The sequence below is a fragment of the Acidovorax sp. GW835-FHT14B10 genome (assembly GCF_058793725.1).
Map to the genome: position 1 here is coordinate 1 of NZ_JBXAGC010000034.1, position 42,703 is coordinate 42,703.

The window sequence follows — 42,703 nt, forward strand, 5'->3', positions numbered from 1 at the left end:
TGCGAGCGGTTACTGAACACCAGTCTGCAGTTCATCCACTTGGCCTTCTTGGCTTTGCTATGCAGAAGATCGTAAACAGGCTCTGAGAGCAGCGCAACGGATGCAGCTTCGCCTACGTCTGCCGCAGGTGCGGGCCATTGGTGTGCAGCACCAGCGCCTCGAACTCGGCCGCCGGCAGTGGTGGACACAGCAAAAAGCCCTGCCAAGTGTGGCAATGGTTGCGGGCCAGGAACTCGCGCTGCGCTTCGGTTTCCACGCCATAGGCCAGCGTGTCAGCGTGGCGCACCTGATGGCAGCTTTTCCTGCGGCGCCGGGTTGGGCGCAGCGGTGGTGTCGGCGATGCGCACCTGGTTGCCGCCGCTTTTCTTGGACTGGTACATCGCGGCGTCGGCATGGCTGAGCAGCAGGCTTTCGTTGCTACCGTGGTTCGGGTAGATGGAAATGCCGATGCTGGGCCACATGGGCACCTGGTTGCCATCCAGATCAAAGGGTTTGTTGAATGCCGCCAGGATCTTTTCTGCCACCGCGGTTGCATATTCGACCGCATGGCTGCTTTCGACCAGCAAGACAAACTCGTCGCCGCCCAGGCGTGCCACCGTGTCCGAGGCACGCACGCATTCCAGCAGGCGCTGTGCCACGCGCTGCAGCAGCAAGTCTCCTATCGCGTGGCCCAGTGTGTCGTTCACCTGTTTGAAGCGGTCCAGGTCCACAAACAGCAGCGACAGCAAGGTTTGGTCGCGCTGCGCCCGGGTCAGTGCGGTTTTCAGGCGGTCAAGAAACAGCTGGCGGTTGGGCAGGTGCGTGAGCTGGTCGTATTGCGCCATCTGCAGCAGGCGCTTGCGCATCTGGGTGCGTTCTATGGCAGACGCCACCTGGGTCGAGATGAATTGCAGCAGCTCCTCGTCCCGCTCGGAGTAACGCGCTTCCTCGGAGTAGCCTTGCAGCACCAATGCGCCCATCACGCCCGCCGGTGTGTGCAGCGGAACACCCAGCCAGTAAAGCGGCCGGGGGGCGGTTGACATGTGCGGCGTTGCGGGGGGCAGGCTGTCGGGCGTGAGCAGCAGGGTCTGGCCCTTGCGGATGACGTGGGAGCACAGCGTTTCGGCATCCAGTGGGCGCGGTGCGGGTGCCGGATGGCGCTCGTTCACGTGGTAGGGAAAGCTGACCGTGTCGTCCAGGCGGTCATGCAGCGCCACCGAAAAATTGGAGGCGGGCAAGAGCGTGCCGATGGTCTGGTGGATGTGCGCAAACAGCGAGACCAGGTCTTCTGCTGCATGCGCAGCCTCCGAGATGGAATAGATGGCCGACTGTAGCGACTCGGTGCGCTTGCGCTCGGTGATGTCGTGGGCCACCGCCAGGCGCACCTGCTGGTCTTCCACCCAGCGCGCCGTCCAGCGGACGTGGGCGATCTGCCCATCCTTGCGCACATAGCGGTTCTCGAAATGCAGCTGGAGCTGGCCTTCGGTCACTTGCTGGGCTTGGCCCAGGGTGGCGGCGAGATCTTCCGGGTGCACCATGTCCAGCATGCGCTTGCCGATGACCTCTTCGGGGGCATAGCCAAAGATTCGCTCGAATGCCGGACTGACATACACGATGGAACTGTCGGTCTTGACGATGCATACGGCGTCAAGCAGCAGGTCCACGATGTTCGGGGGGGCAAGGGCCTTCATCGCAAAAACAGAAAATTCCGGCAAGCCGGATGAAAAGCGGGCATGGGGCTCTGGGTGCTGCGAATGACGACTCCATTGTGCCTGCGCATGAGGCTGGTGGGAGCTGCAGGACGGGGAGGCACAGACAATGCCTTGTACGTTGCTTTGTGCCACTGCAGCAGGTTCTGGCCAGAAATTACCGCTATTCTTGGGGACCGTTTCCTTGCGTTTTTTTCGTTGTCGCCCCATCACCCGTCTGTCGTCCTGCAACGCGTCCCCCTTTAAGAGTCTCCACCGGTAACTCGATCCACCAGCGGCATTGGCTGCTCGGCATCTCCGTCGCTGTGGTGGGGCTTTTGACGACCTTGTTGCTGGCGCAGCAGCAGGCGCGCGGTCGGTGGCAACGATTTCCGAGGCCCGCTTCCTGCAGGAAACGCGGGCGTTTTCGGGCGCGCTGGCCCCGCGCATGGCCACGCACACCGAAATTGTCAATAGTCTGCGCAGCCTGTTTATGGTCAACCCCGTGCTCAGCCGCGCCGAGTTCGAGCGTGCCGCTCCGCGAACTGAATGTAAACCAGCGCTACCCCAGTGTGCGCAACCTTTCGTTCACCCGCTATGTGACTGCCGAACAGCGCACCGCGTTCGAGGCGCGTGTGCGGGCCGACACGTCGATCAACCCACAGGGGCTGCCCGACTTTGCCATCCACCCTGCGGGTGCGCGCCCCGAATATTTTGTGGCTGAGTACCTGTGGCCCGAGGAGGGCTGCACAGGCGTGCTGGGCCTGGACATCAGTGTCCAACCCGCCAATCTGTCGGCCATGCATTACAGCCGCGACACTGGTAAAACGGTGGTATCCGCGCCTTTTGACTTGATGCAAGAAAAAGACCATCGCACGGCCTTTGTGTTGCGGGCGCCGGTTTTTGGCCCCGCTCCGCCGGGCGGTACACCGCTTTTTCTGGGCGCGGTGGCTTCCACCAGCGCAAGGCCGACGAAGAAGAAATCCGCTACCTCGCTTTTTACGATCCGCTCACGCGCCTGCCCAATCGCCGGTTACTCAGGGCGTCCAGCTGCAACCGTTCCCCCCCCCAATACGTAATGCAGTAATGCGCAACAATGCCGTTACGCCGCAATACCCCACGGCTTGTGAGCCCAGCGCACCGCACCCATGCTGCACAGCCGGTAATCCAGTATTTTCAGCCTTCCCCTATCCTTCATGAGCCCCGCACCATGCTTTACGCCAGCCTGAAACTGATCCACCTCCTGTCCATCATCGTCTGGATCGGCGGCATGGTCTTTGCCCACTTTTTCCTGCGCCCCGCAGCCCAGGCGCTGGAGCCCGCCGCGCGCGTGCGGCTCATGCACCAGGTGCTGCAGCGCTTTTTTGCCGCCGTGCTGGTGGCCGTGGTGCTGGTGCTGGCCAGCGGGTTGTGGATGATCGGCCAGTCGGCGCGCGAGGCCGCGCAATCGGGTGGCCGCTTTGCCATGCCCATGGCCTGGACCGTGATGGCCACGCTCGGGCTGTTGATGGTGGCCATCTTCGGCCATATCCGGCTCATCCTGTTCAAGCGCCTGCAGCGCGCCGTGGCCGCGTCCGACTGGCCCGTCGGCGGCAAGGCGCTGGCCGGCATCCGCACCTGGGTGGGCGTCAACCTGGTGCTGGGTGTTCTGACCTTGGTGGTGGCGCTGCTGGGGTAGGCCAGGGGTTTCACGCCGCCATCGCCCATGCGGTGTCGCCGGTTCAGTGGCTTGGCTGCGCGGACCACGACGTTATCCACTCTCCGCAACAAAATCCCAGGCTGCGCAATAACCCTGTCGGGACGTCTACCTTCAATGATTGCCAAGACAATGATTGTCTAGTCAATTAAATTCGCGGCATGTCTGATTTGCCCGAAAAACATGGCAGCCGGGGCTTCTACCACCCCGATCACATGCAGCCCGCCGACAGCGTGGGCTACCTGATGCGCAAGGTGACATCGTCCATCCGCTCGCAAGCCGATGGCCAGCTCGCCTGCCACGACCTGACCTATGCACAGTGGTTGCCGCTGTACAAGATGAGGCTCTGCGAAAACGCCACGCTGGCCAGCATGGCGCGTGATTTGGAGACCGACCCGGCCTCCATGACGCGCACGCTGGACCGCCTGGAAGCCAAGGGGCTGGTGCGGCGTGAGCGCTCTACCGCCGACCGCCGCGTGGTGCACCTCACGCTCACCGACGAAGGCCAGGTGGTGGCCGCCAAGGTGCCGCGCGTGCTGGCCGACGTGCTCAACGGCCACCTGGTCGGCTTCACCCATGACGAATGGCAGTTGCTGCTGAACATGCTGCGCCGCATGCTGGCCAATGGCGATGCCCTGCGGCAACAGACCCCACCGCCCGACACGGCGGCCGGGTAAGCCAGGTCCTCCACTTTCTTCGAACGCCCCCTCCATGCACCGTTCTGTCTTTTCGCGATGGGCTGGCGCGCCAGGCCACCCTGCCCCCCTGGCCGTTGCGCTGGCCTGTGCACTTTTCATCACAGGGTGTGCCAGCCCGGGTGCATTGCATACACCACTGACCCCGACCACGCCCGCCGCGCTGGGCCTGGCCGACGCGCCAGCGGCAACACAGACCGCAGTCCCTGCGCGATGGTGGACGGCACTGGGGGACGGGCAGCTCGACACCTTGGTCGACCAGGCCCTGCAAGGCAACCCCAGCCTGGCCGTGAGCCGCGCCCGGCTGGAGCAGGCCGTGGCCCTGAGCCAGGCGCGCGAAGCCACCCATGGCCCGCAAGCCACCCTGGGTGTGGACGCCGCGCGCCAGCGCTATTCCGCCAACGGCCTGGTGCCCGCACCCATTGCCGGCAACACCTACAACAGCGGCACGGTGCAGGCATCGCTGAGCTGGTCGCCCGACTTTTTTGGCCAGCATGCGGCCGAACTGCAGGCCGCGCTGGGCCAGGCCCGCGCTGCGCAGGCCGATGCCGCCGCTGCCGCCAACGCGCTGGCCGCCCAGGTAGGCCGCAGCTATGTGGCGCTGGCCCGGCTGGTGGCGCAGCGCGACGTGGCTGCCCGGGCACTGGAGCAGCGTGAAGAGCAACGCCAGCTGACGCAAGAGCGCACCGCCGCCGGCCTGGACAGCCAGGTCGAACTCACCCAGGCCCAGGCCGCCGTGCCCGACGCACGCACCCAGATCGAGGCGCTTCAGGAACAGATCACCCTGGCCCGCCGCCAGCTGGCGGTGCTCACCGGCCAGGCGCCCGGTGCGCTGCCCGCCCTCACGCCCCGGCTCACTGCGCTGCAACCCGCCACCGTGCCCGAGGTGCTGGGCGCCGACCTGCTGGGCCGCCGCCCCGACGTGGTGGCAGCCCGCTGGCGCGTGGAAGCCGCCATCCAGGGCGTGCACAGCGCCAAGAGCGAGTTCTATCCAAACATCAACATTGGCGCCTTCATCGGCCTGAATGCGCTGGGGCTCGACCCGCTTTTCAACGCCGGCTCGCGCCAGATGGGCGTGACACCCGCCCTGCGCCTGCCGATTTTTGATGGCGGCCGCCTGCGCGCCCAGCTCGGCGGCCGCCAGGCCGAGCTGGATGCAGCCATTGCCCTGTACAACAGCGCCGTGCTCGATGCGGTCAAGGAAGCGGGCGATGCCATGGCCTCCGTCCAATCGCTGACCCGCCAGCAAACGCTGCAGGACGATGCCATGGCCAGCGCGGAGAAGGCCTACCGTTTTGCCCAGGAGCGCTACCGGGCAGGCCTGGGCAACTACCTGGTGGTGCTCAGCACCGAAAGCCAGGTGCTGGCCCAACGCCGCATGGCCGTGGACCTGCGTGCCCGCCAGCTTGATACGCGCCTGGTGCTGATGAAGGCCCTGGGCGGCGGCTGGACGGATGACACGGCCTTATGAGACACCCCCTGAGCCGCTTCGCGTCTTCCCCCTCTCTCTCTTCGCGGGAGGGGACGCACCCGGTGGCCTGGCAAAGCCAGTTCCACGGGTGCACTGGCCTCGGGCGGGCCAGTCGCGTACCTAGCAGGCAATGAACAGCCCCTTCTTCAAAAACCACAAACAACACAGTCCTGAAAGATCACCGCCATGAGCGAACCCCTTACCTCCCACGACGCCAGCACCGCCCGCCGCCGCGGCCTGACCGTGATTGCCGCCGCCGTGGCCATTGCGGCGCTGGGCTGGGGCGGCTGGCACTGGTTCAATGCGCGCCACGCCGAGACCACCGACAACGCCTATGTGGCCGGCAACGTGGTGCAGATCACGCCCCAGGTGGGTGGCACCGTGGTGTCGATTGGTGCGGACGACACCGACTACGTGCGCGCGGGCCAGCTGCTGGTCCAGCTCGACCCGGCCGACGCCCGCGTGGCGCTGGACCAGGCCGAGGCCCAGCTGGCGCAAACCGTGCGCGAGGTGCGCACGCTGTATGCCAACAATTCCACCCTCCAGGCCCAGGTGAGCCTGCGCCAGGCCGACCTGGCGCGCGCCCGGGCCGATGCCGCCCGCCTGCAGGACGACGTGAACCGCCGCGCCCCGTTGATGGCCAGCGGCGCCGTGGGCAAGGAGGAATTCCAGCACGCCAGTGCCCAGCTCACCGCCGCCAAAAGCACCGTGGCCGCGGCCCAGTCGGCCGTGCTGGCCGCGCAAGAGCAACTGGCCGCCAGCCAGACGCAGACCGAAGGCACCACGATCGAGCAGCACCCCAACGTCCTGCGCGCCGCGGCCCGCGTGCGCGAGGCCTACCTGGCCGTGCAGCGCGCCCAGCTGGTGGCCCCGCTCGACGGCCATGTGGCCAAGCGCGGCGTGCAGGTGGGCCAGCGCGTGCAGGCCGGATCACCGCTGATGACATTGGTGGCGCTGAACGACCTGTGGGTGGATGCCAATTTCAAGGAAAGCCAGCTGCAGAACCTGCGCATGGGCCAGCCGGCCGAACTGGTGGCCGATGTGTACGGCACCAGGGTCACCTACCACGGCAGCATTGCCGGCCTGGGCGCCGGCACGGGCGCGGCCTTTGCGCTGCTGCCCGCACAGAACGCCACCGGCAACTGGATCAAGGTGGTGCAGCGGGTGCCCGTGCGCATTGCGCTGGACCCCAGGGAAGTGGCCGAACACGCCCTGCGCGTGGGCCTGTCGATGGAAGTGAAAGTGAACACGGCCGACCAGAGCGGCAAGACCCTGGCCGACACCCAGCGCACCGCGCCCGTGGCCGCCACCACGGTGTTTGACGAACAGCTCAAGGCCGCGGATGCCGATGTGGCACGCATCATCGCCGCCAACCTGGGCCGCAAGGCGCAGGCAGGCACGGTACCCACCGCACGCAAGTCCACCGCGCCCACCACTGCCGCGCTGGCCGCCCCGCTGGCCGCAGCGCCCCTGTGCGCTGCCGTGGTGCAGTAAGCCAAGGCCCGCATGACTGCCGCCAACCCCACCGCCGGCCCGGCCCAGCCACCTGCGCCTGCTACCCCGGCTGCGCCCGCAGCGCACCCGCCGCTGCACGGCACCGCCCTGCTGCTGGGCACGCTGTCGCTGTCGCTGGCCACGTTCATGAACGTGCTGGACTCGTCGATTGCCAACGTCTCCATTCCCGCCATCGCCGGTGACCTGGGCGTGAGCCCCGGCCAAGGCACCTGGGTCATCACCAGCTTTGGCGTGGCCAACGCCATCTCGGTGCCGCTCACCGGCTGGCTCACCCAGCGCTTTGGCGCGGTGCGGCTGTTCACCATGAGCGTGCTGCTGTTTGTGCTGACCTCGTGGCTGTGCGGCTTTGCCTCGTCGCTGGAGATGCTGGTGGTGTTCCGCGTGTTGCAGGGCCTGGTGGCCGGTCCCATGATTCCGCTGTCCCAGACCCTGCTGCTGGCCAGCTACCCGCACGCGCTGGCGGGCACCGCCCTGGCCCTGTGGGGCGTGACCACGCTGGTCGCCCCCGTGGTGGGGCCGCTGCTGGGCGGCTGGATCACCGACAACATCGCGTGGCCGTGGATCTTCTACATCAACGTGCCCGTGGGCCTGCTGGCCGCCGCCCTGACCTGGGGCATTTACCAGAAGCGCGAAACACCCACGCGCAAGCTGCCCATCGACACCGTGGGCCTGTCGCTGCTGGTGCTGTGGGTGGGGGCGCTGCAGCTCATGCTCGACAAGGGCAAGGAGCTGGACTGGTTTGCCTCCAGTGAAATCATCCTGATGGCCGTGGTCGCCGTGGTGGCATTTGCCGTGTTTCTGGTGTGGGAGCTGACCGACAAGCACCCGGTGGTGGACCTCAAGCTCTTCAAGGGCCGCAACTTCACCTTCGGCGTGCTGGCCCTGTCGGTGGCCTACGCGCTGTTCTTCGGCAACGTGGTGCTGCTGCCGCTGTGGTTGCAGCAGTGGATGGGCTACACCGCCACCTCGGCCGGCATGGCGCTGGCGCCGGTGGGCGTTTTCGCCATCCTGCTCACGCCGCTGGTGGGCAAGAAGGTGGGCCAGTGGGACCCGCGCCGCATGGCCACGGGCGCGTTCATGGTGTTCAGCACGGTGCTGTGGATGCGCTCGCAGTTCACGGTGCAAACGGATTTCATCCACATCCTGATCCCCACGCTGCTGCAGGGCGCGGCCATGGCGTTCTTCTTCATACCGCTCACCACGCTCACGCTGGCAGGCATTGCGCCCGAGCGCATTCCGGCGGCTGCGGGCCTGTCCAACTTCGTGCGCATCACCGCCGGGGCCATGGGCACCTCGATTGCCACCACGCTGTGGGAGAGCCGCGCCGCCATGCACCACGCGCACCTGACCGAGGGGCTGGTGCAGGGCCAGGGCGTGTTTGCCGCCACGCTGGACCAGCTCATGGCATCGGGCCTCACGCAGCTGCAGGCGCTGGCGCAGATCAACCGGCTCATCGACCAGCAGGCCTTCACGCGCGCCGCCGACGACATCTTTCTGGGATCGGCCGGCCTGTTCCTGCTGCTGATCGGATTGATCTGGCTGACCAGGCGCCCCGTGCGCGTGGCGGGGGGTACCGCGGTGGATGCGGGTGGCGCGCACTAAACGCCTGCTGCCACAGTCAATTTCAGCAAAAAAGACCTCTGGCACTTATCCAGAAAGCGCCAGAAGCTCTATTTTTAATAGCAATTACCACCCGCTTTTCACAAGCCACCCCAGTGTGCCTGCCGCTCACCACCAGCGGCGCGCTGGCACGCACCTATCGGCAATGGCTGACGCGCCCGCGCGCCATTCGCCTGCGCCGGCGGCTGCGTCCGGCCGCAAGAATGCAGTCATCCCCTTTTCAGGAGCTGCCATGTCCATTTCAATGATTCTTCTGATCGTTCTGATCCTCATCCTAGTGGGCGCCCTGCCCACCTGGGGCCACAGCCGCTCGTGGGGGTATGGGCCCAGCGGCGGCATCGGGCTGGTGGTGCTGGTACTGGTGATCCTGTTGCTCATGGGCAAGATCTGACAAAAGCCTTGCAACACCGGTCAGCGACATGGCGAGCGACCGGGGCCGGCATCGCACCGGCTTCGTGCAGCCGGGGCGCAACCCAAAGCCGTGCGCCCGACTCCCTTACCGCCACACGGTGCGAATCCATTCCACCGGGCTGATGGAATGGCTGGCGCCAGGTGGCATGGCATCCAGCGGATGCGCCCTGGCAATCTCGTCCATGCGGTCGAGCTTGTTCACCGCGTCCAGCGCTATCGTCTCGCTCGGGTCGAACACGATCTGCAAGCGGTGGTAGCGGTCGTCCAGCAGTTGCTGGGCCTGGTAGTCCGAGATGCCTGCCACACCATCGGTCAGCACACTGATGAGCGGCTGCGCCCACTGGGCATAGCCCCAGTCCAGCGTCTGGCCCTGGATGTAGGTAAGGCTCACGCCGGTGCCCACCGAGAGCAGCACCACATCGCCCAGCGCCGCTCGCTCGGTGGCCTGGTTGCGCCGCGAGATGGCCTGCGCCAGCGCCACGATGCTGGGGTTGTTGGCATACACGCCGCCATCGATGTAGCCATCGGCCGAAGGAAAGTACGTGGGCGCCGAGCTGGTGTACAGCGCGATGCTGGCCACCAGTTGCTGGCCGTCGGAGTCGGCCCCTTTGAAGTTGTGAAAGATCTTGGGCTTCCAGGTGCGTTTGGCCGCCACCTCTTCGTTGTCGAGATCGAACGTGGGAATGGCCACCTTGCGGGTGAGGTCCTTGAGCTGCAGCGTGCCGAACACTTTCTTCAGCTCGGCCTTGAGCCCCTTGGCCGAATAGTCGGCCCCAATGGTTTTGCCCAGGTCGCGCAGGTTGTCCCAGATGCTGTCGTCGAAGATGACGCCGCCCCGCTGCTGGTAGAGCGCGCACAGCTCTTCGGGCGTTTTGCCGCTGGCCAGGCCCAGCGCCAGGATGCCGCCCGTGGAGGTGCCGGCAAACAGGTCCACCGCGTCGAGCCAGCCGGCAATCTCGGGGTGGGCGTTGAGCCGCGCCAGCAGCCGCGCCGTGATCAGGCCGCGCAGGCCGCCGCCGTCCAGGCTCAATATCCGGTACTTGGCCACGGGTCACCTCCACATCATCGTATCGCCGCAGGGGGAAACACCCCGGAGGCGACGATCCCCCATGCTATGCAGAGCGGCCAGGGAAGGCAAAAACAAGATGACCCACGCCACCATCCCGCCGCCCACGGGCGCCACGCACCCTGGGTGCTTCAAATTCAAGCGAAAACAGCTCTGAGCGCAGGCCAAGAAAGCGCCAGAAGCCATGAATCAAATAGCACCCGTCCCCGGCAAAAGCAAGCCCTGCTGCGCCGCCACCGCCTCGCGCAGAAAGGCCCAGGTCGCCTGTATGCGCGCCACATGCTTGTTGTCGGCGGGCATGGACATCCAGAACGTGCGCTGGAACCGCGCCACACCGGGCAGCACCGGCACCAGCGCCGGTTCTTGCGCCGCCACAAAAGCGGGCAGCACCGCCAGCCCCGCCCCGGCGCGCGCGGCCTCGTACTGCGCCAGGATGCTGGTGCTGCGCAGCGCAAAGTGCGCGGGGCGGTGCAGCTCGTCCAGGATCTGCAGTTCCTTGCTGAACAGCAGGTCGTCCACATAGCTGATGAAGGTGTGGCCGCGCAGGTCGTCGGAGGTGTGGATGGGCGCGTGCCGCTCCAGGTAGCTGGTTGCGCCATAGAGCTGCAGCACATAGTCGGTGAGCTTGACCACCAGCACCGCGCCGCGCGCGGGACGCTCCAGCGAGATCACGATGTCGGCCTCGCGCCGCGACAGGTGCACCAGGCGCGGCAGGGCCAGCAGGTCCACCACCAGCCCCGGGTGGCTCAGCGCAAAGCGGGCCAGCTGCGGCGCCAGGATCAGGTTGCCAAAACCCTCGGTGGTGCCGATGCGCACCAGGCCATGCAGGCCCTGGCGCACGCCGGGTGCGGCGTTTTCCACCGCCAGAAAGGCCGCCTCCATGGCCTCGACCTGGGGCAGCAGCGCGCGCCCGGCCTCGGTCAGCCGGTGGCCGCCGGCCTCGCGTGCAAACAGGGCCGAGCCCACCTGTTTTTCGAGCGCCTGCAGGCGGCGCGCCACCGTGGTGTGGTCCACCGCCAGGCGGCGGGCGGCGCCCACCAGCGTGCCGGCGCGGGCCAGTTCCAGAAAGTAACGCAGGTTGTCCCAGTCCATGGTGCCGCCTTGTGGTCGTGAATGTGCGTTTTTGCAAACCTTGTGCGCACGATTGTCTATTGTGCTGACAATTTCGCACAGCTACCATGGCGGGGTTTTGGGCGATTTGCCCGCACTTTCCTCCAGGAGACCACCCCATGAACGCACCCACCAACGTGGCCGCACTGGCCCCCACCGTCAAGCTGCTGATCGGCGGCCAGTTTGTCGAATCCAAGACCACCGAGTGGCGCGACGTGGTCAACCCGGCCACGCAAGAAGTGCTGGCCCGCGTGCCCTTTGCCACCGACGAAGAAATCGAAGCCGCCGTGGCCGCAGCCAAGGAAGCCTTCAAGACCTGGAAGAAAACCGCCATTGGCGCGCGCGCCCGCATCTTCCTCAAGTACCAGCAGCTCATCCGTGAAAACATGGGCGAGCTGGCCGCCCTGCTGACGGCCGAACAGGGCAAGACCCTGCCCGACGCCGAAGGCGATGTGTTCCGTGGCCTGGAGGTGGTGGAGCACGCCGCCAGCATCGGCAACCTGCAGCTGGGCGAGCTGGCCAACAACGTGGCCGGCGGCGTGGACACCTACACCCTGCTGCAGCCGCTGGGCGTGTGCGCGGGCATCACCCCGTTCAACTTCCCGGCCATGATTCCGCTGTGGATGTTCCCCATGGCCATTGCCACGGGCAACACCTTCGTGCTCAAGCCCTCCGAGCAGGACCCCATGGTCACCATGCGCCTGGTGGAGCTGGCGCTCGAAGCCGGCATTCCGCCCGGCGTGCTGAACGTGATCCACGGTGGCGAGCGCGCGGTCAACGCCATCTGCGACCACAAGGACATCAAGGCCGTGTCGTTCGTTGGCTCCACCAAGGTGGGCACCCATGTGTACAACCGCGCCACCCTGGCCGGCAAGCGCGCGCAATGCATGATGGGTGCCAAGAACCACGCCATCATCCTGCCCGACGCGAACAAGGAGCAAACGCTCAACGCCATCGCCGGCGCCTCGTTTGGCGCCGCTGGCCAGCGCTGCATGGCCCTGCCCGTGGTGGTGCTGGTGGGCGAGGCGCAAAAGTGGATTCCTGACCTCGTGGCCAAGGCCAAGACGCTCAAGGTCAACGGCGGCACCGAAAAGGGCACCGACGTGGGCCCGCTGGTTTCCTGCACGGCCCTGGCCCGCGTGGAAGGCCTGATCGAACGCGGCATTGCCGATGGCGCCACGCTGGAACTCGACGGCCGCAAGCCCGTGGTGCCCGGCTATGAAAAGGGCAACTTCGTGGGCCCGACGATCTTCTCGAACGTCCAGCCCGGCATGGCCATCTACGACCAGGAAATCTTCGGCCCCGTGCTGGCCCTGGTGCCCGCCGCCGACATCGACGAAGCCATCGAGTTCATCAACGCCAACCCCAACGGCAACGGCACGGCCATCTTCACGCAAAGCGGCGCCGCGGCCCGCAAGTTCCAGGAAGAAATCGACGTGGGCCAGGTCGGCATCAACGTGCCAATTCCTGTGCCGGTGCCGCTGTTCTCGTTCACCGGTTCGCGCGCCTCCAAGCTGGGCGACCTGGGGCCCTACGGCAAGCAGGTCATCATGTTCTACACGCAGACCAAGACCGTGACGGCCCGCTGGTTCGATGACAGCACCACCAGCCACGGTGTGAACACCACCATCAGCCTGAAGTAATGGCGGGCTGCCAGCCTGTGGCAACTTTGTGCGCCACCGCCCTGCTGGCGCTGCAGGCAGGCGGTGCGTGGGCACAGGCCGGCGCCACCTGCCGCCCCGGCGGCAGCGTGGGCGAGGTCAATGCCTGCGCGGTGCAGGACTTTCAGGCCGCAGACACCACCATCGCCGTGCTGTATGCCGATGTGATGCGCGCCCTGGCCGCCCACGAGCGCCCGCAGCTGCGCCAGGAGCACAGCGCCTGGCTGCGCGAGCGCACCACCCGCTGCAAACAGGCCACGCGCGCCACCGAGCAGCAGCCCGACGGCCCCCGGCTCTACCATGAGTGCCTCACGCGCGAAATACAGCAGCGCCGCCGGGACCTCATGCGTTGGCTCAGCGCCGACACGCCCGCAAAGCCCTGACCGATCCCTTTCGTCGCAAGACCCCAGCGAGATTCCCCCATGGACTTTGAACTCACCGAAGAACAACGCGCCTTTGCCCAGACGGCCCGCGACTTTGCGCAAGCCGAATTCGCGCCCCACGCGGCGCAGTGGGACGCCGAAGGCATCTTCCCCAAGGAAGCCATCGCCAAGGCCGGCGAGCTGGGTTTTTGCGGCCTGTATGCGCCCGAGAACGCCGGCGGCCTGGCCCTGCCCCGCCTCGACGCCACCCTGGTGTTCGAGGAAATGGCCGCCATCGACCCCAGCACCACCGCCTTCATCACCATCCACAACATGGCCACCTGGATGCTGGGCACCTGGGCCACCCCCGCCGTGCGCGAGCACTGGGGCCCGCTGCTCACCACTGGCGAAAAGCTGGCCAGCTACTGCCTGACCGAGCCCGGCGCAGGCTCTGACGCCGCCTCGCTCAAGACGCGCGCCGAGCTGATTGGCCACGAATACGTCATCAACGGCAGCAAGGCCTTCATCAGCGGCGCGGGCGCCACAGACGTGTTGGTGCTGATGGCCCGCACCGGCGATGCGGCCTCGGGCGCGGGCGGCATCAGCGCCTTTGTGGTGCCCGCAGACAGCGCCGGCATCACCTACGGCAAGAAGGAACACAAGATGGGCTGGAACAGTCAGCCCACGCGCACCATCAGCTTCGACAACGTGCGCATCCCTGCCGACCACCTGCTGGGCCGCGAGGGCGAAGGCTTCAAGATAGCGATGAAAGGCCTGGACGGCGGGCGCATCAACATCGCCACCTGCTCGGTGGGCGCGGCCCAGGGCGCACTGAACGCCGCCCAGCAATACCTGCACGACCGCAAGCAGTTCGGCAAACCCATCGCCAGCTTCCAGGCCCTGCAGTTCAAGCTGGCCGACATGGCCACCGAACTCGTCGCCGCCCGCCAGATGGTGCGCCTGGCGGCATCCAAGCTCGACGCCGGCGCGCGCGACGCCTCCACCTACTGCGCCATGGCCAAGCGCTTTGCCACCGACGCGGGCTTCAACGTGGTCAACGAAGCCCTGCAACTGCACGGCGGCTACGGCTACATCCGCGAATACCCGCTGGAGCGCCTGCTGCGCGATGCGCGCGTGCACCAGATCCTGGAAGGCACGAACGAAATCATGCGCGTGATCATTGCCCGGCGCATGCTGGACGGTGACGCCACGGAGGTGATTCGCTAGGTTTTTCATAGCTACCAGCGCTTGATACACATGCGCTGACAACCCATTCAACCCAAACCATGCCGGCCCGCCCTCTCCGCGACGAAACCCTGCACCTGATCGACGCCGTGCGCGCCGCGCTGGCGCAGCGCAGCGATGTGGACGAACGCCGGCTGTTTGGCAGCCATGCCTTCTTTGTGGACGGCAAGCTGTGCATAGCCGTCAAGGGCGAAGAACTGCTGGTGCGCCTGCCGCCGGGGCGGCACGCCGAGTTTCAGGAAATGCAGGCCACGCGCGAGCTCTCGCCCGAGGGCAAGATGCAGGGCTACTTCTGGGTGGAACCCAACGGCTACGCCACGCGTGCGCAGTGGCATTTCTGGCTGCGCGAAGCCCTGGCCTACAACCCGCAGGCCAAGGCCACGCCCCCGCGCAAGCGTGCAGCAGCCAACCGCCCGCCCGCAGCGCCATCCATCCCCAAGGGCAAGCGGCACAGCATTTTTGACGACGACACCCCGTGATTTCAAGCATTTTTGGCCGCTAATGCTTATGCAAAAAGCGCTTGAAGCTATCAAATTGATACCAATATCCACCCCTCACCCCCATCACCACAAGGAGACAGCAGCATGAAAATCGCATTCATTGGCCTCGGCAACATGGGCGGCCCCATGGCCCTGAACCTGCACAAGGCCGGCCACACCGTCCAGGCGTTCGACCTTTCCAAGCCTGCCTGCGACAAACTGGCCGCCGACGGCGTGGCCATTGCCGCCAGCGCCACCGCCGCCGCGCAGGGGGCAGAGGCCATCATCACCATGCTGCCCGCCAGCCAGCATGTGGAAGCGCTGTTCCTGGGCAGCAACGGCCAGCCCGGCCTGCTGGCCCACATCGCCAAGGGGGCGCTGGTCATCGACAGCTCCACAATAGCCGCCGCCACCAGCCAGAAAGTGGCCAAGGCCGCTGAAGCTGCAGGCATCGACTTCATAGACGCCCCCGTCTCCGGCGGCACCGGCGGCGCCATCGCCGGTACGCTCACCTTCATGGTCGGCGGCACGGCAGCCGCCCTGGAGCGCGCCCGTCCCCTGCTCGAAAAAATGGGCGCCAACATCTTCCACGCCGGCGCCGTGGGCGCAGGCCAGACCGCCAAGATCTGCAACAACATGCTGCTGGGCATCCTGATGGTGGGCACCAGCGAGGCCATCGCCCTGGGCGTGGCCAACGGCCTCGACCCCAAGGTGCTGAGTGAAATCATGCGCCGCAGCTCGGGCGGCAACTGGGCACTGGAAAAGTACAACCCCTACCCCGGCGTGCACGAAAACGCCCCCGCCAGCAAAGGCTACACCGGCGGCTTCGGCACGGATTTGATGCTCAAGGATTTGGGCCTGTCCCAGGAAAACGCCACCGCCGTGAAAGCCAGCACCCCGCTGGGCGGCATGGCACGTGCCATTTACGCGGCGCACAGCATTGCGGGGCATGGTGGGGAGGATTTTTCTAGCGTGATCAAGATGTTGCAGAAAAACGGATAAGGCGGATTTACCTGTAAACCTTCTGCAAAAAAGGGCGCTGTAACGTCAAGCTACAGCGCCCTTTTTATGTTGAGAGCAAGGCCTCGCAGCCCTAAAAATCAATTGCAATCAGAAAACTATTAATTTCTCTACGGCTGCTTCTGTTTAGGGTTGTGGGATGCCTGCCCGGAACACGGCGGCAAGCCTCGATCAAGTACGGTCTGAGGGCAGGTGTCGCACAAGCCTAAACATCAACTGTCTTTGGTACTTTTCAAAGTGGCGCATGGTCGATCTTGGACAAGGGCTCATTCACACCAAAAATCTTCCCATTCACCTGAGGGATTCCAAAACTCTTCAGCCGTGCGGTGTGCATGGCCAAATAAGCCTGTGCGCTCTGGGCATCCTTGAAGCAATAGATACCGCCGGCCTCGTTGGATTCCTGGTTCTCGGTCCAGATCTTCCAGATCAAGCCGGGCTCATCGGCGATGGATCGGGCAAGACCGTCCATGGCTGCGGCCATTTCCTGTCCCCAGGGGCCGGTGTACGGGAAATCCACTTGAAGGATGTAGCTCATAAAACTCCTTTGATGCGAGAAAACGGGCGCTTGTACACAGCGCATCTTTCAAGAATACGTGCAATACGGCTTCGTCGGCTCTGGTTCAAGCAAGCCCCATCCGAGACGCACTCTGCCAGTGCGGTCGGGTGGTACCACTTACGAGGCCCTGAGGGCTTCCCACTCCCCCACACAATGCCGCGCCAGCGCCGTCACCCAGCCAGGCTCCCCTGGCACGAAGGCAATGCCATACAGTGGGCTGACCAGAAACCCCGCGCGGTCAAACGCCGCGCTGTCGCTCGATCGCACGAACGCGGTCAGGTCGCGGAAAGGCACGGCCACGGTGCCCAGGTGCAACACCTCTGCGCGGGCCGTCACCTCTTCCAGCCGGCCGCTGTCCTGAAAGCGGTAAACCACATCGCCATAGTCCAGCGCGGTCAGGCCCACGGTGTTGCGCGCTTCGCTGCGCGGCTGGCCGTGGGCACGGATGACATCGTCGCGCGTGGCGGTGAAGGGCATGCCGTTCACGCGTTCGTAGGGTTGCAGGTGCATGGACCATTCTGTCGCGGTGCGATGCTGGGGCGCAACCTGGGGCCTGTATCAAGGCGTGAAGCATGGCGCGCGCGTATATTGGGCATGCCGCTGCGGATGCCGCGTAAGCCCCCCGCAATGCACAGGCATCAAAATGCCGTTGAACGCATGCCAGCAAAGCGCTGGAAGCTATCAAATCTGAATTATTTTCAATCACCACACTACCGACTGCCATGACAGCCTCCACCGACTTCGCCCCCATGCCCGACACCGCGGGCTTCTTCGGCCCCTACGGCGGCCAGTTGGTGCCGCCGCACCTCAAGCAGGCCATGGACGACATCAATGCCGCCTATGCCGAGATCACGCAGCGGCAGGATTTCCAGGACGAGCTAGCGCAGCTGTTTGCCGACTACGTGGGCCGGCCCAGCCCCATCTTCCACGCCAAGCGGCTGTCGGCGCAACTGGGTGGCGCGCAGATCCACCTCAAGCGCGAGGACCTGAACCACACCGGCGCGCACAAGATCAACCACTGCCTGGGCGAGGCGCTGCTGGCCAAGTTCATGGGCAAGAAGAAGGTGATTGCCGAGACGGGCGCGGGCCAGCACGGCGTGGCGCTGGCCACGGCCTGCGCGCTGGTGGGCATTCCGTGCGAGATCCACATGGGCCAGGTGGACATCGAGAAGGAGCACCCCAACGTCACCAAGATGCGCATCCTGGGCTGCAAGCTGGTGCCGGTGACGCGCGGCGCGGCCACGCTCAAGGAGGCGGTGGACAGCGCCTTTGAGGAGTACCTCACCAACCCCAAGGACTACCTCTACGCCATCGGCTCGGTGGTGGGCCCACACCCCTTTCCGATGATGGTGCGCGACTTCCAGAGCATCATCGGCCGCGAGGCACGCGAGCAGTTCCAGGCCAGGCACGGCAAGCTGCCCGATTACGTGGCCGCCTGCGTGGGCGGTGGCAGCAACGCCATGGGCATGTTCACCGCCTTCCTGAATGACGCCAGCGTGAAGCTGGTGGGCGTGGAGCCATCGGGCGAAGGCACCGACAAGCCCGGCCGCCATGCGGCCACGCTGAGCATGGGCAAGCCCGGCGAGATCCACGGCATGAAATGCTACGTGCTGGAGGACGCCCCCGGTGTGCCCGCCGCCGTGCACAGCATCGCCTCGGGCCTGGACTACCCTGGCGTGGGCCCGCAGCACAGCTACCTCAAGGACATCGGGCGCGTGCAGTACGAGTCGGTCACCGACAAGGAGTGCCTGGATGCCTTCATGCAGCTCTCGCGCGTGGAGGGCATCATTCCCGCGCTGGAAAGCGCCCATGCCGTGGCCTGGGCCATGCGCGTGGCACCCACGCTGAGCAAGGACACCCACATCCTCGTGAACCTCTCGGGCCGCGGCGACAAGGATGCGGATTACGTGGCCAAGGTGCTGGGGATTTAACGTCCGGCGGCACAAGCCCTTCGCGTGTCCGGGCCCAAGGCGCCTTCCGGGTGACAATGCCGGGCACGATTACCCCATTCACCTTTCACAAGTATTTACCATGTCACTGCCATCCAACAAGCAACGCAGCCGCCGCCTTCGCAAGAAGATGCGCGTGGGCGAATTCCAGGAACTCGGCTTCGAGTACGAGCTGAAGTTGAAGCAGGCCCTGGCGCCCGAACAGGAAGAGGCGCTGATGGACCGCTTTCTGACCGACTTGATCTTGCCCCGCAACCTGGCGGCGTCCGGCTGGGTGCGTGAGGGTTTCGTGATGGCTTACCTGCGCGGCTCCGCCACCGAGGGCGACCGCCAAGCCACCCAGGCCTGGCTTGCCGCGCAGCCGGAGGTGGCCGAGGCCACGGTCAGCGCCTTGAAGGACGCCTGGTACGTCGAAAACTGAACGCCCCGCGCGTGCTGCAGGCGCTGCGCGTGCCATATTCCAACCCAGGTGCTCCGCCCTTGCGCTGGGCATGAAACGCCGCAACAGGGCCGATACACGCAAAAAACCCCGGGCTGAGGGCAGCACCGGGGTTTTTCTGTTTTTTTGGGGGGGCGCCAGCAGACGCTGGCACACCGCTTCACATGTGGTCGATCATCACCTGCCCAAAGCCGGAGCAGCTCACCTGCTTGGCGCCCTCCATCAGGCGGGCGAAGTCGTAGGTCACCTTCTTGCTGGCAATCGACTTCTTCATCGAACTGATGATGAGGTCGGCGGCTTCCACCCAGCCCATGTGGCGCAGCATCATCTCGGCCGAGAGGATTTCGGAGCCCGGGTTCACATAGTCCTTGCCGGCATATTTGGGCGCCGTGCCGTGCGTGGCCTCAAACATGGCGATGGTGTCGCTCAGGTTGGCGCCGGGGGCAATGCCGATGCCGCCCACTTGCGCGGCCAGGGCGTCGGACACGTAGTCGCCGTTGAGGTTGAGCGTGGCGATCACCGAGTATTCAGCGGGGCGCAACAAAATTTGCTGCAGGAACGCGTCGGCAATGCTGTCCTTGACGACGATGTCCTTGCCCGTCTTGGGGTTCTTGAACTTCATCCACGGGCCGCCGTCGATCAGTTCGGCGCCGAATTCCTTGGCCGCCAGGCCGTAGGCCCAGTCGCGAAAGCCCCCTTCGGTGAACTTCATGATGTTGCCCTTGTGCACGATGGTCACGCTGGGTTTGTCATTGTCGATGGCGTACTGGAGGGCCTTGCGCACCAGGCGCTCGGTGCCTTCGCGCGAGACGGGCTTGACCCCGATGCCGGAGGTGGCGGGGAAGCGGATCTTCTTGACGCCCATCTCGTCCTGCAGGAACTTGATGAGCTTTTTGGCCTTGTCGGATTCGGCTTCGAATTCGATGCCAGCGTAGATGTCTTCCGAGTTTTCGCGAAAGATCACCATGTTGGTCTTGTGGGGCTCTTTCACCGGCGAGGGCACGCCATCGAAATACTGGATGGGGCGCAGGCACACATACAGGTCGAGCTCCTGGCGCAGGGCCACGTTCAGCGAGCGGATACCACCGCCCACGGGCGTGGTCAGCGGGCCCTTGATGGAGACCACGTAGTCCTTGACGGCGTGCAGAGTTTCTTCGGGCAGCCACACGTCGGGGCCATACACCTTGGTGGATTTTTCGCCGGCAAACACTTCCATCCAGTGAATCTTGCGCTTGCCGCCGTAGGCCTTGGCCACCGCGGCATCGACCACCTTGAGCATCACGGGGGTGATGTCGGCACCGGTGCCGTCGCCTTCGATGAAGGGAATGATCGGCTGGTCCGGCACATGGAGGGTCATGTCGGCGTTGACGGTGATTTTCTGGCCTTCGGCAGGCACCTGAATGTGCTGGTAGCTGGTCATGTCGGGAGACTCCAGTGGGATGTTGGAATGAACTGCAGCGGGTTTGAAAAATCCGTGAAACGCTGCAATTTTACCGGCACGCACGTTGCGGCGAGCTGCCGTACACACTTGCAGCAAACGGGATTGACGCCGCCAGCTCCCACGATGCGCACCCGGCAAAAAAATGCCGCACGGCAGGCCTGGGCCCGCAGTGCGGCATTTTGGTTGACCTGTCGTGGCGGTCCCGTGTCAGGGGCCCGCCACGCGGCTGTCAGGCAGCGGCGGAAAGCACCGCGTTCAGGGTCTGGCTGGGCCGCATGATGGCGTCCAGCTTGGCCAGATCGGGCAGGTAGTAGCCACCGATATCGGCGGGCTTGCCCTGCACGGCATTGAGCTCGTCCACGATCTTTTGCTCGTTGGCGGCCAGTTGCTCGGCCAGCGGGGCAAAACGCTTTGCCAGCGCGGCGTCGTCGGTCTGCGCGGCCAGCTCTTGCGCCCAGTACAGGGCCAGATAGAACTGGCTGCCGCGGTTGTCGAGCTGGCCGGTCTTGGGCGAGGGATTCTTGTTGTTGTCCAGCAACTTGCCGGTGGCGGCATCCAGCGTCTTGGCCAGTACCTTGGCCTGTGCATTGTCGGTTTTCAAGCCCAGGTCTTCCAACGACACGGCCAGTGCCAGGAACTCGCCCAGCGAGTCCCAGCGCAGGTGGTTTTCTTCCACCAGCTGCTGCACATGCTTGGGCGCCGAGCCGCCGGCGCCGGTTTCGTACATGCCGCCACCGGCCATCAGCGGCACGATGGACAGCATCTTGGCGCTGGTGCCCAGTTCCATGATGGGGAACAGATCGGTGAGGTAGTCGCGCAGGATGTTGCCGGTGGCGCTGATGGTGTCCAGGCCGCGGATCACGCGCTCGAGCGTGTAGCGCATGGCGCGCACCTGGCTCATGATCTGGATGTCCAGGCCGGCGATGTCATGCTCGTGCAGGTACATCTTGACCTTGGTGATCAGCTGGGCCTCGTGCGGACGGTAGGCATCGAGCCAGAACACCACGGGCATGCCCGAGTTGCGGGCGCGGTTGACGGCCAGCTTGACCCAGTCGCGGATGGCGGCGTCCTTGACCTGGCACATGCGCCAGATGTCGCCGGCTTCCACGTTCTGGCTGAGCAGCACTTCGCCGGTGGCCAGGTCGGTGATGTTGGCCACGCCGTCCTCGGGGATCTCGAAGGTCTTGTCGTGGCTGCCGTATTCCTCGGCCTGCTGGGCCATCAGTCCCACGTTGGGCACCGTGCCCATGGTCTTGGGGTCGAACGCGCCATGCCACTTGCAGAAGTTGATGATCTCCTGGTAGATGCGGGCGAAGGTCGATTCGGGCATCACGGCCTTCACGTCCTTCAGGCGGCCATCGGCGCCCCACATCTTGCCGCCGTTCCTGATCATGGCGGGCATGGAGGCGTCCACGATGATGTCGTTGGGCGAGTGGAAGTTGGTGATGCCCTTGGCCGAATCGACCATGGCCAGCTCGGGGCGGCCTTCGTGGCAGGCGTGCAGGTCTTTGAGCACTTCTTCGCGCTGGGCCGTGGGCAGGGTGGCCACTTTTTCGTAGAGGTTGGCCATGCCGTTGTTCACGTTCACGCCCAGCTCTTCGAACAGCTTGCCGTGCTTGGAGAACGCGTCCTTGTAGAAAATCTTCACGCAGTGGCCGAACACGATGGGGTGCGAGACCTTCATCATCGTGGCCTTGACGTGCAGCGAGAACATCACGCCGGTCTTGCGCGCGTCTTCGATTTCCTTTTCGTAGAACTCCAGCAATGCCTTCTTGCTCATGAACATGCTGTCGATGATCTCGCGGTCGAGCAGCGACACCTTGGGCTTGAGCACGATGGTCTTGCCACTCTTGGTGAGCAGTTCCATCTTCACGTCGCGGGCGCGGTCCAGCGTCATGGACTTTTCGCCATGGTAGAAGTCGCCCGCGTGCATGTGCGAGACATGCGAGCGCGAAGCCTGGCTCCACTCAGCCATGCTGTGCGGGTTCTTGCGTGCGTATTCCTTGACGGCCCGGGGCGCGCGGCGGTCGGAGTTGCCTTCGCGCAGCACGGGGTTCACGGCGCTGCCGATGCACTTGGCATAGCGCGCACGGATCGCCTTGTCCTCGTCGGTCTTGGGGTCTTCGGGAAAGTCTGGCAGCGCATAGCCCTTGCCCTGCAGTTCCTTGATGCAGGCGATCAGCTGGCCCACCGAGGCACTGATGTTGGGCAGCTTGATGATGTTGGCATCGGGCTCCAGGGTTTTCTTGCCCAGCGCGGCCAGCGTGTTCGGCACCTTCTGTGCGTCGCTCAGGCATTCGGGGAACTCACCCAGCACGCGGGCCGCCACCGAAATGTCGCTCTCTGCCACGTTGATGCCCGCAGGCGCGGCAAAGGTGCGCACGATCGGCAGAAAAGAAGCGGTGGCCAGGCGAGGCGCCTCGTCGGTCAGGGTGTAGATGATGGTGGGTTGCTGGGTACTCATCGCTTATGTCTCAAGAAATGGCTGAAAAAAACCACCGGATGGTGGCCCAGCCGGTAGCAGTGATCGAACCCCGCCATTGTGCTTTTTTGCATCCGACCCCACCCGGCTTTTTTGCAATCGAATATCACCATACGAAATGAAGCACGCAATTTGACCAATTTTTTGATCCAATGGGCCTGCAATGCCGGTTTCCCTGTCAACGCCGCGCTCGCGGCCACCGTTGCACGTGGAGCTTCGCGGCGGTTCGCGAAGCACTCACCCCGACGATTCGTCAAGGAAATGGCACACATGAAAAAACTACTCGCTGTCCTGATGGCTGGTCTGTTCGCTGCAGGTGCTTTTGCACAAGCCCCAGCCGCTGCACCCGCCCCCGCCCCCGCTCCCGCGCCTGCTCCGATGGCGGCGCCCATGGCAGCGCCCGCGCCTGCAGCAGCCCCGGCTCCTGCCACCAAGGCCGCCAAGGCACCTGCCAAGGCCAAGCACAAGAAAGTGGCCGCCAAGAAAACCAGGAAGGTCGCCAAGAAAGCCGCCTGATCACGGTGGCGCGGGCCGGCCCTGCGGTGGCGGCCCCGGTTGCTTCAAAATCGCCCGCGTTCGCGGGCGTTTCTGTTTTTGGTCTGCGCCTGCTACCGTTCACCTGTCTGCCATCGTTCCACATCGCTCCATGCCAACAACACTCTCTGCCCGCCACCACACCGCACGCCGCATGTCTGGCCCCATCGCCACCGCGTTGACCGCCCTGGGGGGGTGCGTGGTGGCGTTGTGGGCCACCGCATCAACCGCCCAGGACGGGCCGCAACTGGCGCTGCAGCGCGTCGAGCTCACAGCCGGCATGCACCGCATCGACGCCCAGGTGGCGCAAACGCCGCAACAGCGCCAGACCGGCCTGATGCACCGCAGGGAGATGCCCGCCCAGGAAGGCATGCTGTTCATCTTCGAGCAGCCCGGCGTGCAATGCTTCTGGATGAAGAACACCTTGCTGCCGCTGACCGCGGCCTTTGTGGCCGATGACGGCACCATCGTCAATCTGGCCGACATGAAACCCCAGACCACCGACTCGCATTGCTCGGCCCAACCCGTGCGCTACGTGCTGGAGATGAACCAGGGATGGTTCGGCAAGAAGGGCATCAAGGCCGGTTTCAAGCTCGGCGGGGCCCCGTTCACGCGGCGTTGATGCGCCATGTCTAGCTATTTTTAATATAGCTTCAAGTGCTTTCCAGCAAAGCGCTGCAGCCCCAAAAGCACAAAACGGCCCGCAAGGGCCGTTCTGGTTTGATAGGCAAAGCGGGTGAAGCGCCCGCCCCTGCTGCCTGCTTCAGGCGAAGTTGGCTTCGGCGAACTTCCAGTTCACCAGTTTGTCCAGGAAGGTTTCCACAAACTTGGGGCGCTGGTTGCGGTAGTCGATGTAGTAGGCGTGTTCCCACACATCCACCGTCAGCAGGGCCTTGTCGGCCGTGGTCAGCGGCGTGCCGGCGGCGCCGGTGTTGACGATGTCCACGCTGCCATCGGCCTTCTTCACCAGCCAGGTCCAGCCCGAGCCGAAGTTGCCCACGGCCGACTTCACGAAGGCTTCCTTGAAAGCCGCATACGAGCCAAACTTGGCATGGATGGCCGCAGCCAGTGCGCCCGTGGGCTCGCCACCGCCCTGGGGCGCCATGCAGCTCCAGAAGAAGGTGTGGTTCCAGATCTGGGCGGCGTTGTTGTAGATGCCGCCGCTGGATTTCTTGACGATCTCCTCGAGCGTCATGGCTTCAAACTCGGTGCCCTTTTGCAGGTTGTTGAGGTTCACCACATAGGCGTTGTGGTGCTTGCCGTGGTGGTATTCCAGCGTTTCCTGGCTGTAGTGCGGGGCCAGGGCGTCAATCGCGTAGGGCAGCGGGGGAAGGGTGTGTTCCATGGTGTTTCCTCGTGGTTTGAAATTCTGGGATAGACATTCGCAGTGCTTGCGCAGCAATGCGGTCGGGCTCGGGGCCAGCAGGCATTGTAGGAAGAACAATCGACCTGTGCTGCGGGTTGCGCGAGAACACCCGCCGTTGCGCGAGAAAGGCGGATTTGTCCTACAGCAGGCGTGGCTGCACCACGGTGACATCCACCGCGCCATCGGCCAGCGTGGCGCGCAGGGCATCGCCCGGCTGCGCTTGGCGCACGCTGGTGACGGCCTGGCCGGTGGTGTCGGTCAACAACGCATAGCCCCGCTGCAGCACCAGGCGCGGATCGAGCAGCTGCAGCCGCAGGGCCGCGCGGTCCAGGCGCTCGGCCTGCAGCGCCAGCCGCCGCTGCAATGCGGAAGGCAAATCGACCCCCAGCGTTTGCTGTACATGCGCTAGTTGCTGCATTTTCAATAGCAATCCATGGCGCATGCGCTGGGCCAGGCGCGCCAGCTGCATCTGCTGCCGGGACACGAGGCCCGAGGGCCGGCCCAGGCGGGCGGCGGCCTGGTCCAGCCGCTGGTGGCGGGTGTCAAGCTGGCGCTGCGCGCCATCAACCAACCGGCCCGCCAGCAAGCCCAGCGCTCCCAACCACACCTCGCGCGGCTGGGCCACCAGCTCGGCCGCGGCCGTGGGCGTGGGCGCACGCAGGTCGGCGCAGAAGTCGGCGATGGTGAAGTCGGTTTCGTGGCCCACGCCGCTCACCAGCGGCACCGGGCTTTGCACGATGGTGCGCGCAAGCTGCTCGTCGTTGAAGGCCCACAGGTCTTCGATGGAGCCGCCACCGCGCACCAGCAGGATTACATCAATGGCTGGGTGGGGAGTCAAACCGGCCCCAGGCGCTTGTCCTGCCTGCGCCAGGAGATACAGTTTTGAGAGCGCCTTGGCGAGGGACTGCGGGGCCGCCGCGCCCTGCACCAGCGCCGGCACCAGCACCACCGGAATATGCGGCACCCGCCGGCGCAGCGCCGTCACCACATCGTGCAGCGCGGCCGCGCCCGGCGACGTGACCAGGCCAATGGCCCGCGGCTGCAGCGGCAGAGGCCGCTTGCGCGCAGCATCAAAAAGGCCTTCACCTTCCAGCTGCGCCTTGAGCCGCAAAAACTGCTCGAACAGCGCTCCCTGGCCCGCGCGCTGCATGCTCTCGACGATGAACTGCAGATCGCCCCGGGCTTCGTACACACCAATGCGCCCGCGCAGCTCCACCAGTTCGCCATCGCGCGGCGAAAAGTCAAGCAGACTGGCCGAGCGGCGGAACATGGCGCAACGCAACTGGCCGTTCGCATCTTTCACCGAGAAGTAGCAATGCCCGCTGGATGCGCGCGAAAAGCCCGTGATCTCTCCGCGCACCGCCACCGGGTTGAATCGCGCCTCCAGCGCATCAGCAATGGCGCGGCACAGCGCGCCAACTTCCCAGATTCGTGGCGCAGTTACAAGACTGGAGGGCTCAGGCATGAGACAGCACCAGGGTTTGCAGGCGATGCGCCCAGTGACTACTCCACAGCGCGGAGCGAGCAGCAGTCACTGTCCCCCCTACGATCAGAATCTGCCGGAAAACACGAAAATACGCGCAACTCATTGATTTATAAAGATTTTTCACTGATCAATTTTTCATCAATCTGTTGAATCCACGGCGTGGCGCCGCTTTGCGAGCCCCGCAAGCCCAGTTGCCCACAAAGTTATCCACAGATTTTGTGGGTGAGAAAACGGCATCCACTACGCAACTTTGCGTAACTTTCTGTGTCACGAGAGGCCTGGCGAGCTGGGCCATAATCGCCGCTTGCCTTCATCCGAGCGGAGAGAAAATTGCTGTCCATCATACAAGCCGCAGGCTGGCCCATCTGGCCACTGATCGCCTGCTCTGTCCTGGCATTGGCGCTGATTTTCGAGCGCTTCGTGGCCCTGAAAACCGCGCGTGTCGCCCCACCCAAACTGCTGGACGAAGCCATCACCGTATCGGCCAAGGCCGTTCCCACGCCCGATGTGGTGAACCAGCTGGCCCAGAACTCCGCGCTGGGCGAGGTGCTGGCCAGCGGCCTGCGCGCCTTCAACAACAACCCCCTGTGCACCGAGGCCGATTTGCGCGCCACCATGGAGGGCTCCGGGCGCACCGTGGCGCACCGGCTCGAAAAATACCTCAATGCCCTGGCAACCATAGCCTCGGCAGCCCCGCTGCTGGGCCTGCTGGGTACCGTGATCGGCATGATCGAGATTTTTGGCTCGCAGGTGGGCACCGGCGGCGCCAGCCAGGCCATGGGCGGCGGCAACCCGGCGCAGCTGGCACATGGCATCTCGGTTGCGCTGTACAACACGGCATTCGGCCTGATCGTGGCGATTCCGGCGCTGATCTTCTGGCGCTATTTCCGCAGCCGCGTGGACGCCTACCTGCTCACGCTGGAGCTGGCCTCCGAGCAGTTTGTGCGCCACATCCTGCGGCTGCGCAAAACGAAATGAGCGCCCCGCGGTGCCGGAAAGACTGAGCGCATGAACTTTCGCCCCCGTGCCAAGGATGAACCCGAGATCAACCTGATCCCGTTCATCGATGTGCTGCTGGTGATCCTCATCTTCATGATGCTGACCACCACCTACAGCAAGTTCACCGAGCTGCAGCTGACGCTGCCCGTGGCCGACGCCGAGCAGCAGCGCGACCATCCCAAGGAAGTGATCGTGGCCGTGGCGGCCGACGGCCGCTATGCCGTCAACAAGGCCGCCGTCGACGGCAAGGGCGTGGATGCGGTGGCCCGTGCGCTGGGCCAGGCGGCCAGCGCCGGCCGCGACAGCGTGATCATCATCAGCGCGGACGCCACGGCGCCCCACCAGGCGGTGGTGACCGTGATGGAGGCCGCACGGCGCGTGGGCCTGAGCCAGATCACGTTTGCCACGCAGTCGTCGGCGGGCGCGCGCGCAGGCAACGGCCGCTAGCCACGATGGCTGCCTCCGGGCCGCAGCCGCCCTCTCCTTCCCCCGCGGTCAACCTGGCCACCGGTGGCCTGCAGCCTACGGGCCTGGCACGCATCTGGCGCTCGCGCGGGCCTGCAGCCTGGGCCTTGTGGCCCCTGTCCCTGGCCTACGGCGCGCTGGTGGCGCTGCGGCGCACGTTGTACCGACTGCGCATGCTGCGCACCGAACACCCAGGCGTGCCGGTCATCGTGGTGGGCAACGTGATTGCCGGCGGCGCGGGCAAGACCCCCGCGGTGATTGCCCTGGTGCGGCATCTGCAGGCACAGGGCTGGCAGCCGGGCGTGATCTCGCGCGGCTATGGCCGCAGCACCCGCGACTGCCGCGCGGTGCGCCCCGACAGCCCGGCCCTCGAAGTGGGGGATGAACCCGCCCTGATTGTCCGTGCCACCAGCGCACCCGTTTTCGTGGCGCCCCAGCGCATCACGGCGGCGCGTGCGCTGCTCGCCGCCCACCCCGGCACCGACATCCTGGTGTGCGACGACGGCCTGCAGCACCTGGCCCTGGCGCGCGACCTGGAGATCTGCGTCTTCAACAGTGACGGCCTGGGCAACGGCTTTTTGCTGCCCGCCGGTCCCCTGCGCGAGCCCTGGCCAAGGCCGGTGGACTGGGTGCTGCACGCCGGCCAGCCCCCCGCCGGGAGCGCGCCCAGTTTTGCGCTGCAGCGCAGGCTGGCGCCCCATGCATTGCGCGCGGATGGCCGGCAGGTGCCACTGGCCTCGCTGCGTGGCGGTCCGGTGCATGCCGTGGCGGCAGTTGCCCGGCCCGAAGAATTCTTTGCCATGCTGCGGGCGCAAGGCCTGCAGGTGGCAGGCGCCGAAGCCCTGCCAGATCACTATGATTTCAATCGCTGGAAGCGTTTTTCCGATAAACGCTTGGCACTGATGTGCACTGAAAAAGACGCGGTCAAGCTCTGGCCTTTGCATCCCGATGCGCTGGCGGTGCCACTGGAGGTTTGGATCGATCCCGCCTTCATGGCCGCCCTCGATGCCCGGCTTTCGGCGTGGCGGACCGCACCGCTATCATCCCCCTCTGCCTGATTTCCGGAAAACGCCGCCATGGATCCCAAACTGCTTGAATTGCTGGTCTGCCCTGTCACCAAAGGTCCGTTGACCTATGACCGCGAGCGCCAGGAACTGGTGTCGCGCAGCGCCCGCCTGGCATACCCTGTGCGCGACGGCATTCCCGTGCTGCTGGAAAACGAGGCGCGCACCCTGACCGACGAGGAACTGGAGGCGTGAGCCCCGCCACGGCCACCGGCTTCACGGTGCTGATTCCGGCACGCATGGCATCGAGCCGCCTGCCCGACAAGCCCCTGGCCGACATCGCCGGCCTGCCCATGGTGGTGCATGTGGCCCGCCGTGCCGCCCAGAGCGCCGCGGCCCGCGTGGTGGTGGCGGCCGATGACCCGCGCATCCTGCAAGCCTGCCAGGCCCACGGGGTGCAGGCCCTGCTCACGCGCACCGACCACGCCAGCGGCAGCGACCGGCTGGCAGAAGCCTGCACCCAGCTCGGGCTGGACGGCGATGCCGTGGTGGTCAACGTGCAGGGCGACGAGCCCCTGATGGACCCCGCGCTCATCGACGCCGTGGCGGCCCTGCTGCCCGCCCGCCCCGAAGCCAGCATGGGCACGGCAGCCCACGCCATCCACACCCTGGCCGACTACGAGAACCCCAGTGTCGTCAAGGTCGTGCTGGACGCGCGGGGCCTGGCCCACTATTTCAGCCGGGCACCGATTCCGCACGCCCGCGACCACGCGGGCCAGTCCTGGTGGCAAGGCGCCGCAGCCCAGGCTGCACCGGGCGTGGCGGCCCTGAACGGGTTCGCACCGCTGCGCCATATCGGCATCTACAGCTATCGCGCCGGCTTTTTGCGGCAGTTTCCTGGCCTGGCCCAGGCGCCCACCGAGGCGGTGGAAGCGCTGGAACAGTTGCGCGTCTTGTGGCATGGCCACCGCATTGCCGTGCACATCGCGGCGCAGGCTCCCGGCCCGGGCGTGGACACGCCCGCCGACCTGGATCGGGTGCGCGCGCTGCTGGCCTGAAACCCCGCGCGCCGCCACTGATTGGGGACGCGCCAGTAAGCCAGGGCAAGGCATGCACATGCTATCCTTGCCCGCAAAGAAAGCACTGCGTCTTGGGCCTTCGTTGCGCCTGCTGCCAGCCGTGCCCGCTGATTTCTAACCTTCGAGGATTTCCATGAGACTGATTTTGTTGGGCGCCCCCGGTGCCGGAAAGGGCACGCAAGCCACGTTCATCTGCCAGAAATACGGCATCCCGCAAATCTCCACCGGCGACATGCTGCGCGCAGCCGTCAAGGCTGGCACGCCGCTGGGCCTGCAGGCCAAGGCCGTGATGGATTCGGGCGCCCTGGTCAGCGACGACATCATCATCGGCCTCGTCAAGGAACGCATCACCCAACCCGACTGCGCCCAGGGCTTTCTGTTCGACGGTTTTCCCCGCACCATTCCACAGGCCGACGCCATGAAGGCGGCTGGCGTCAGGCTCGACTACGTGCTCGAAATCGACGTGCCGTTCGACGCCATCATCGAGCGCATGAGCGGTCGCCGTTCGCACCCCGCCAGTGGCCGCACCTACCACGTCAAGTTCAATCCACCCAAGGTGGCAGGCAAGGACGACCTGACCGGTGAAGACCTGATCCAGCGCGAAGACGACAAGGAAGAAACCGTCAAGAAACGCCTGCAGGTCTACAGCGACCAGACCCGCCCGCTGGTGGACTACTACAGCCACTGGGCCCAGGCCGAACCCGGCGCCGCCCCCAAATACCGCGCCATCAGCGGCACAGGCAGCGTCGAAGAAATCACGGCACGCGCAATGCAGGCCCTGGCGAGCTGAATCTCCGCTCGATCCGCACCGGCTGTGCGTCCGGTGCGGCACTGCGATAAGCGGTCACCACAGCAGGTCCAGCATCAGCGAGATGCGTGCCTTCACCGGAGACAGGCCCCGGGAATCGGGTAGCGCATCGCCAGGCCTGGGCAGCACCTGGCCTTCCGGGCAGCGCGTGGAACGCACTACTTTCACACCCGCCGCCTGCGCGCGCAGCAGCGCTGATTCCAGCACATGGTGAAGCGTGCCGTTGCCCGTGGCGGCCACCACGATGCCCTGCACGCCATCGCGCAACAGCGCATCCACCAGCGCACCCGTTGCGCCAGCGTAGCCCATCACCACCTCGACGCGCGGCCATTGCACGCAATTGACTATCTTTTCAAGAGCAACTTGTGCTTGCACTGATCGCGCCAACGGCCAATCCTGCACCAAACGCACCGCCCCCTCCTCCACCCAGCCCAGCGGGCCGGCCTCGCCCGAACTGAATGCATCTACCCGGTAGGGATGCACCTTCTGCACACGCTGCGCGCCATGCACCACGCCGGCCGCCACCACCATGACGCCCCGGGCCCCCGCAGTCGCCGCCACCGCGACGGCATCGAGCAGGTTCTGCGGTCCGTCAGGCGTCAAGGCCGTGGCGGGCCGCATCGCGCAGGTCAACACCACCGGCTTGCGGGCATCCAGCACCGAGTGCAAGAACCAGGCGGTCTCTTCCAGCGTATCCGTGCCGTGGGTGATGACCACGCCGCGCACCTCGGGATCGGCGAGCGCGCTGGCGCAACGCTCTGCCAGCGTCTGCCACACGCTGAACTCCATGTCCTTGCTGTCCAGCTGTGCAAGCTGCTCGGCCAACAACCCCCCGCAGGCCGCTGCCTGCAAGCCGGGCACCGCATGCAGCAACTGCTCAACACCCACCTGCGCGGCGGTGTAGCCAATGTTGTCGCCCCGGGTAGCAGATGTGCCAGCAATGGTTCCACCGGTTCCCAGCACCACAATTTTTTGCGTGTTCACTTGCATCCTTTGAAAAACTGGTGAAAAATACAGTTACTGGATTAATAAACAGTTATCCCCACCAACGTGGCACGCACTGGAAACACCATGCTCGACAACCCCAAGCTCACGGCCCGCCAGCAACAAATCCTGGACCTAATCCAGGTGGCCATCTCCCGCACCGGCGCTCCGCCCACCAGGGCAGAAATCGCCACAGAGCTGGGCTTCAAGTCCGCCAACGCCGCAGAAGAGCACCTGCAGGCCCTTGCCCGCAAGGGTGTCATCGAACTGGTCAGCGGCACGTCCCGCGGCATCCGCTTGCGTGGTGACACAGTGCGCTCCATCAATGCGGCGCGCGGCACCCAGTTCAGCCTGCCTATCCCGGGATTGTCGCAGCTGGTCTTGCCCCTGATTGGCCGCGTAGCGGCAGGCTCGCCCATTCTCGCGCAGGAGCATGTGGACCAGACCTACAGCGTGGAAAACAGCCTCTTCCAGCACAAGCCCGATTACCTGCTCAAGGTGCGCGGCATGTCCATGCGCGACGCCGGCATCATGGACGGCGATCTGCTAGCCGTGCAATCCACCCGGGAAGCCCGCAACGGCCAGATCGTGGTGGCCAGGCTGGGTGACGATGTCACCGTCAAACGCCTGCGTCGCACGGCCAGCACCATTGAGCTGCTGCCCGAAAACCCCGATTACCCCGTGATTGTGGTTCAGCCAGGCGAGGTTTTCGCGATTGAAGGCCTGGCCGTGGGCTTGATCCGCAACACCATGCTCATGTAATTCCCCATCCTCTGCTGCGCGCCTCAGGTGGCGGGCGTTTGGCAAGCCCCTGGCGGGTTTTCCAGCCCTGAGAGCGCGCACCCCCTGCAATCCTGCCTGTGCTCAACCCCTGATACATGGAGTTTTCACATGGGACTTGCCTTGTTCGCACTCTCTGCACTATCTCAACCGATTCACACCCTCGCGCAATGGCTGCATCCCAGGCGCTGCACGCCTGCGCACAGCCCTGCGCACGCGGCGCGCACACCCGGCGTGCGCCACGAAGGTCTTTCGTCCTGCGCGGTGGCCAGCATCGTCCCAGAGGTGGCAGGTTCGGCGTCAGGCAGCACGGGCTGTCAGCCCGCTGCTCGCATGCACAGTGCGTCTTGCGCCACCACCGGACCGGGCGCCGCAAGCCGTCGAGGCACCCGACGCCCGGTGCGCGTTCTGCATCCGGCATCCCGCTCGGAGGTCGGGCGCATGGTCATCTCGGGCCGCATGGCCGATGTCTGCGCCGAGCTGGAGCGCATGGCCGCTTGCGAAACATGCCACTGAGGCCCACATCCCCAGCTCTGGCGCAACGGGTGCCACAAAGCGTTGCATTCTGTTCGAGAGCCTAGGGGCGGCAAGACCTCCGACCAGCCCCCGCCAAGGCACAATGGCGGGATGAATATTGTGATTCTGGATGACTATCAGGATGCGGTGCGCAAACTCCATTGCGCAAGCCGGCTCGATCCCTACTCAGCAAAGGTCTACACCAACACGGTGAAAGGTCAGGGGCAACTGGCGGTGCGCCTGAAGGATGCAGACATCATCGTGCTGGTGCGTGAACGCACCCAGATCACGCGCCAGCTGGTCGAAAAACTGCCTCGACTGAAACTGATTGCCCAAACCGGCAAGATCGGCAGCCATATCGATGTGACTGCGTGCACCGAGCGCGGCATCGCCGTGGCCGAAGGTGTGGGTTCACCTGTGGCGCCGGCTGAACTTACCTGGGCGCTGGTGATGGCAGCCATGCGGCGCTTGCCCCAGTACATCGCCAATCTCAAACATGGCGCCTGGCAGCAGTCCGGCCTCAAAACGGCCTCGATGCCCCCCAACTTCTGCATCGGCAGCGTACTGCGAGGAAAAACACTGGGCATCTGGGGCTATGGCCGTATAGGACAACTGGTGGCCGGCTACGGCCGGGCATTTGGCATGAACGTACGCGTGTGGGGTCGTGAGGCCTCCCGCGCCCAGGCCCTGTCCGATGGATACCAGGCGGCCACCAACCGGGAAGAGTTCTTCTCGCAGTGCGATGTGCTCTCTCTGCACCTGCGACTCAATGATGAAACCCGCAGCATCATTTCGCTGGAAGACCTGTCGTGCATGAAGCCCACCGCACTGCTGGTCAATACCTCGCGCGCTGAATTGATTGAACCTGACGCCCTGATTGCAGCGCTGAACCGAGGACGCCCCGGTTTGGCGGCCGTTGATGTGTTTGAGAGCGAACCCATCCTGCAAGGCCATGCCCTGCTGCGCCTGGAAAACTGTATCTGCACACCCCACATCGGTTACGTCGAGCAGGACAGCTACGAGTTGTATTTCGGTGCTGCCTTCGACAACGTGGTGAACTACATCAAGGGTACACCCACGAATATCGTGAACCCGGGCGCACTGCAGGTCCGGCGCTGAGTATTGGCGCAGCCGCCCGCTCCCGTCGTTGTGGATTGGGCAGGCATCTATAAAAAATGGCTTCCTTCAGGAAGCCATTTTGGTAGGTGGGCAGCACCCAGAGATGCTGCCAAGGTGCCTCTGAATTCAGTTCAGAGGGGTCTTCTTGCCGTCCTTGTACACATACAGTGTGATGGCGGGGTTCTTCATTTCGCCGTTAGGCTCAAATGCGATCGTGGAGGTCACGCCCTTGAATTGCGACTTGAGCAATTCGGGGGTATAGACCTTGGGGTCCACCGAATTGGCGCGCTTCATGGCGTCCACGATCAATTGCGTGGCGTCATAGGTGTAGGGGCTGTAGACTTGGAACTGGCCTGGATACTTGGCATCGTACTTGGCCTTCCATGCCTTGCCGCCGGGCATCTTGTCGAGTGACGCGCCGCCTTCGGCACACACCACATTGGACAGCGTCTTGGCACCGGCAGCCAACTTGGCGATTTCGGAGGTGCAGATACCGTCACCACCGAAATATTTCACGTTGCCCATGCCCAGTTGCTCCATCTGGCGCAGCATCGGGCCACCCTGGGGATCCATACCGCCGAAGAAGATGGCATCAGGATTTTTGGACTTGATAGCCGTCAGGATGGCCATGAAATCGGTGGCCTTGTCGGTCGTGAACTGCTCGTCCACCACCTTCATGCCCTTTTCTGCAGCCACCTTCTTGAACACGTTGGCCACACCCTGGCCATACGCCGTGCGATCGTCAACGATGGCGACGGTCTTAAGCTTGAGCGTGTCAGCCGCGTAGAAGGCCAGTCCGGCACCCAAGGCGTTGTCGTTGGCAATGATGCGGAAGGTGGTCTTGTAGCCAGGCTTCGTGAGGTTGGGGTTGGTGGCCGCACCCGTGACATGAGGAATGCCACAGTCGTTGTAGACCTTGGAAGCAGGAATGGTCGTACCGGAGTTCAGGTGACCCACAACGCCAGCCACCTTGGCATCGCACAATTTCTGTGCAGCAGCCGTGCCCTGCTTGGGGTCCGCCGCATCGTCTTCTGCTTGCAACTCGAACTTGATTTTCTTGCCACCGATGGTGATGCCCTGAGCATTCAATTCTTCAATGGCCATGCGCGCACCATTTTCGTTGTCCTTGCCGTAGTGGGCTTGCGCACCGGAAACCGGAGCCACATGGCCGATCTTGACCACTTGCTCTTGTGCAGAGGCCATACCAGCAACAGCCGCGATAGCAGCAACCGCGGTCAGTTTCAACTTCAATTGCATATCAATCTCCAGTAAAGATAAACGCTGAGAAGAGTTCTTGTGTCTCAACGCAGGTGAACATATCGCAATTTACGGGCCAGATCACTAGGGAACACGCGTAAATGCACGGGAAACCACAGGGAGTTACCCTGTCATCCCCCCGGCTGCGACGAAGCGCCGGCGGCCAATTCGTCGGCCACCGCCTCATAGACCGCATGCCGCACCACCGATTCAATCTCTTCCCGCAGGCGGGGCAGCACGGAGCGTGTCTGCTCCTGTATCACCAGGGCAATCGCCTCACGCAACCGCTGATCCAGCACGCCATCGACGCGCTGCATCACTCGGTGCACCATGTACTCTTCCATGCCCTGCGGCAAGGGCGGTACCGGGCGGGGGGATGACTGGATGGGCCGAACTCCGTGATTACCCGCCGCGTTCCTGTCCAACGTCTGCACAGGCACTGCAGGAGGCGAAACCCCGAACTGGGGCGATGGCGCAGGTTTCGCAATGAAGGGTTCGACCGCCAGAGGCGATGCCGCTGGTTGCGCCAGTGGCACTGAAACGGGGAGCACGTCGGCCCCCTGTACCACGTCAGTGAGGGTGGGCACAAAACGAGGGAGCGACTTGGGAGGAAGAGGCATCAGTCAGCTTTCGATACCAGATCATGGCGGGTGATGGAATACCCTCGCGATGCATAGTGGCGCCAGCGGGTTCGCGCTCCACGCCGGTCCGCTTCATCCGTGGCACTCACCACCTCGACCAAACGCGCAAAACTACCAAACCCTTCAGGGACTGCACCTCCCATGTTGAGCAGCATCTCTTGGTGCGGCGCTTGCCGCGCATCCAGAGCGAGCACCACGGGCGAGTAACGCAAAAGCTCGTCCCCAGCATCACTGCGGCAATGCGCCAGAAAATCCTGAGGCATCATGTTCCAGAGCATTCCGTCCAGTTCCGCCAGAATGTCCGCAGGACCGGCGATCAAGAGCCGCACGCCACTGCGTTGTGCCTTGCGTGCAAACCGGCATGCGTAGACCAGTTTGTCAGGCGCATTGAAGTGGAAAGATATTTCGGTCATACCGATCTCAGTCGGGCTTTGAGCGGCCCTTGCGCTTTGCTGGCTGCGCGGGTGAACCCTCTTTCCTCGCATTCTGCGCAGACAACTGCTGCGCATGGCCCAGCAGGTAATGCACCAGCAACCCAACAGGCCGACCAGTGGCGCCCTTTGTGGCCCCCCCTTTCCATGCAGTTCCGGCGATGTCGAGGTGCGCCCATGGAAGCTCTCCCACAAAACGCTGCAGGAACTTGGCCGCGGTGATAGATCCCCCCGCCCGCCCCGCCACATTGCCCATGTCCGCGAAATTACTCTTCAAGCCCTCGGCGTAGTCCTCGTCCAGCGGCATGCGCCAGCAAAGGTCCTCAGCCGCCTCCCCGGCCACTGACAGGGCTGCGGCAAGCGCGTCGTTATTGGAAAAGAGTCCACTGCGCACGCCCCCCAAAGCAATCACACAGGCCCCGGTCAAGGTGGCGATGTCCACCAATGCCGCAGGCTTGAAACGCGCGGAGTAGGTCAAGACATCACACAGAACCAACCGACCTTCCGCGTCCGTATTCAACACTTCAATGGTCTGACCGCTCATGCTGGAGACAACGTCACCGGGTTTCACAGCCCGACCATCCGGCATGTTCTCACAGGCGGGAATGAGGCCAACCACATTGATCGCAGGTTGCAATTCTCCAAGTGCACGAAACACACCAAGCACACTCGCTGCGCCACACATGTCGAACTTCATTTCATCCATTTCGGCAGCGGGCTTGATGGAAATGCCGCCGGTATCAAAAGTGATGCCCTTACCCACCAACACCACCGGTGCTGCGGTCTTGCCCGCACCGCTGTATCGCAGCTCGATCAACCGCAGCGGCTCCTCCGAACCTTGCGCGACAGCGATGAATGCACCCATGCCAAGACGGGCCACGTCGGTGGGACCATGCACTTTGCACTGGATGCGGGGTTGCCCCGCAAGGGACTTGGCGGCTTCGGCCAAAAGACTCGGCGTTGCGTGGTTGGCCGGACGGTTCCCCCATTCCCTGGCAAATTCCACGCCCTCCACCAGTCCAACTCCTTGCGCAAAAGCCTCGCGAACCGCCTCTGCACGGGGGACACCGATCACCACCCGGTTCAAGGTGCGTGCTTCCGCCTTGGACTTGGTGGTGGTGTAAACATAACTGGCATCCGCCACTGCCTGCACGGCAGCGCATACCCCACCTGCCTGGGCATCCCCAGCAAAGCAAACCACTGCACGCTTGACCTGGGGCAACCTGAAACTTGCGGCGATGGCCTGCAGCGCAAGACGAACGGCGCGGGCCGAACCATTGCCAGCCCCCAGCAAAACGACACGGCGCGCGCTCAAGGCCGGTGCCAGATAGAGTTGCAGGTTCTTTCCTGCTTTGGTATCGAGATCGCCACATTTGAGCGCATGGTCCACGAGCACCGACAAGGCATCCAGTCCCGGCCTGAAGCCCTCGGGGACCAATACGACCAGGAGATCGCATTTTTCGGTTGCCGCTGCTGGCAGCGCCAGCGTCTTCAGATCAAAGTTCATAATCGCTGTTTTCCTTCGAGCCAATGTTATTCGATTCATCCATTCGCAAAGAGCTGGCGCGCAGCTTTGGGGCAACGCTCGTCGTGCTGGTGACCGTGGTCATGACCATGATGCTGATCCGTACCCTGGGCCAGGCGTCGCGCGGTAGCGTCAATCCTTCCGACGTCATGCTGGTCATGGGTTACACGGTGCTGGGGCAGCTCCCAACCATCCTCAGTCTGAGCCTTTTCATGGCCGTGGTGAGTGTGCTGTCACGCATGTACCGGGACAGCGAAATGGTCATCTGGTTCTCAGCCGGCCAGGGTCTGGTGAGTCTGCTTCACCCCTTGCTGCGCTTCGCGTGGCCTGCGATGGCGGTCATTGCCATCCTGTCCTTGGGCGTGTGGCCCTGGGCCAATGCGCAGATACAGGAACTCAAGACCCGGTATGAACAACGCAGTGACATCGATCGCATCGCACCGGGTGAGTTTCAGGAATCAGCCAACGGCACCCGGGTGTTCTTTATCGACAAGGACAGCCCGGACACACAGGTAGGTAACAATATTTTCATCGCTACCAGCAACGGCACCAAGGAATCGGTGACATCCGCCCGCAGTGCCCGGCTGGAGATCCGCGCTGGCGAACGTTTTGCGCTGCTCAGCCAGGGACAGCGGCTGGAATCCGCCACGGACCAACATGGCCTGAAGATCAGCGAATTCGCCGAATACGGCACGCGCATAGGGTCAGCCTCCAGCGCCTCAACAGAACAGCTCGCTGTCAAAACCCGCACCACGCATGAGTTACTGACGCAATCGACGATTCCCGCCTACCAGGCAGAACTGGGCTGGAGGCTGGGACTCGCGCTGGCAGCAATCAATTTTGTGGTTCTGGGCCTGGCGCTGGCCAGCGTGAACCCGCGCGCCGGGCGCAGCGGAAGCCTGATGTTTGCCCTGTTCGCCTTCGTTGTCTACTTCAACCTCATGACGCTGGGACAGAGCTGGGTGGGAGCAGGCAAGCTGGGCCTGTCAGCCTTTATGTTTTTCCTGCACGGTGGCACTCTTGTTCTCGCCCTGACCGTTTTGGCCGCAAGGCACAACCGCTGGACATTGCGGCACCTACAGCCTGTACGGAGGACCCCATGAAGGTACTTCGTCGCTTCATTCATCGAGAGGCCCTCCTTGCCGTGGGATTTGTGACCCTGGCTTTTCTGGCGCTGTTTTTCTTCTTCGATCTGGTGGACGAACTGCGCTGGGTTGGACGGGCGGGACCTGACGGCTACCAACTGTCCCATGCGCTGCTCTTTGTCGTTCTGAGCATTCCCAGTCACCTGTATGAGTTACTCCCGATTACCGTGCTCATAGGGACTATTTTCGTGATGGCGCGGCTGGCGCAAAGCTCTGAATTCACCATCATGCGCACGAGTGGCTTGAGCCCCTGGCAAGCGTTGCGTACTTTGCTGACACTCGGGGGATTCTTCGTGCTGCTGACGTTTTCCGTGGGTGACTACATTTCTCCCCTGACCGAACGGGCAGCGCAGCTCATCAAAGTACGCCACCTGGGCCGATTGACTTCTGGCGCGACCGGCGCCTGGCTCAAGGAACGCCAACAAGAACATTCATATGCAGTGAACGTGCGCGCATTGACGCCAGATGGCGGCATGCTGGGCGTGCGTATTTTTGAGTTTGATGAGAAGGGGCGGCTGGCGTCGCAGACCCATGCGGAAACTGGACGCTTCCCATCCCCTGGGAACAAGGGAAGCTGGGAGTTACATCAGGTGCGGCGCAGCAGTTTTGTACTTCAAGGCGGTGAAGAAGCCCGTGTTGAACGCTTGCAGGCGCCGATGCTGCAATGGCCGACTCGCATCAGTGCGGATATGGTTGCTGCTTCGCTGCTCAAACCTGACCGCATGGCCACGTTTGATCTCTTCCAATACATCCGGCACCTTGATGCCAATGGCCAGTCTGCCCAACGCTATGAAATCGAGTTCTGGCGCAAGGTTTTTTATCCATTGAGTTGCCTGGTGATGGTGGTGCTGGCATTGCCTTTTGCCTACTTGCACTTTCGTGCGGGTGGCATCGCAGGTTATGTGTTTGGCGGAGTGATGGCGGGTATCAGTTTCTTCCTGCTCAACAATGTGTTTGGCTACGCAGGCAATCTGCAAAACTGGTCCCCGTGGCTCACTGCGGCCGCTCCGGGAATGATTTATTCTTTATTGTCGCTTGCAGCCTTTGGGTGGCTGGTATTGCGACGCTGACCTTTGCGCCGCTCGTTGTATGTCCCGAAACTCACCTGCCATCATCCTCTTTTCGCATGGTTCACGCGATCCACTATGGCGCGCTCCCATCGAGGCTGTTGCCGCGCGCATTGGCTTGCAGCATCCTGAAATGCTGGTGCAATGCGCCTATCTTGAGCTTTGTGAACCTACATTGGCACAAGCTGCCGATCTCCTTGCGCAACAAGGGGCAACCCACATCACGGTGGTCCCCATGTTTCTGGGCACCGGCAAGCATGCACGAGAAGACCTTCCTGTACTGGTGGAGCAACTGCGCTTGCGCCACACTTCGGTGCACTTCACGGTGCAGGGTGCAATCGGTGAAGACAAACGAATGACAGCACTGATGGCCGAGATTGCTTGCGACACTTCGGCAACCACACCACCTCCTTAGACAAATGCAGCATAATGATGCGACTTTTTAGGCCGCATCTGATATGAATCTGCACCAATTCCGATTTGTTCAAGAGGCCGCGCGCCGCAACCTCAATCTGACCGAAGCCGCCAAGGCCCTGCACACCTCCCAACCAGGGGTGTCCAAGGCGATCATTGAGCTGGAAGAGGAACTGGGGATCGACATCTTTGCGCGCCATGGCAAGCGGCTCAAGCGCATTACAGAGCCAGGCCAGCATGTCCTCAAAAGCATCGAAATCATCATGCGTGAGGTGGGAAACCTGAAGCGCATTGGCGAGCAGTTCAGTGCGCAGGACAGTGGAACGCTGTCTATCGCAACAACCCACACCCAGGCCCGCTATGTACTGCCCGTACCAGTAGCGCGGCTGCGAGAGGCGTACCCCAAAGTCAACATCAGCCTACACCAAACCACGCCCGACCAAGTCGCCCGCATGGTCATTGATGAAGTGGCAGAAATCGGCATGGCCACCGAGTCGCTGGCCGACTATCCCGAATTGGTGACCCTACCCTGCTATGAATGGCAACATGTATTGGTGCTCCCCCCCAACCATTCGTTGATCCATAAAGAACGCATTGGCCTGGATGACATAGCCCATGAACCACTCATTACATACCACCCAACATTCACAGGTCGGGGCAAGATTGATCTGGCTTTTGCAACCAGGCGCCTGCAGCCTCGCATTGCACTGGAAGCCATAGACTCCGACGTGATCAAGACTTATGTCCGGCTAGGCCTGGGCATAGGCATCGTGGCAGAAATGGCCATGCGTGACGACCCGGTGGGTGATCTGGTGGTACGCCCCGTGGGACACCTTTTCGGTCAAAGCGTCGCACGCGTGGCTTTTAAACGTGGCGCCTATTTGCGCAACTTTGTCTATAAATTCGCCGAACTGCTCAGTGACCGTCTGAGTCGCGAATTGATTGCCCGTGCCATGACTGGGCATGTCAACGATTACGAGCTCTGATCAGTCGGCAGAGTTTTCCAAACTTCCTTCTCGTCCGCCCTCTCGCTATGACAAACACGTTCCAGAAATCACTCACCCCCACGTTTCCAAGCAAGCTGCCCCACGTTGGAACCACCATTTTTACCGTCATGTCGGCATTGGCTGCTGAGCATGGTGCTGTTAACTTGGGCCAGGGGTTTCCTGATTTTGAATGTGATCCTGCCTTGGTAAACGCTGTGACCCAAGCCATGAAGAATGGTCACAACCAGTACCCGCCGATGCCTGGCGTTTCTGCATTGCGCGAAGCAGTTGCTCTAAAAATTGAAGCACTGCACGGCCGAAAATATGACCCAACCACGGAAATAACCATCACGGCAGGAGCCACTCAGGCGATCTTCACAGCCATTCTTGCCATCGTGCATGCGGGCGATGAAGTCATCGTGCTCGACCCCTGCTATGACAGTTACGCGCCCAATATTGAGTTGGCGGGTGGCACCGTTGTTCGCGTACCTCTTACCCCAGGGACTTTTCGCCCTGACTTTGATCGCATCGGCGCAGCAATCACACCACGTACCCGCGCACTCATCGTCAACAGCCCGCACAACCCGAGCGCCACCATCTGGAGTGCCGCGGATATGCAAAAACTACAGGATCTGCTGGCTCCCACCAACATTCTGCTCATCAGCGACGAAGTCTACGAACATATGGTTTTCGATGGCGCCGAACACCAGAGCGCTGCCCGTTTTCCGGGGCTTGCCTCTCGCGCATTTGTCGTATCGAGTTTTGGGAAAACTTTCCATGTCACAGGATGGAAGGTAGGGGCTGTAGCAGCACCCGCAGCGCTCACTGCCGAATTCCGCAAAGTGCACCAATTCAATGTGTTCACCGTAAACACTCCGATGCAACATGGACTGGCGGAGCATCTGAGAGATCCAGCGCCTTATCTTCAACTGCCAGCTTTCTATCAGGCCAAACGCGATCTGTTCCGCCAGGGATTGGAAGGCTCCCGCCTGAAACTGCTACCCAGTACGGGCAGCTATTTCCAGTGTGTCGACATTTCCGAAATAAGCCATCTTCCTGAGTCCGATTTTTGTCAATGGCTCACACGCGAAGTGGGTGTGGCAGCCATCCCTCTCTCTGCTTTCTACGGCGATAGTCCCCGATGGCCAGGTCAAATTCCCCCACCCTTGGCCACCCCAAATTCCCCCAGGCAGGACGACCAGATTATGACGA

The 42,703-nt window shown here is 63.6% G+C and carries 44 protein-coding genes; 29 read left to right on the forward strand and 15 right to left on the reverse strand.

Going from position 1 to position 42,703, the window contains the following annotated elements:
* Positions 1-112: 112 nt before the first annotated feature.
* Together AC1Q5S_RS19475 and AC1Q5S_RS19480 are read right to left on the reverse strand one after the other, a co-directional pair.
* Positions 113-286 (reverse strand): hypothetical protein, encoded by a 174-nt coding sequence (locus AC1Q5S_RS19475; protein WP_303834996.1) that lies wholly within the window; start codon positions 284-286, stop codon positions 113-115.
* On the reverse strand, positions 273-1,670 hold the full coding sequence (locus AC1Q5S_RS19480; protein ID WP_492239266.1) for a sensor domain-containing protein: 1,398 nt from the start codon (positions 1,668-1,670) through the stop codon (positions 273-275). The genes AC1Q5S_RS19475 and AC1Q5S_RS19480 overlap by 14 nt, the downstream gene beginning before the upstream one ends.
* Before the next feature lie 527 nt (positions 1,671-2,197).
* Between AC1Q5S_RS19480 and AC1Q5S_RS19485 the strand changes: the two genes are divergently transcribed.
* The 7 genes from AC1Q5S_RS19485 to AC1Q5S_RS19515 all read left to right on the forward strand — a co-directional run bounded on the left by AC1Q5S_RS19485 (position 2,198) and on the right by AC1Q5S_RS19515 (position 9,055).
* Positions 2,198-2,746, forward strand: coding sequence for a CHASE domain-containing protein (locus AC1Q5S_RS19485; protein ID WP_492239267.1), 549 nt, complete (start codon positions 2,198-2,200; stop codon positions 2,744-2,746).
* 131 nt (positions 2,747-2,877) lie between these two features.
* Positions 2,878-3,345, forward strand: a complete 468-nt coding sequence (locus tag AC1Q5S_RS19490; RefSeq protein ID WP_303835002.1) for a CopD family protein — start codon at positions 2,878-2,880, stop codon at positions 3,343-3,345.
* 179 nt (positions 3,346-3,524) lie between these two features.
* Positions 3,525-4,040, forward strand: a complete 516-nt coding sequence (locus AC1Q5S_RS19495; protein ID WP_492239268.1) for a MarR family winged helix-turn-helix transcriptional regulator — start codon at positions 3,525-3,527, stop codon at positions 4,038-4,040.
* 34 nt (positions 4,041-4,074) lie between these two features.
* A complete protein-coding gene (locus AC1Q5S_RS19500) occupies positions 4,075-5,529 on the forward strand; it encodes an efflux transporter outer membrane subunit (protein WP_492239269.1) in 1,455 nt (484 codons plus the stop codon).
* Between the two features lie 186 nt (positions 5,530-5,715).
* Positions 5,716-7,023, forward strand: coding sequence for an HlyD family secretion protein (locus AC1Q5S_RS19505; RefSeq protein ID WP_303835007.1), 1,308 nt, complete (start codon positions 5,716-5,718; stop codon positions 7,021-7,023).
* A 12-nt stretch (positions 7,024-7,035) separates the two neighbouring features.
* A complete protein-coding gene (locus tag AC1Q5S_RS19510; protein ID WP_303835009.1) occupies positions 7,036-8,646 on the forward strand; it encodes a DHA2 family efflux MFS transporter permease subunit in 1,611 nt (536 codons plus the stop codon).
* A gap of 250 nt (positions 8,647-8,896) precedes the next feature.
* The gene (locus tag AC1Q5S_RS19515; RefSeq protein ID WP_303835011.1) at positions 8,897-9,055 is read left to right on the forward strand and encodes a DUF3309 family protein; all 159 of its coding nucleotides are present in this window, start codon (positions 8,897-8,899) and stop codon (positions 9,053-9,055) included.
* Positions 9,056-9,160: 105 nt separating this feature from the next.
* Here AC1Q5S_RS19515 and AC1Q5S_RS19520 read toward each other — a convergent pair whose 3' ends face one another.
* Positions 9,161-10,123, reverse strand: a complete 963-nt coding sequence (locus AC1Q5S_RS19520; RefSeq protein ID WP_303835013.1) for a patatin-like phospholipase family protein — start codon at positions 10,121-10,123, stop codon at positions 9,161-9,163.
* Positions 10,124-10,330: 207 nt separating this feature from the next.
* The gene (locus AC1Q5S_RS19525) at positions 10,331-11,233 is read right to left on the reverse strand and encodes a LysR family transcriptional regulator (protein WP_492239270.1); all 903 of its coding nucleotides are present in this window, start codon (positions 11,231-11,233) and stop codon (positions 10,331-10,333) included.
* Positions 11,234-11,370: 137 nt separating this feature from the next.
* Between AC1Q5S_RS19525 and AC1Q5S_RS19530 the strand changes: the two genes are divergently transcribed.
* The 5 genes from AC1Q5S_RS19530 (at position 11,371) to mmsB (ending at position 16,000) form a co-directional block, all read left to right on the forward strand.
* Positions 11,371-12,894, forward strand: a complete 1,524-nt coding sequence (locus AC1Q5S_RS19530; RefSeq protein ID WP_303835017.1) for a CoA-acylating methylmalonate-semialdehyde dehydrogenase — start codon at positions 11,371-11,373, stop codon at positions 12,892-12,894.
* A complete protein-coding gene (locus AC1Q5S_RS19535) occupies positions 12,894-13,295 on the forward strand; it encodes a lysozyme inhibitor LprI family protein (protein ID WP_492239271.1) in 402 nt (133 codons plus the stop codon). Before AC1Q5S_RS19530 ends, AC1Q5S_RS19535 begins: the two co-directional genes overlap by 1 nt.
* A gap of 39 nt (positions 13,296-13,334) precedes the next feature.
* Positions 13,335-14,501: an acyl-CoA dehydrogenase family protein gene (locus tag AC1Q5S_RS19540; protein ID WP_492239272.1), complete on the forward strand. Its 1,167-nt coding sequence runs from the start codon at positions 13,335-13,337 to the stop codon at positions 14,499-14,501.
* Positions 14,502-14,560: 59 nt separating this feature from the next.
* Positions 14,561-14,998 (forward strand): TfoX/Sxy family protein, encoded by a 438-nt coding sequence (locus AC1Q5S_RS19545; RefSeq protein ID WP_492239273.1) that lies wholly within the window; start codon positions 14,561-14,563, stop codon positions 14,996-14,998.
* Between the two features lie 105 nt (positions 14,999-15,103).
* A complete protein-coding gene (gene mmsB, locus AC1Q5S_RS19550) occupies positions 15,104-16,000 on the forward strand; it encodes a 3-hydroxyisobutyrate dehydrogenase (RefSeq protein ID WP_422204624.1) in 897 nt (298 codons plus the stop codon).
* A 250-nt stretch (positions 16,001-16,250) separates the two neighbouring features.
* Here mmsB and AC1Q5S_RS19555 read toward each other — a convergent pair whose 3' ends face one another.
* Both AC1Q5S_RS19555 and AC1Q5S_RS19560 read right to left on the reverse strand, forming a co-directional pair.
* On the reverse strand, positions 16,251-16,553 hold the full coding sequence (locus tag AC1Q5S_RS19555) for a monooxygenase (RefSeq protein WP_303835027.1): 303 nt from the start codon (positions 16,551-16,553) through the stop codon (positions 16,251-16,253).
* 138 nt (positions 16,554-16,691) lie between these two features.
* Positions 16,692-17,084 (reverse strand): hypothetical protein, encoded by a 393-nt coding sequence (locus AC1Q5S_RS19560; RefSeq protein WP_303835029.1) that lies wholly within the window; start codon positions 17,082-17,084, stop codon positions 16,692-16,694.
* A gap of 212 nt (positions 17,085-17,296) precedes the next feature.
* On the opposite strand from AC1Q5S_RS19560, the gene trpB reads away from it, so the two are divergent.
* Positions 17,297-18,505, forward strand: coding sequence for a tryptophan synthase subunit beta (gene trpB, locus AC1Q5S_RS19565; RefSeq protein WP_492239274.1), 1,209 nt, complete (start codon positions 17,297-17,299; stop codon positions 18,503-18,505).
* A 100-nt stretch (positions 18,506-18,605) separates the two neighbouring features.
* Complete coding sequence (locus tag AC1Q5S_RS19570; protein ID WP_303835034.1) at positions 18,606-18,944, forward strand: YggL family protein; 339 nt, start codon at positions 18,606-18,608, stop codon at positions 18,942-18,944.
* Between the two features lie 178 nt (positions 18,945-19,122).
* Here the strand turns inward: AC1Q5S_RS19570 and icd are convergent, their stop codons facing one another.
* Positions 19,123-20,382 (reverse strand): NADP-dependent isocitrate dehydrogenase, encoded by a 1,260-nt coding sequence (gene icd, locus AC1Q5S_RS19575; protein WP_303835036.1) that lies wholly within the window; start codon positions 20,380-20,382, stop codon positions 19,123-19,125.
* 250 nt (positions 20,383-20,632) lie between these two features.
* Entirely contained in the window at positions 20,633-22,867 is a 2,235-nt protein-coding gene (locus tag AC1Q5S_RS19580) for an NADP-dependent isocitrate dehydrogenase (protein WP_492239275.1), read from the reverse strand.
* Between the two features lie 288 nt (positions 22,868-23,155).
* Between AC1Q5S_RS19580 and AC1Q5S_RS19585 the strand changes: the two genes are divergently transcribed.
* Together AC1Q5S_RS19585 and AC1Q5S_RS19590 are read left to right on the forward strand one after the other, a co-directional pair.
* A complete protein-coding gene (locus AC1Q5S_RS19585; protein ID WP_492239276.1) occupies positions 23,156-23,401 on the forward strand; it encodes a hypothetical protein in 246 nt (81 codons plus the stop codon).
* A gap of 130 nt (positions 23,402-23,531) precedes the next feature.
* The gene (locus tag AC1Q5S_RS19590) at positions 23,532-24,041 is read left to right on the forward strand and encodes a DUF192 domain-containing protein (protein ID WP_492239277.1); all 510 of its coding nucleotides are present in this window, start codon (positions 23,532-23,534) and stop codon (positions 24,039-24,041) included.
* 141 nt (positions 24,042-24,182) lie between these two features.
* Here the strand turns inward: AC1Q5S_RS19590 and AC1Q5S_RS19595 are convergent, their stop codons facing one another.
* The gene (locus AC1Q5S_RS19595; protein WP_303836051.1) at positions 24,183-24,764 is read right to left on the reverse strand and encodes a Fe-Mn family superoxide dismutase; all 582 of its coding nucleotides are present in this window, start codon (positions 24,762-24,764) and stop codon (positions 24,183-24,185) included.
* A 160-nt stretch (positions 24,765-24,924) separates the two neighbouring features.
* Entirely contained in the window at positions 24,925-26,250 is a 1,326-nt protein-coding gene (gene xseA / locus AC1Q5S_RS19600; protein ID WP_492239278.1) for an exodeoxyribonuclease VII large subunit, read from the reverse strand.
* Positions 26,251-26,601: 351 nt separating this feature from the next.
* Here xseA and AC1Q5S_RS19605 point away from each other — a divergent pair, with 351 nt between their 5' ends.
* The 6 genes from AC1Q5S_RS19605 (at position 26,602) to adk (ending at position 30,608) form a co-directional block, all read left to right on the forward strand.
* Positions 26,602-27,249 (forward strand): MotA/TolQ/ExbB proton channel family protein, encoded by a 648-nt coding sequence (locus AC1Q5S_RS19605; RefSeq protein ID WP_303836047.1) that lies wholly within the window; start codon positions 26,602-26,604, stop codon positions 27,247-27,249.
* 30 nt (positions 27,250-27,279) lie between these two features.
* Positions 27,280-27,717 carry an ExbD/TolR family protein gene (locus AC1Q5S_RS19610; protein ID WP_492239279.1) on the forward strand — a complete coding sequence of 146 codons (438 nt, stop codon included), beginning with the start codon at positions 27,280-27,282 and terminating at the stop codon, positions 27,715-27,717.
* 5 nt (positions 27,718-27,722) lie between these two features.
* Complete coding sequence (lpxK, locus tag AC1Q5S_RS19615) at positions 27,723-28,793, forward strand: tetraacyldisaccharide 4'-kinase (protein ID WP_492239280.1); 1,071 nt, start codon at positions 27,723-27,725, stop codon at positions 28,791-28,793.
* A gap of 18 nt (positions 28,794-28,811) precedes the next feature.
* On the forward strand, positions 28,812-28,994 hold the full coding sequence (locus AC1Q5S_RS19620) for a Trm112 family protein (protein ID WP_026436501.1): 183 nt from the start codon (positions 28,812-28,814) through the stop codon (positions 28,992-28,994).
* On the forward strand, positions 28,991-29,797 hold the full coding sequence (kdsB, locus tag AC1Q5S_RS19625; protein WP_492239281.1) for a 3-deoxy-manno-octulosonate cytidylyltransferase: 807 nt from the start codon (positions 28,991-28,993) through the stop codon (positions 29,795-29,797). Before AC1Q5S_RS19620 ends, kdsB begins: the two co-directional genes overlap by 4 nt.
* A 154-nt stretch (positions 29,798-29,951) precedes the next feature.
* Positions 29,952-30,608, forward strand: a complete 657-nt coding sequence (gene adk, locus AC1Q5S_RS19630; RefSeq protein WP_492239282.1) for an adenylate kinase — start codon at positions 29,952-29,954, stop codon at positions 30,606-30,608.
* 54 nt (positions 30,609-30,662) lie between these two features.
* Here the strand turns inward: adk and AC1Q5S_RS19635 are convergent, their stop codons facing one another.
* Positions 30,663-31,616, reverse strand: coding sequence for an asparaginase (locus AC1Q5S_RS19635; protein WP_492239283.1), 954 nt, complete (start codon positions 31,614-31,616; stop codon positions 30,663-30,665).
* Between the two features lie 81 nt (positions 31,617-31,697).
* Here AC1Q5S_RS19635 and lexA point away from each other — a divergent pair, with 81 nt between their 5' ends.
* Together lexA and AC1Q5S_RS19645 are read left to right on the forward strand one after the other, a co-directional pair.
* Positions 31,698-32,372, forward strand: coding sequence for a transcriptional repressor LexA (gene lexA / locus AC1Q5S_RS19640; protein ID WP_092698507.1), 675 nt, complete (start codon positions 31,698-31,700; stop codon positions 32,370-32,372).
* 645 nt (positions 32,373-33,017) lie between these two features.
* Positions 33,018-34,025, forward strand: coding sequence for a D-2-hydroxyacid dehydrogenase family protein (locus tag AC1Q5S_RS19645; RefSeq protein ID WP_303836032.1), 1,008 nt, complete (start codon positions 33,018-33,020; stop codon positions 34,023-34,025).
* A 126-nt stretch (positions 34,026-34,151) separates the two neighbouring features.
* On the opposite strand, the gene AC1Q5S_RS19650 is transcribed toward AC1Q5S_RS19645, so the two are convergent.
* From AC1Q5S_RS19650 to AC1Q5S_RS19665, 4 genes are all read right to left on the reverse strand, one after another.
* Entirely contained in the window at positions 34,152-35,282 is a 1,131-nt protein-coding gene (locus tag AC1Q5S_RS19650) for a branched-chain amino acid ABC transporter substrate-binding protein (RefSeq protein ID WP_303836030.1), read from the reverse strand.
* Positions 35,283-35,413: 131 nt separating this feature from the next.
* Complete coding sequence (locus AC1Q5S_RS19655; protein WP_369693256.1) at positions 35,414-35,626, reverse strand: hypothetical protein; 213 nt, start codon at positions 35,624-35,626, stop codon at positions 35,414-35,416.
* 275 nt (positions 35,627-35,901) lie between these two features.
* A complete protein-coding gene (locus tag AC1Q5S_RS19660) occupies positions 35,902-36,336 on the reverse strand; it encodes a DNA polymerase III subunit chi (RefSeq protein ID WP_492239284.1) in 435 nt (144 codons plus the stop codon).
* 7 nt (positions 36,337-36,343) lie between these two features.
* Positions 36,344-37,861: a leucyl aminopeptidase gene (locus tag AC1Q5S_RS19665; RefSeq protein WP_492239285.1), complete on the reverse strand. Its 1,518-nt coding sequence runs from the start codon at positions 37,859-37,861 to the stop codon at positions 36,344-36,346.
* Between the two features lie 83 nt (positions 37,862-37,944).
* Here AC1Q5S_RS19665 and lptF point away from each other — a divergent pair, with 83 nt between their 5' ends.
* From lptF to AC1Q5S_RS19690, 5 genes are all read left to right on the forward strand, one after another.
* Positions 37,945-38,982, forward strand: coding sequence for an LPS export ABC transporter permease LptF (lptF, locus tag AC1Q5S_RS19670; protein WP_492239286.1), 1,038 nt, complete (start codon positions 37,945-37,947; stop codon positions 38,980-38,982).
* Positions 38,979-40,094, forward strand: coding sequence for an LPS export ABC transporter permease LptG (lptG, locus tag AC1Q5S_RS19675; RefSeq protein ID WP_492239287.1), 1,116 nt, complete (start codon positions 38,979-38,981; stop codon positions 40,092-40,094). Before lptF ends, lptG begins: the two co-directional genes overlap by 4 nt.
* 19 nt (positions 40,095-40,113) lie before the next feature.
* Complete coding sequence (locus AC1Q5S_RS19680) at positions 40,114-40,506, forward strand: sirohydrochlorin chelatase (RefSeq protein WP_303836021.1); 393 nt, start codon at positions 40,114-40,116, stop codon at positions 40,504-40,506.
* 43 nt (positions 40,507-40,549) lie between these two features.
* Positions 40,550-41,491 (forward strand): CysB family HTH-type transcriptional regulator, encoded by a 942-nt coding sequence (locus tag AC1Q5S_RS19685; protein ID WP_303836020.1) that lies wholly within the window; start codon positions 40,550-40,552, stop codon positions 41,489-41,491.
* Positions 41,492-41,538: 47 nt separating this feature from the next.
* Positions 41,539-42,703, forward strand: a 1,165-nt coding sequence (locus AC1Q5S_RS19690) for a pyridoxal phosphate-dependent aminotransferase (RefSeq protein ID WP_492239288.1), incomplete at its 3' end; no start/stop codon positions are given.

What these genes read in the sequence shown, in the direction of transcription:
- AC1Q5S_RS19530 (WP_303835017.1), top strand. Translation starts at nt 11,371, where the DNA reads ATGAACGCACCCACCAACGTGGCCGCACTGGCCCCCACCGTCAAGCTG.
- mmsB (WP_422204624.1), top strand. Translation starts at nt 15,104, where the DNA reads ATGAAAATCGCATTCATTGGCCTCGGCAACATGGGCGGCCCCATGGCC.
- AC1Q5S_RS19505 (WP_303835007.1), top strand. Translation starts at nt 5,716, where the DNA reads ATGAGCGAACCCCTTACCTCCCACGACGCCAGCACCGCCCGCCGCCGC.
- lexA (WP_092698507.1), top strand. Translation starts at nt 31,698, where the DNA reads ATGCTCGACAACCCCAAGCTCACGGCCCGCCAGCAACAAATCCTGGAC.
- AC1Q5S_RS19560 (WP_303835029.1), bottom strand. Translation starts at nt 17,084, where the DNA reads ATGCACCTGCAACCCTACGAACGCGTGAACGGCATGCCCTTCACCGCC.
- AC1Q5S_RS19680 (WP_303836021.1), top strand. Translation starts at nt 40,114, where the DNA reads ATGTCCCGAAACTCACCTGCCATCATCCTCTTTTCGCATGGTTCACGC.
- AC1Q5S_RS19545 (WP_492239273.1), top strand. Translation starts at nt 14,561, where the DNA reads ATGCCGGCCCGCCCTCTCCGCGACGAAACCCTGCACCTGATCGACGCC.
- AC1Q5S_RS19580 (WP_492239275.1), bottom strand. Translation starts at nt 22,867, where the DNA reads ATGAGTACCCAGCAACCCACCATCATCTACACCCTGACCGACGAGGCG.
- AC1Q5S_RS19620 (WP_026436501.1), top strand. Translation starts at nt 28,812, where the DNA reads ATGGATCCCAAACTGCTTGAATTGCTGGTCTGCCCTGTCACCAAAGGT.
- AC1Q5S_RS19490 (WP_303835002.1), top strand. Translation starts at nt 2,878, where the DNA reads ATGCTTTACGCCAGCCTGAAACTGATCCACCTCCTGTCCATCATCGTC.
- AC1Q5S_RS19480 (WP_492239266.1), bottom strand. Translation starts at nt 1,670, where the DNA reads ATGAAGGCCCTTGCCCCCCCGAACATCGTGGACCTGCTGCTTGACGCC.
- AC1Q5S_RS19570 (WP_303835034.1), top strand. Translation starts at nt 18,606, where the DNA reads ATGTCACTGCCATCCAACAAGCAACGCAGCCGCCGCCTTCGCAAGAAG.
- AC1Q5S_RS19540 (WP_492239272.1), top strand. Translation starts at nt 13,335, where the DNA reads ATGGACTTTGAACTCACCGAAGAACAACGCGCCTTTGCCCAGACGGCC.
- AC1Q5S_RS19610 (WP_492239279.1), top strand. Translation starts at nt 27,280, where the DNA reads ATGAACTTTCGCCCCCGTGCCAAGGATGAACCCGAGATCAACCTGATC.
- AC1Q5S_RS19635 (WP_492239283.1), bottom strand. Translation starts at nt 31,616, where the DNA reads ATGCAAGTGAACACGCAAAAAATTGTGGTGCTGGGAACCGGTGGAACC.
- AC1Q5S_RS19515 (WP_303835011.1), top strand. Translation starts at nt 8,897, where the DNA reads ATGTCCATTTCAATGATTCTTCTGATCGTTCTGATCCTCATCCTAGTG.
- icd (WP_303835036.1), bottom strand. Translation starts at nt 20,382, where the DNA reads ATGACCAGCTACCAGCACATTCAGGTGCCTGCCGAAGGCCAGAAAATC.
- AC1Q5S_RS19500 (WP_492239269.1), top strand. Translation starts at nt 4,075, where the DNA reads ATGCACCGTTCTGTCTTTTCGCGATGGGCTGGCGCGCCAGGCCACCCT.
- AC1Q5S_RS19660 (WP_492239284.1), bottom strand. Translation starts at nt 36,336, where the DNA reads ATGACCGAAATATCTTTCCACTTCAATGCGCCTGACAAACTGGTCTAC.
- AC1Q5S_RS19585 (WP_492239276.1), top strand. Translation starts at nt 23,156, where the DNA reads ATGAAAAAACTACTCGCTGTCCTGATGGCTGGTCTGTTCGCTGCAGGT.
- xseA (WP_492239278.1), bottom strand. Translation starts at nt 26,250, where the DNA reads ATGCCTGAGCCCTCCAGTCTTGTAACTGCGCCACGAATCTGGGAAGTT.
- AC1Q5S_RS19495 (WP_492239268.1), top strand. Translation starts at nt 3,525, where the DNA reads ATGTCTGATTTGCCCGAAAAACATGGCAGCCGGGGCTTCTACCACCCC.
- AC1Q5S_RS19665 (WP_492239285.1), bottom strand. Translation starts at nt 37,861, where the DNA reads ATGAACTTTGATCTGAAGACGCTGGCGCTGCCAGCAGCGGCAACCGAA.
- AC1Q5S_RS19535 (WP_492239271.1), top strand. Translation starts at nt 12,894, where the DNA reads ATGGCGGGCTGCCAGCCTGTGGCAACTTTGTGCGCCACCGCCCTGCTG.
- AC1Q5S_RS19595 (WP_303836051.1), bottom strand. Translation starts at nt 24,764, where the DNA reads ATGGAACACACCCTTCCCCCGCTGCCCTACGCGATTGACGCCCTGGCC.
- AC1Q5S_RS19590 (WP_492239277.1), top strand. Translation starts at nt 23,532, where the DNA reads ATGCCAACAACACTCTCTGCCCGCCACCACACCGCACGCCGCATGTCT.
- AC1Q5S_RS19650 (WP_303836030.1), bottom strand. Translation starts at nt 35,282, where the DNA reads ATGCAATTGAAGTTGAAACTGACCGCGGTTGCTGCTATCGCGGCTGTT.
- lptG (WP_492239287.1), top strand. Translation starts at nt 38,979, where the DNA reads ATGAAGGTACTTCGTCGCTTCATTCATCGAGAGGCCCTCCTTGCCGTG.
- adk (WP_492239282.1), top strand. Translation starts at nt 29,952, where the DNA reads ATGAGACTGATTTTGTTGGGCGCCCCCGGTGCCGGAAAGGGCACGCAA.
- AC1Q5S_RS19525 (WP_492239270.1), bottom strand. Translation starts at nt 11,233, where the DNA reads ATGGACTGGGACAACCTGCGTTACTTTCTGGAACTGGCCCGCGCCGGC.
- trpB (WP_492239274.1), top strand. Translation starts at nt 17,297, where the DNA reads ATGACAGCCTCCACCGACTTCGCCCCCATGCCCGACACCGCGGGCTTC.
- AC1Q5S_RS19555 (WP_303835027.1), bottom strand. Translation starts at nt 16,553, where the DNA reads ATGAGCTACATCCTTCAAGTGGATTTCCCGTACACCGGCCCCTGGGGA.
- AC1Q5S_RS19655 (WP_369693256.1), bottom strand. Translation starts at nt 35,626, where the DNA reads ATGGAAGAGTACATGGTGCACCGAGTGATGCAGCGCGTCGATGGCGTG.
- AC1Q5S_RS19510 (WP_303835009.1), top strand. Translation starts at nt 7,036, where the DNA reads ATGACTGCCGCCAACCCCACCGCCGGCCCGGCCCAGCCACCTGCGCCT.
- AC1Q5S_RS19685 (WP_303836020.1), top strand. Translation starts at nt 40,550, where the DNA reads ATGAATCTGCACCAATTCCGATTTGTTCAAGAGGCCGCGCGCCGCAAC.
- lpxK (WP_492239280.1), top strand. Translation starts at nt 27,723, where the DNA reads ATGGCTGCCTCCGGGCCGCAGCCGCCCTCTCCTTCCCCCGCGGTCAAC.
- AC1Q5S_RS19645 (WP_303836032.1), top strand. Translation starts at nt 33,018, where the DNA reads ATGAATATTGTGATTCTGGATGACTATCAGGATGCGGTGCGCAAACTC.